The sequence below is a fragment of the Microvirga solisilvae genome, from assembly GCF_022808595.1.
GTDB lineage: Bacteria > Pseudomonadota > Alphaproteobacteria > Rhizobiales > Beijerinckiaceae > Microvirga > Microvirga solisilvae.
The window spans coordinates 224,539-279,082 of record NZ_JAKUCN010000002.1; the positions used below are offsets into that span (position 1 = coordinate 224,539).

Annotated in this window: 60 protein-coding genes (2 of these 60 running past the window's edge); 31 read left to right on the forward strand and 29 right to left on the reverse strand. The window is 62.3% G+C overall.

The window, feature by feature from the left end:
• Both MJ639_RS05625 and MJ639_RS05630 read right to left on the reverse strand, forming a co-directional pair.
• On the reverse strand, positions 1–323 hold the start of the coding sequence (locus tag MJ639_RS05625) for a UdgX family uracil-DNA binding protein (protein ID WP_243369321.1). The gene continues 1,117 nt to the left of window position 1, outside the view; 323 of the gene's 1,440 nt are visible here — the first part of the coding sequence; its start codon is at positions 321–323; its stop codon lies off the left edge, out of view.
• 130 nt (positions 324–453) lie between these two features.
• On the reverse strand, positions 454–1,668 hold the full coding sequence (locus tag MJ639_RS05630; protein ID WP_243369325.1) for a putative DNA modification/repair radical SAM protein: 1,215 nt from the start codon (positions 1,666–1,668) through the stop codon (positions 454–456).
• A 490-nt stretch (positions 1,669–2,158) separates the two neighbouring features.
• Here MJ639_RS05630 and MJ639_RS05635 point away from each other — a divergent pair, with 490 nt between their 5' ends.
• The 4 genes from MJ639_RS05635 to MJ639_RS05650 all read left to right on the forward strand — a co-directional run bounded on the left by MJ639_RS05635 (position 2,159) and on the right by MJ639_RS05650 (position 5,613).
• On the forward strand, positions 2,159–2,704 hold the full coding sequence (locus MJ639_RS05635) for a TRAP transporter small permease (RefSeq protein ID WP_243369327.1): 546 nt from the start codon (positions 2,159–2,161) through the stop codon (positions 2,702–2,704).
• Between the two features lie 6 nt (positions 2,705–2,710).
• Entirely contained in the window at positions 2,711–4,021 is a 1,311-nt protein-coding gene (locus tag MJ639_RS05640; RefSeq protein WP_243369329.1) for a TRAP transporter large permease, read from the forward strand.
• A 26-nt stretch (positions 4,022–4,047) separates the two neighbouring features.
• Entirely contained in the window at positions 4,048–5,031 is a 984-nt protein-coding gene (locus MJ639_RS05645) for a TRAP transporter substrate-binding protein (RefSeq protein ID WP_243369330.1), read from the forward strand.
• A gap of 219 nt (positions 5,032–5,250) precedes the next feature.
• On the forward strand, positions 5,251–5,613 hold the full coding sequence (locus MJ639_RS05650) for a ComEA family DNA-binding protein (RefSeq protein ID WP_243369331.1): 363 nt from the start codon (positions 5,251–5,253) through the stop codon (positions 5,611–5,613).
• Positions 5,614–5,670: 57 nt separating this feature from the next.
• Here MJ639_RS05650 and MJ639_RS05655 read toward each other — a convergent pair whose 3' ends face one another.
• On the reverse strand, positions 5,671–6,243 hold the full coding sequence (locus tag MJ639_RS05655) for a PRC-barrel domain-containing protein (protein WP_243369332.1): 573 nt from the start codon (positions 6,241–6,243) through the stop codon (positions 5,671–5,673).
• A gap of 182 nt (positions 6,244–6,425) precedes the next feature.
• Positions 6,426–6,848 (reverse strand): OsmC family protein, encoded by a 423-nt coding sequence (locus MJ639_RS05660; protein WP_243369333.1) that lies wholly within the window; start codon positions 6,846–6,848, stop codon positions 6,426–6,428.
• Positions 6,849–6,964: 116 nt separating this feature from the next.
• Here MJ639_RS05660 and MJ639_RS05665 point away from each other — a divergent pair, with 116 nt between their 5' ends.
• Complete coding sequence (locus MJ639_RS05665) at positions 6,965–7,603, forward strand: DUF1345 domain-containing protein (RefSeq protein ID WP_243369334.1); 639 nt, start codon at positions 6,965–6,967, stop codon at positions 7,601–7,603.
• A 38-nt stretch (positions 7,604–7,641) separates the two neighbouring features.
• Positions 7,642–8,175 carry a GNAT family N-acetyltransferase gene (locus MJ639_RS05670; protein ID WP_243369335.1) on the forward strand — a complete coding sequence of 178 codons (534 nt, stop codon included), beginning with the start codon at positions 7,642–7,644 and terminating at the stop codon, positions 8,173–8,175.
• Positions 8,176–8,194: 19 nt separating this feature from the next.
• On the opposite strand, the gene MJ639_RS05675 is transcribed toward MJ639_RS05670, so the two are convergent.
• From MJ639_RS05675 to MJ639_RS05695, 5 genes are all read right to left on the reverse strand, one after another.
• A complete protein-coding gene (locus MJ639_RS05675) occupies positions 8,195–8,797 on the reverse strand; it encodes a DUF2239 family protein (RefSeq protein WP_243369336.1) in 603 nt (200 codons plus the stop codon).
• Between the two features lie 67 nt (positions 8,798–8,864).
• Entirely contained in the window at positions 8,865–9,410 is a 546-nt protein-coding gene (locus MJ639_RS05680) for a regulatory protein RecX (protein WP_243369337.1), read from the reverse strand.
• The gene (locus tag MJ639_RS05685; protein ID WP_243369338.1) at positions 9,407–10,159 is read right to left on the reverse strand and encodes a phosphatase PAP2 family protein; all 753 of its coding nucleotides are present in this window, start codon (positions 10,157–10,159) and stop codon (positions 9,407–9,409) included. Before MJ639_RS05685 ends, MJ639_RS05680 begins: the two co-directional genes overlap by 4 nt.
• A 62-nt stretch (positions 10,160–10,221) precedes the next feature.
• The gene (locus MJ639_RS05690; protein WP_243369339.1) at positions 10,222–10,863 is read right to left on the reverse strand and encodes an NrsF family protein; all 642 of its coding nucleotides are present in this window, start codon (positions 10,861–10,863) and stop codon (positions 10,222–10,224) included.
• A complete protein-coding gene (locus MJ639_RS05695; protein ID WP_243369340.1) occupies positions 10,860–11,405 on the reverse strand; it encodes a sigma factor-like helix-turn-helix DNA-binding protein in 546 nt (181 codons plus the stop codon). The genes MJ639_RS05690 and MJ639_RS05695 overlap by 4 nt, the downstream gene beginning before the upstream one ends.
• A 210-nt stretch (positions 11,406–11,615) precedes the next feature.
• On the opposite strand from MJ639_RS05695, the gene MJ639_RS05700 reads away from it, so the two are divergent.
• A complete protein-coding gene (locus tag MJ639_RS05700) occupies positions 11,616–12,380 on the forward strand; it encodes a spondin domain-containing protein (RefSeq protein WP_243369341.1) in 765 nt (254 codons plus the stop codon).
• Between the two features lie 43 nt (positions 12,381–12,423).
• Here the strand turns inward: MJ639_RS05700 and MJ639_RS05705 are convergent, their stop codons facing one another.
• On the reverse strand, positions 12,424–13,617 hold the full coding sequence (locus MJ639_RS05705) for a winged helix-turn-helix domain-containing protein (RefSeq protein WP_243369342.1): 1,194 nt from the start codon (positions 13,615–13,617) through the stop codon (positions 12,424–12,426).
• A gap of 197 nt (positions 13,618–13,814) precedes the next feature.
• Here MJ639_RS05705 and MJ639_RS05710 point away from each other — a divergent pair, with 197 nt between their 5' ends.
• Entirely contained in the window at positions 13,815–15,305 is a 1,491-nt protein-coding gene (locus MJ639_RS05710) for an MDR family MFS transporter (protein ID WP_243369343.1), read from the forward strand.
• Positions 15,306–15,311: 6 nt separating this feature from the next.
• Here MJ639_RS05710 and MJ639_RS05715 read toward each other — a convergent pair whose 3' ends face one another.
• Positions 15,312–15,554 carry a hypothetical protein gene (locus MJ639_RS05715; protein ID WP_243369344.1) on the reverse strand — a complete coding sequence of 81 codons (243 nt, stop codon included), beginning with the start codon at positions 15,552–15,554 and terminating at the stop codon, positions 15,312–15,314.
• Between the two features lie 202 nt (positions 15,555–15,756).
• Here MJ639_RS05715 and MJ639_RS05720 point away from each other — a divergent pair, with 202 nt between their 5' ends.
• The 7 genes from MJ639_RS05720 to MJ639_RS05750 all read left to right on the forward strand — a co-directional run bounded on the left by MJ639_RS05720 (position 15,757) and on the right by MJ639_RS05750 (position 24,900).
• The gene (locus MJ639_RS05720; protein ID WP_243369345.1) at positions 15,757–17,307 is read left to right on the forward strand and encodes a helicase HerA domain-containing protein; all 1,551 of its coding nucleotides are present in this window, start codon (positions 15,757–15,759) and stop codon (positions 17,305–17,307) included.
• A 176-nt stretch (positions 17,308–17,483) separates the two neighbouring features.
• Positions 17,484–18,371 carry a hypothetical protein gene (locus MJ639_RS05725; protein WP_243369346.1) on the forward strand — a complete coding sequence of 296 codons (888 nt, stop codon included), beginning with the start codon at positions 17,484–17,486 and terminating at the stop codon, positions 18,369–18,371.
• A 74-nt stretch (positions 18,372–18,445) separates the two neighbouring features.
• Positions 18,446–19,879 carry a M20 family metallopeptidase gene (locus MJ639_RS05730; protein ID WP_243369347.1) on the forward strand — a complete coding sequence of 478 codons (1,434 nt, stop codon included), beginning with the start codon at positions 18,446–18,448 and terminating at the stop codon, positions 19,877–19,879.
• A gap of 418 nt (positions 19,880–20,297) precedes the next feature.
• On the forward strand, positions 20,298–21,236 hold the full coding sequence (locus MJ639_RS05735) for a ring-cleaving dioxygenase (protein ID WP_243369348.1): 939 nt from the start codon (positions 20,298–20,300) through the stop codon (positions 21,234–21,236).
• Between the two features lie 253 nt (positions 21,237–21,489).
• The gene (locus tag MJ639_RS05740; RefSeq protein ID WP_243369349.1) at positions 21,490–22,014 is read left to right on the forward strand and encodes a putative pterin-binding protein; all 525 of its coding nucleotides are present in this window, start codon (positions 21,490–21,492) and stop codon (positions 22,012–22,014) included.
• 27 nt (positions 22,015–22,041) lie between these two features.
• Complete coding sequence (locus tag MJ639_RS05745) at positions 22,042–24,465, forward strand: putative bifunctional diguanylate cyclase/phosphodiesterase (protein WP_243369350.1); 2,424 nt, start codon at positions 22,042–22,044, stop codon at positions 24,463–24,465.
• 42 nt (positions 24,466–24,507) lie between these two features.
• Positions 24,508–24,900 (forward strand): 6-pyruvoyl trahydropterin synthase family protein, encoded by a 393-nt coding sequence (locus MJ639_RS05750; protein WP_243369351.1) that lies wholly within the window; start codon positions 24,508–24,510, stop codon positions 24,898–24,900.
• Between the two features lie 61 nt (positions 24,901–24,961).
• Here MJ639_RS05750 and MJ639_RS05755 read toward each other — a convergent pair whose 3' ends face one another.
• Positions 24,962–25,780 (reverse strand): MipA/OmpV family protein, encoded by an 819-nt coding sequence (locus MJ639_RS05755; RefSeq protein WP_243369352.1) that lies wholly within the window; start codon positions 25,778–25,780, stop codon positions 24,962–24,964.
• A gap of 175 nt (positions 25,781–25,955) precedes the next feature.
• Here MJ639_RS05755 and MJ639_RS05760 point away from each other — a divergent pair, with 175 nt between their 5' ends.
• The gene (locus MJ639_RS05760; RefSeq protein ID WP_243369353.1) at positions 25,956–26,159 is read left to right on the forward strand and encodes a hypothetical protein; all 204 of its coding nucleotides are present in this window, start codon (positions 25,956–25,958) and stop codon (positions 26,157–26,159) included.
• Here MJ639_RS05760 and MJ639_RS05765 read toward each other — a convergent pair.
• Positions 26,156–27,007, reverse strand: coding sequence for a sulfite exporter TauE/SafE family protein (locus MJ639_RS05765; RefSeq protein ID WP_243369354.1), 852 nt, complete (start codon positions 27,005–27,007; stop codon positions 26,156–26,158). The genes MJ639_RS05760 and MJ639_RS05765 overlap by 4 nt on opposite strands.
• A gap of 111 nt (positions 27,008–27,118) precedes the next feature.
• Positions 27,119–27,697 (reverse strand): BON domain-containing protein, encoded by a 579-nt coding sequence (locus MJ639_RS05770; RefSeq protein WP_243369355.1) that lies wholly within the window; start codon positions 27,695–27,697, stop codon positions 27,119–27,121.
• On the opposite strand from MJ639_RS05770, the gene MJ639_RS05775 reads away from it, so the two are divergent.
• Both MJ639_RS05775 and MJ639_RS05780 read left to right on the forward strand, forming a co-directional pair.
• A complete protein-coding gene (locus MJ639_RS05775) occupies positions 27,696–27,968 on the forward strand; it encodes an HNH endonuclease (protein WP_243369356.1) in 273 nt (90 codons plus the stop codon). The genes MJ639_RS05770 and MJ639_RS05775 overlap by 2 nt on opposite strands.
• A gap of 67 nt (positions 27,969–28,035) precedes the next feature.
• On the forward strand, positions 28,036–28,215 hold the full coding sequence (locus MJ639_RS05780; protein WP_243369357.1) for a hypothetical protein: 180 nt from the start codon (positions 28,036–28,038) through the stop codon (positions 28,213–28,215).
• A 3-nt stretch (positions 28,216–28,218) separates the two neighbouring features.
• On the opposite strand, the gene MJ639_RS05785 is transcribed toward MJ639_RS05780, so the two are convergent.
• The gene (locus MJ639_RS05785; protein WP_243369358.1) at positions 28,219–28,914 is read right to left on the reverse strand and encodes a winged helix-turn-helix transcriptional regulator; all 696 of its coding nucleotides are present in this window, start codon (positions 28,912–28,914) and stop codon (positions 28,219–28,221) included.
• Between the two features lie 57 nt (positions 28,915–28,971).
• Here MJ639_RS05785 and MJ639_RS05790 point away from each other — a divergent pair, with 57 nt between their 5' ends.
• Genes MJ639_RS05790 through MJ639_RS05810 form a run of 5 tightly spaced genes read left to right on the forward strand, consistent with a single transcriptional unit; the run spans position 28,972 to position 31,124 of the window.
• Positions 28,972–29,403, forward strand: coding sequence for a VOC family protein (locus MJ639_RS05790; RefSeq protein ID WP_243369359.1), 432 nt, complete (start codon positions 28,972–28,974; stop codon positions 29,401–29,403).
• A 13-nt stretch (positions 29,404–29,416) separates the two neighbouring features.
• Positions 29,417–29,800, forward strand: coding sequence for a YciI family protein (locus MJ639_RS05795; RefSeq protein WP_243369360.1), 384 nt, complete (start codon positions 29,417–29,419; stop codon positions 29,798–29,800).
• A gap of 24 nt (positions 29,801–29,824) precedes the next feature.
• A complete protein-coding gene (locus tag MJ639_RS05800; protein WP_243369361.1) occupies positions 29,825–30,193 on the forward strand; it encodes a DUF1428 domain-containing protein in 369 nt (122 codons plus the stop codon).
• Complete coding sequence (locus MJ639_RS05805; RefSeq protein WP_243369362.1) at positions 30,190–30,627, forward strand: DoxX family protein; 438 nt, start codon at positions 30,190–30,192, stop codon at positions 30,625–30,627. Before MJ639_RS05800 ends, MJ639_RS05805 begins: the two co-directional genes overlap by 4 nt.
• A 23-nt stretch (positions 30,628–30,650) precedes the next feature.
• The gene (locus tag MJ639_RS05810; RefSeq protein ID WP_243369363.1) at positions 30,651–31,124 is read left to right on the forward strand and encodes a VOC family protein; all 474 of its coding nucleotides are present in this window, start codon (positions 30,651–30,653) and stop codon (positions 31,122–31,124) included.
• Here the strand turns inward: MJ639_RS05810 and MJ639_RS05815 are convergent.
• Entirely contained in the window at positions 31,121–31,567 is a 447-nt protein-coding gene (locus MJ639_RS05815) for a hypothetical protein (RefSeq protein WP_243369364.1), read from the reverse strand. The two genes, MJ639_RS05810 and MJ639_RS05815, sit on opposite strands and share 4 nt — an antisense overlap.
• Positions 31,568–31,584: 17 nt before the next feature.
• Positions 31,585–32,283, reverse strand: coding sequence for a GntR family transcriptional regulator (locus tag MJ639_RS05820; protein WP_243369365.1), 699 nt, complete (start codon positions 32,281–32,283; stop codon positions 31,585–31,587).
• Positions 32,284–32,420: 137 nt separating this feature from the next.
• On the opposite strand from MJ639_RS05820, the gene MJ639_RS05825 reads away from it, so the two are divergent.
• The 4 genes from MJ639_RS05825 to MJ639_RS05840 all read left to right on the forward strand — a co-directional run bounded on the left by MJ639_RS05825 (position 32,421) and on the right by MJ639_RS05840 (position 36,732).
• Positions 32,421–33,350: a dihydrodipicolinate synthase family protein gene (locus tag MJ639_RS05825; protein ID WP_239351087.1), complete on the forward strand. Its 930-nt coding sequence runs from the start codon at positions 32,421–32,423 to the stop codon at positions 33,348–33,350.
• A gap of 82 nt (positions 33,351–33,432) precedes the next feature.
• Positions 33,433–34,449, forward strand: coding sequence for a 4-hydroxyproline epimerase (locus MJ639_RS05830; protein ID WP_243369366.1), 1,017 nt, complete (start codon positions 33,433–33,435; stop codon positions 34,447–34,449).
• An 18-nt stretch (positions 34,450–34,467) separates the two neighbouring features.
• Positions 34,468–35,697: an NAD(P)/FAD-dependent oxidoreductase gene (locus tag MJ639_RS05835; RefSeq protein WP_243369367.1), complete on the forward strand. Its 1,230-nt coding sequence runs from the start codon at positions 34,468–34,470 to the stop codon at positions 35,695–35,697.
• 18 nt (positions 35,698–35,715) lie between these two features.
• On the forward strand, positions 35,716–36,732 hold the full coding sequence (locus MJ639_RS05840; protein WP_243369368.1) for an Ldh family oxidoreductase: 1,017 nt from the start codon (positions 35,716–35,718) through the stop codon (positions 36,730–36,732).
• A 4-nt stretch (positions 36,733–36,736) separates the two neighbouring features.
• On the opposite strand, the gene MJ639_RS05845 is transcribed toward MJ639_RS05840, so the two are convergent.
• Positions 36,737–37,891 (reverse strand): M24 family metallopeptidase, encoded by a 1,155-nt coding sequence (locus MJ639_RS05845; RefSeq protein WP_243369369.1) that lies wholly within the window; start codon positions 37,889–37,891, stop codon positions 36,737–36,739.
• Positions 37,892–38,173: 282 nt separating this feature from the next.
• On the opposite strand from MJ639_RS05845, the gene MJ639_RS05850 reads away from it, so the two are divergent.
• Together MJ639_RS05850 and MJ639_RS05855 are read left to right on the forward strand one after the other, a co-directional pair.
• Positions 38,174–38,698 carry a PAS domain-containing protein gene (locus MJ639_RS05850; RefSeq protein ID WP_243369370.1) on the forward strand — a complete coding sequence of 175 codons (525 nt, stop codon included), beginning with the start codon at positions 38,174–38,176 and terminating at the stop codon, positions 38,696–38,698.
• A complete protein-coding gene (locus MJ639_RS05855) occupies positions 38,673–40,049 on the forward strand; it encodes a methyl-accepting chemotaxis protein (protein WP_243369371.1) in 1,377 nt (458 codons plus the stop codon). Before MJ639_RS05850 ends, MJ639_RS05855 begins: the two co-directional genes overlap by 26 nt.
• Before the next feature lie 72 nt (positions 40,050–40,121).
• Here the strand turns inward: MJ639_RS05855 and gyrB are convergent, their stop codons facing one another.
• Positions 40,122–42,548: a DNA topoisomerase (ATP-hydrolyzing) subunit B gene (gene gyrB, locus MJ639_RS05860; protein ID WP_243369372.1), complete on the reverse strand. Its 2,427-nt coding sequence runs from the start codon at positions 42,546–42,548 to the stop codon at positions 40,122–40,124.
• 301 nt (positions 42,549–42,849) lie between these two features.
• Between gyrB and MJ639_RS05865 the strand changes: the two genes are divergently transcribed.
• Positions 42,850–43,074, forward strand: coding sequence for a DUF378 domain-containing protein (locus MJ639_RS05865; RefSeq protein WP_243369373.1), 225 nt, complete (start codon positions 42,850–42,852; stop codon positions 43,072–43,074).
• Between the two features lie 21 nt (positions 43,075–43,095).
• Here the strand turns inward: MJ639_RS05865 and MJ639_RS05870 are convergent, their stop codons facing one another.
• The 10 genes from MJ639_RS05870 to mutM form a co-directional block, all read right to left on the reverse strand.
• Complete coding sequence (locus tag MJ639_RS05870; protein ID WP_243369374.1) at positions 43,096–43,710, reverse strand: LysE family translocator; 615 nt, start codon at positions 43,708–43,710, stop codon at positions 43,096–43,098.
• A gap of 133 nt (positions 43,711–43,843) precedes the next feature.
• A complete protein-coding gene (locus MJ639_RS05875; protein WP_243369375.1) occupies positions 43,844–44,611 on the reverse strand; it encodes a hypothetical protein in 768 nt (255 codons plus the stop codon).
• Positions 44,612–44,703: 92 nt separating this feature from the next.
• On the reverse strand, positions 44,704–45,855 hold the full coding sequence (recF, locus tag MJ639_RS05880) for a DNA replication/repair protein RecF (protein ID WP_243369376.1): 1,152 nt from the start codon (positions 45,853–45,855) through the stop codon (positions 44,704–44,706).
• 120 nt (positions 45,856–45,975) lie between these two features.
• Positions 45,976–47,094 (reverse strand): DNA polymerase III subunit beta, encoded by a 1,119-nt coding sequence (gene dnaN, locus MJ639_RS05885; RefSeq protein ID WP_243369377.1) that lies wholly within the window; start codon positions 47,092–47,094, stop codon positions 45,976–45,978.
• Positions 47,095–47,253: 159 nt separating this feature from the next.
• Complete coding sequence (dnaA, locus tag MJ639_RS05890; protein ID WP_243369738.1) at positions 47,254–48,705, reverse strand: chromosomal replication initiator protein DnaA; 1,452 nt, start codon at positions 48,703–48,705, stop codon at positions 47,254–47,256.
• A 1,008-nt stretch (positions 48,706–49,713) separates the two neighbouring features.
• On the reverse strand, positions 49,714–49,980 hold the full coding sequence (gene rpsT / locus MJ639_RS05895) for a 30S ribosomal protein S20 (protein WP_243369378.1): 267 nt from the start codon (positions 49,978–49,980) through the stop codon (positions 49,714–49,716).
• Positions 49,981–50,146: 166 nt separating this feature from the next.
• Complete coding sequence (locus MJ639_RS05900; RefSeq protein WP_243369379.1) at positions 50,147–50,962, reverse strand: TSUP family transporter; 816 nt, start codon at positions 50,960–50,962, stop codon at positions 50,147–50,149.
• A gap of 18 nt (positions 50,963–50,980) precedes the next feature.
• Entirely contained in the window at positions 50,981–51,754 is a 774-nt protein-coding gene (locus MJ639_RS05905; RefSeq protein ID WP_243369380.1) for an enoyl-CoA hydratase, read from the reverse strand.
• Positions 51,755–51,943: 189 nt separating this feature from the next.
• The gene (locus MJ639_RS05910) at positions 51,944–52,741 is read right to left on the reverse strand and encodes a DUF2189 domain-containing protein (RefSeq protein ID WP_243369381.1); all 798 of its coding nucleotides are present in this window, start codon (positions 52,739–52,741) and stop codon (positions 51,944–51,946) included.
• A 146-nt stretch (positions 52,742–52,887) separates the two neighbouring features.
• Positions 52,888–53,784: a bifunctional DNA-formamidopyrimidine glycosylase/DNA-(apurinic or apyrimidinic site) lyase gene (gene mutM, locus MJ639_RS05915; RefSeq protein WP_243369382.1), complete on the reverse strand. Its 897-nt coding sequence runs from the start codon at positions 53,782–53,784 to the stop codon at positions 52,888–52,890.
• Between the two features lie 95 nt (positions 53,785–53,879).
• Between mutM and ubiE the strand changes: the two genes are divergently transcribed.
• On the forward strand, positions 53,880–54,544 hold the 5' portion of the coding sequence (gene ubiE, locus MJ639_RS05920) for a bifunctional demethylmenaquinone methyltransferase/2-methoxy-6-polyprenyl-1,4-benzoquinol methylase UbiE (RefSeq protein ID WP_243369383.1). The gene runs 85 nt beyond the window's last position; only the first 665 of its 750 coding nucleotides appear in the window; the start codon lies at positions 53,880–53,882; the stop codon falls past the right edge of the window.

The following is a 54,544-nucleotide window of genomic DNA, read 5'->3' on the forward strand; positions in this document are numbered from 1 at the left end:
TCGATGCGGTGCACGAGCGGATCGCTCGCGATCTCCAGAAGATCGCGCTCGCCGTTCAGCACGCGCCAGATGAGCTGGTAGAGCAGGGCGTAGCGCTCGGAATCGCTGTGACACACGCCAAGCTCGATGAGGCGCGCCACGCTTCGCGGCAGCGAGACCGGCGGCGCATCGTGAAACTCATCGTCGCCGAACAGGCTCGGCGCCTCGTCGAGGGACCAGACCACATGCTGCGGCGCAAGCTCCTCGGCCATGAGCCAGCGCACGGCCCGGCGAAAACCGTCGAGATCTGCGCCGTTCTTCAAGGTGATGCGATGCAGGCTCATGCCAAGTCCCCCTCGTCATCCCGGACGAAGCGCAGCGCAGATCCGGGATCGTGTGCAGAACGAAGCGCCATCGTGTCTTGCGATCCCGGGTTCTGCTGCGCAGCCCCGGGATGACGGATTTGAAAACCGCTCATGCGAACAAGCTCAATTGCTGCGGTTTCTCGATCAGGCGCTCGCGCAGATTCTGCCGGTCGAGCCCCGCCTTCGGGTGATAATCGGCGGCGATCAGGAACGGCTTGGCGCGCTTGAGCCCCGAGGTGAGGCGCGCCACATCCTCCAGTCGCAACGTCGTGTGACGCCGCGCGGTCACGAGCTTGTCGACGGCGCGCGCACCGAGGCCCGGCACGCGCAGCAGCATCTCGCGCTCGGCATGGTTCACATCGACGGGAAAGAGATGGCGGTTCTTGAGCGCCCAGGCGAGCTTGGGGTCGACATCGAGATCGAGCATGCCTTGCTCGGAACTTTCCGCGATCTCCTCGACCTGGAAGCCGTAATAGCGCAGCAGCCAATCAGCCTGATAAAGCCTGCTTTCGCGCATGAGTGGTGGGGATTTCAGCGGCAGGATGGCGCTCGAATCCGGGATTGGGCTGAAGGCGGAGTAATAGACACGCTTCATGGCGTAATGCCCGTAGAGCTTGGCCGATTTGCGCAACACATCCGCGTCCGTCGTGTCGTCCGCGCCCACGATCATCTGCGTCGTCTGGCCTGCAGGCGAGAAATGGCGGCGCTCCTCACGTGCTTCCTCGATGCGCTCGAACATCTGCGCCATGGCGCCTTCGATGGAAGCGCCGTCCTTTTCCGGCGCGAGGCGCTCCAGGCTTCGCTCCGTCGGCAATTCGAGATTGATGGAGAGGCGATCCGCCCACAGCCCCGCTTCCTCGATGAGCCAGGGACTCGCTTCGGGAATCGTCTTCAGATGGATGTAGCCGTGAAAGCCGTGATCGCGACGCAGCTTCTTCGCCACCAGCAGCATCTGCTCCATGGTGTAGTCGGGCGAGCGGATGATGCCCGAGGACAGGAACAGGCCTTCGATATAGTTGCGCTTGTAGAACTCGATGGTGAGCGTCACCACCTCATCGACCGAGAACTTCGCCCGCTTCACATTCGACGAGCGCCGGTTCACGCAATAGGCGCAGTCGAACAGGCAATAATTTGTCAGCAGAATCTTGAGCAGGGAAACGCAGCGCCCATCCGGCGTATAGGCGTGGCAGATGCCCGACGCGGTGGTCGAGCCCAGGCCATCGATATCGGCCTTGCGCCCGCCTGCGCCGGAAGAGGAGCAGGAGGCATCGTATTTGGCCGCGTCAGCGAGGATGCGGAGCTTGCGGCTGAGCTTCTCGTCCATGGAATCAAAGGCCTTCCGCTGGATTGTTCGTGTTTTGTTCTAGCATGAAGATAGAAGAAAGGCGAGGCATGACGGCGGGGCGGGAGGTCGCATGGAAGAGGCTCAGGCCAAGGCGTCATCTCGGATGGCGCAGCCGAGCCGGGATCGTCGGACGAGAAGGGCGCTGGAATACCTCTCCCGTGCGGGAGAGGTCGGAGCGCAGCTCCGGGTGAGGGCATGCCCTTTCCGGATATGGCATTCCCTCACCCCTTCCCCTCTCCCACCCGGAAGAGGGGAAGCCCGCGCCATATCCTGCTCACGATCCCGGATCTGCGCTGCGCTCCGTCCGGGATGACCACTTGAAGCGTTCAGCCTGCAAGGCAGGCAATTGCCGAAACCACATGCACTAAAGCCTTAGGCTTCGGCACTGGAAATCGTCTGGACCCTTGTCCTATGCTTCCGCAGCGGTAATTTCGTAACGCGCCTCACGTGTGAGAGAAAAACACCCTGCATGATCCGCTCGTTTCTCGACGGCCTTTACCTTTTCGCCGGCTACCTCGCGGGCCTGTTTCTCCTCGTGATCTTCCTGCTGATGATGGGCCTGTCCATCGGACGCGGCATCGGCGTCAACATCCCGGCGGGCGATGATTTCGCTTCCTGGTCCATGGCGGCGATGGCTTTCTTAGGCCTCGCTCATACCTTCCGCTCCGGCGAGATGATCCGGGTCGGGCTGATCACCGACCGGCTCCACGGCAGAGCCCGCTGGTGGTTCGAGATGTTTTCCCTCGTGATCGGCCTCGGCTTCGTGGGCTTTTTCGCATGGCATGCGGTGCAGCTCACCTATGACAGCTATCGCTTCAACGACATGGCGCAGGGCGTGCTGGCGGTGCCGCTCTGGATTCCGCAGATCGGCTATGCGGCGGGCCTCGTCATTCTCTTCATCGCTTTCGTCGATGAGTTCATCCACGTGCTGCGCGGCGGCGATCCGCGTTACGAGAAGCCGCCTGCCACCACCGCCGAAGAGGTGGTGGAACGCGCGATCCAGAGCGGAGTGTAAGGCACTATGGAACTCATCGAGATTTCGGGCCTGCTGCTTCTGCTGCTTGCGGTGCTTCTTGCGGGCGGCGTGTGGATTGCGATTGCGCTCATGGCCTGCGGCTTCGTCGGCATGCAATTCGTGGGCGGCGGCATCCCGGCGGGCTCGGTGCTCGCCACCACGATCTGGGGCAATTCCGCATCCTGGACATTGGCGGCCTTGCCGCTCTTCATCTGGATGGGCGAGATCCTGTTCCGCACAAGGCTCTCAGAGGAGATGTTCCGCGGCCTCGCGCCCTGGCTCAACTGGCTTCCCGGAAGGCTGATGCATGTGAACGTGCTGGCCTGCGGCATCTTCGGTTCCGTTTCCGGCTCGTCCGCCGCAACTTGCGCGACGGTGGCGAAGATCGCGCTGCCGGAATTGAAAAAGCGCGGCTACAACGAGACGGTCAGTCTCGGTTCGCTTGCAGGCGCGGGCACGCTCGGCATTCTCATTCCGCCCTCGATCACCATGGTGGTCTATGCGGTGGCGGCCAATGTCTCGATCATCCAGATTTTTCTGGCGGGCTTTCTGCCGGGCCTTCTCGTGATGGCGCTCTATTCCGGCTACATCGCCGTGTGGTCGATGCTCAATCCGTCGAAGTCTCCGCCACCTGAGCCGAAGATGACGTTTCGCGAGAAATTGCGGGAATCGACCAATCTCATTCCCGTGGCCTTGCTCATCCTGCTCGTGTTCCTCACGTTGCTCCTCGGCTGGGCGACGGCGACGGAATGCGCGGCCTGGGGCGTGCTCGGCTCTCTCGCCATCGCCTGGTGGTCCGGCTCGCTGTCGTGGGAATCGTTCTGGGCGAGCGTGATGGGAACGACGCGCATCACCTGCATGATCATGCTGATTCTTGCGGGCGCGTCCTTCATGTCGACGTCGATGGCCTATACGGGCATCCCGCAGGCGCTCGCCACCTGGGTCGATGGCTTGCACCTCTCGCCCTATGCGCTCATCGCCGCGCTCACGATCATGTATATCCTGCTCGGCACCGCGCTCGACGGCATCTCGATGATCGTGCTTACCACGGCGGTGGTGATTCCCATGGTGAAGACGGCGGGGTTCGATCTCATCTGGTTCGGCATCTTCCTCATCCTCGTGGTCGAGATGGCGGAGGTCTCGCCGCCCGTCGGCTTCAATCTCTTCGTGCTTCAAACCATGTCGGGCAAGGATTCGAACACGGTGGCGCTCGCGGCCCTGCCGTTCTTCTTCCTGCTCGTCGTCGCGGTGGCGATCATCACGGTGTTTCCGGAGATCGTGATGCTGCTGCCGCAAATCGCCTTCCCGGATTCATAAAACCAAAACACCAGAGGAGAACCACCATGAAGTCCTGGACCCGCCTTTCGTTGAGCCTGGCAGGAGCCATGCTCCTGAGCGCTCCCGCTTTCGCGCAGACCAAATGGAACCTGCCCGCCGCCTATCCGCCGGACAACTTCCATACGGAGAATCTCAACGCCTTCGCCAAGGACGTGGCGGATGCGACCGGCGGCAAGCTGCAGATCACGGTTCACGGCAATGCCTCGCTCTTCAAGGCGCCGGAGATCAAGCGCGCGGTGCAGACCGGCCAGGCGCAGGCCGGCGAGGTGCTGATGTCGCTGCACGAGAACGAGGATCCCATCTACGGCCTCGACGTGGTGCCTTTCCTCGCCACCTCCTTCGACCAGTCGAAGAAGCTGTGGGATGTGCAGAAGCCCGCCATCGAGAAGAAGCTCGCAAGTCAGGGCCTGATGCTGCTCTATGCGGTTCCGTGGCCGCCGCAAGGTATCTTCGCCAAGAAGGACATCAACACGGTCGAAGATCTGAAGGGCTTGAAGTGGCGCTCCTATAATGTCGGCACCGCCCGGATCGCCGAGATCGTCGGCGCGCAGCCGGTGACCGTGCAGGCAGCCGACCTGCCGCAGGCGTTGGCAACCGGCGTGGTCAACGCCTTCATGACCTCGGGTGCGACCGGCTACGATTCGAAGGTATGGGAATCGCTGACCCACTTCTACGACACGCAGGCCTGGATTCCGAAGAACATCACCTTCGTGAACAAAGCCGCCTTCGACGCGCTCGACAAGCCGACGCAGGAGGCCGTTCTGAAGGCGGCGAAGACGGCGGAAGAGCGCGGCTGGAAGACGGCTCAGGAAAAGACCAAATGGTACACGGAGCAGATGGCCTCGAAAGGCATGAAGGTCCAGCCGCCGAGCGCCGAGCTGAAGTCGGGCCTGCAGAAGGTCGGCGAGCAGCTGACGCAGGATTGGCTGAAGAAGGCCGGCTCCGATGGCCAAGCGATCATCGACAGCTATAAGAAAGCCGCGATGTAAAAAAGGCGCGACACCAATCAGCAGAATCCCGGACGGCGCGAGCCGTTCCGGGATTTTTATTGAGTGTCGTATCGCGTGCTCAAGAAACCGGAATTTTGGGTCGCTCCCCTTAAGCTGAACGTGAGAAGAATGGATCGTTCAGCAATGGATTCGCGTTAAAGGCGTAGTTTGGGAATGCTGGGTTTCGAAGCCCGGATTGCCCAACCGAAGGAGGCTCCCATGAGGACATCTCACCTTTGTGCCTTGGCCGTTCTTAGCTCCCTGATCGTCTCTCCTGTCTTCGCGCAAACCACAGCGCCTGGCACCAGCGCGCCGGCGAAGCCGCCCATGAGCTCTGCCGCTCCCGCGGCGCCTGCCAAGCCGATGCCCGGCACGACATCATCGGTCAGCAAAATCATCGACATCAACACGGCGCCGAAGGACGAACTCGACAAGCTGCCGCAGATCGGCGAGGCGAGGGCCGAGGCCATCATCAAAGGCCGGCCTTATAAGGCGAAGGATGAATTGGTGGAGAAGAAGATCATTCCGCAAAGCGCATATGATGCCATCAAGGATCGCATCATTGCGCATCAGAAATCCTGAGAGATAAAAAAGAAAGGGGCCTTACCGGCCCCTTTCTCATGAGTGATGCCGTAAGGCTTAGCGAGTGTACTTGAACTCGGGCATGCCCTGAAGCTGTTCCTTGGTCATGCTGACCATGGCATGATCGGGAACCATGCGGTCCGCAGCGTTCGCATTGTTGGATGCCGTGGAGCCGGTGGTGCTGGGCGACGTGGTCGTCGTGGTGTTCGAAGCGGTGTTGCCGGTGCCGGCCGTGCCGGTCGTGGTCGTGTTGGAAGCGGTGGCGTTGGAACGCGGTTCCATCACGAATTTCACCTGATCGAACGGCAGAGCCACGTCGCGCTCGCCGATGCCGAGGAAGCCGCCGACGCCGACGACCACGGCCTGGATCTTGCCGCTCTGGTCGACCAGCATTTCGCTGATGTCGCCGATCTTCTCGTTGTTCTGGTTATAGACGTTCAGGCCTTCGAGCTTCGAAGCGCGCCACTGGCCGGCATGCATCTGGGTCATGGAGCTGCTGGAGCTGCTCGAAGTCGTGGCGCTGGGGTTCGTCGTGGTGGTGGACGAGCCGGAACCGGACGTCTGGGCGAGAGCCGGGGCGGCGATCAGGGCCGAACCGAGAAGAGCCATTGCAAGATGTTTCGCAACCATGTGTGTTCCTCCTAAGAAAGTTTGCGGCGCGGCGCACCGCTTGCCTTCTCAACGGACCAGCTGAGAATTGGTTCTCTCTTTCTTTTTCACAGGAGCGAGGGCAGATCTTCGTAACTGCGTATCATCAAAAGCAGATGGCCGGGCGAGCCCGGCCATTCCCGTCAAGAGCATCGGGCTTTGTCTCAAGCCAATGTAAAGTCCATCGAAATTTGCGCATTCAGCACTTTCGAAACCGGACAATTCTTCTCGGCGGCGCGGGCGAGCTCCTCGAATTTCGCGCGGTCGATACCCGGCACATTGGCGTTGAGCGTCAGCGCCGATTTCGTAATCGTGAAGCCGCCGCCATCCTGCTCGATGGAGACCGTCGCTTCGGTTGCGAGTTCCGTCGGCGTGAAGCCGGCATTCTGAAGCTGGAAGGCAAGGGCCATGGTGAAGCAGCCCGCATGCGCCGCAGCGATCAGCTCTTCGGGGTTCGTGCCCTTCTCGTTCTCGAAACGGGTCTTGAAGGAATAGGGCGTGGACGACAGCACCCCGGAATCGGAGGTGAGGTGGCCGGTTCCATCCTTGCCAGTGCCCTGCCAGACGGCTCTTGCCTTGCGATTCATCGTGATCTCCTTTGAAGGTGGAGTTGGGTGATGTAGGACAGGGCAGGCCGGGCTCCAGTTAAGGATGGCGCAAAACAAGTTTGCGCCATGCCAGCTCTGGCCGCCGAGACATGTCGATGATCCAACTCCCATCCCATTTGCGTCCCCGGTTTCTCATCTCGACCGTTCTGGCGTTTGCTACCTATGCTTTCTTGCCCGGTACCTGGACCTTGAATTCGCGGCTCCTGGTGTCCTGGGACATCGGAACAGCCTGTTTCCTGATTCTCGCCTGGATCATGGCGGCGCGCTCATCCACCGAGAGAATGCAGAAACGGGCGGCGTCGGAGGACGTGACGGCCGTGGCCTTCCTCATCCTGACCTTGCTGACGGCCTTCGTCAGTCTCGCCGCGATCGCCGTCGAACTCTCTGGGATCAAAGACGCCGGCAGCGAACAGGTTTTCCGCCTCTCCATCGCAGGCATCACCATCCTGTGTTCCTGGTTCTTCGTACATACGATCTACGCGATCCATTACGCCCATGAATATTACGGCGATCACGGTGAGCGGCGGGGCCTTGCCTTCCCGCATGACAATGCGCCAGATTATTTCGACTTCCTGTATTTCTCGTTCAATTTCGGTTCTGCCGCCCAGACATCGGATGTGGTGATTGTCTCCAAACGCATGCGACGCCTGTCGCTGGCCCACACGATCCTGGCCTTCCTGTTCAACACCACCATCCTGGCGCTCGCCGTGAATGTCGGCGCGGGGCTGCTCTAGCGATTGAAGAAAGACCGGCGCCGTTGCAAAGTCTCGCCATGACCACACTCTCCCATTCCGCTGCTCCAATCATCGAGACGGAGCGCCTCGTTCTTCGTGCGCATCGACAGGACGATTTTGAAGATTGTGTTGCTCTGTGGACGAATCCCGATGTCACGCGCTTCATCGGCGGCAAGCCTTCGACGCGTGAGGAGGTATGGGCGAGAATCCTGCGCTATGCCGGGCATTGGGCCCTTCTCGGCTTCGGCTATTGGGCGATCGAGGAAAAAGCGACGGGCAAGTTCGTCGGCGAAGTGGGCTTCGCGGATTTCCGGCGCGAGATCGAGCCGTCGCTCGCCGAGACGCCGGAGATCGGCTGGGTGCTCATGCCGTCGACGCATGGCAAGGGCTATGCCACGGAGGCCGCGCAAGCAGCCATCGCCTGGGGCGAGAAGCATTTCGGTCCCGTGCGCACCGCCTGCATCATCGCGCCGGAGAACGAGCCGTCGATCCGCGTGGCGCAGAAATGCGGCTATCGGGAATTTCAGCGCACGACATACAAGGGCAATCCCACGATCATGTTCGTGCGCTGAAGCGCCGTCTTTTTCGAAGCTAGCGATCCGATTCATCGAAGGCGCAGAGCGCCAGTGTTTCGGCGTGGTTGCGCAGATCATCCGGCCAGGCCCGCGTCTCCGTCAGGAAGCCCGCTTTATTGCCGGCGAAGAGGCATCGTGACGCTTCCTCGAAGCCGGGGAGGTTGCCGGCCATGGTCGACATGAAGCGATAGAGCGATTCCTGGCCTTCACGCTTTTGGTCCTTGGCTTCGTTCGCGCGCCTTGCCTCTTCCACGAGCTTGCGCAGGGCGACGGAGGCGCCGCCCGGCTGCGCGTTGAGCCAGTCCCAATGACGAGGCAGGAGGGTCACCTCGCGGGCAACGACGCCGAGCTTCGGCCGGCCGGGACCGCGGGGTGATGACGGCGCCGGAGTTCCAGGCGTCTCGCCCCGTGACTTCAGGCGTTGCAGCACATCCTCCGCGCTGCCGCGAAAATCCACTTCGACCACATGGCTGCTTTCATCGTCCAGGATCAGGACCGGGTCTTTCTCGCCGCTCTCGATCACGTCCTTCGTCTTGAGGGCGACATCGGCCAAGGGGCCGGACACGATGCGCCGGGGGCCCGCGAAGGCGGTGTAATGGCGGGGCTTTTCGATAGTCATGAGGGTCTCTCCTTGGAGAGGCCTTTTTACCCGGATTAAATTGGGAGTCAATATCGCCCGGGTAAAATTAGAGACCGCTATCCTCACGCTCTCCGTCCACCACCTGCCGCGCCACGTCGAAGCGAAAGCCCGCGCGGGCGAGCGCCGCGAGGTCCTTGTCGCGATAGGGCGCGCGTTCACCGGGGCGGTAGGGTCCGAGCTTGCGGCGACGGGCCAGCGCATGGGCCGCCTTTTCCTCGTCGTCCTCCTCACCGCCTTCGAGGGCTGCCGCGATAGTGGTGCGGTCGACGCCCTTGGCCGAGAGCTTCGCCTGGATCGCGCGGGCCGATCCGCCCCGACGGCGTAAGGTGGCAACGCGCGCCTCCGCATAGCGCGTGTCGTCGATGAGGCCGGTGCGCAGGCTTTTTGCCACCACCTCATCGATCATCTCGGAAAACTCCGCCGGATCCTCGCCGCGCAGGCGGCAGCGCTTGTCGACCTTGCGCTTCAGCACGCGCCTCAGGTTTTCGGCGGAGGAGGCATAGCGTTCGAGATAGGCGAGCGCCGCCCGCTGCAGATAGGCGGGCGTGACTTTTCGTGGCGGTTTCTTGACCGGTTTCTCGTCGTCGCTCATGCGCTGTCCGCTTCAGGCGGGAGCGATGTCTCGCCAGGCTTCTCCACCTGCCCGCGACGCTGTAATTGCAGGGCTGCGAACCAGCACAGGGCTGCCCAGGCCGCGCCCACGGACCAGCCAGCGAGAACGTCGCTCGGCCAGTGCACGCCGAGATAGACGCGGCTCGCGCCGACCAGCAGGGTCATGACGATGGCAAGCCCCATGATGAAAGCGCTGATGCGCCTGCTTTTCTCGACGCGGGCGAGCAACGCGCCGAGCGTCAGATAGGTGATCGCCGAGAGCATCGCATGGCCGCTCGGAAAGCTCGCCGTGTAGACGCGCGTGGCATGAGGCACGAGATCGGGACGGGGGCGCTCGAACCCCATCTTCAGACCCGTCGAGAGCAGTGCACCGCCGACGATGGAGACGAGCACGAGCAGAGCTGCGGCACGCTTTCCCGCCATCAGCAGATAGATCACCGTTGCCGCGGTCAGCATGGTGAGGATCGCGTATCCGCCAAGGCCGGTGAAGTCGCGCGCCGCTTCCTCCAGCCAGCTCGGCCCCAGCGGATTGGCGATATCCTGCGGATTGCGCAGTGAGAGCAGGATTGCGCTGTCGAGCGCATGCGTCTCGCCTTCAATCACCTCGTCGGCGATGGCGATGAAGGCCCAGGCGAAGAATCCGCAGGCGGCAAGGGAGAGAAGCGGGCCGATCTGGTTCAGCCGGAGGCCAACCCAGACATGGGCGATGGGCGCGAGATATTTGTTCATGAACAGCAGAGATAGAGACTTGGGAGTGATCTGGCGAGAGGAACGGGCCGGAGATCAAGAACCTACCACCGCAGCCACCGCCTCCCGATGAGCGCGCCGATCCCTGCCACTAGCAGGATCGCCGGGACGTGCCAGGCCGTGATGTAGAGAAGTGACGGCTCGGGGCAATGCAGCACATAGAGCGTCGATGTGATCCCTGCCGCCATGAAGCCTGCCGCTGCTCCTTGAAGCGAGGGATTGGCCGGGGCTCCTCGTTTGAGCACCCAAAAGGCTGCCAGGAGAATGGGGAGCGACAGGCTTGCAACCAAACCAAAACAGCGCAGCGGATCCTGCCCCATGAGCCGCGCCTGCCAGGATGAGGCGGGCTGCTGCATGAGCTCGATCGCGACGCCGATGAGCAGCACGAGGAGCGGAAAGGCAAAAGCCGCCATGTTGATGCGTGCTTCGGGATGCAGCATGCGAAGGGAGAGATAAAAGCCCAAGGCGGCAAGAATGACAGCGGCCGCGATGGTCACCGCATTCGCAAGAATGAGCCCATGCGCCAAATGCGGATTCGGCGCGAGAAGCAGAGCGATCATGCTGCCGACCAGAAGACCCGACAGCCCGATGGCGATGAGCAATTGCCGGCTCGGCGGATGACGATGTTTCGCGGCCGCATCAGGCAAATCCTTGGCGAGCGCGCGGATCAAGTTCTCCGTTTTCATGAGGTGCCTCCGAGCTTCCTTGCCAGCGCCGATAATCCACGATGCAGCGCGACGCGGACCGCGCCTTCACTCATCCTGAGCCGCTGCGCCGCTTCACGGATGCTGTTTCCATCGAGCGCCAAGGCTCGCAGCACCTCGCGCTGTCGGCGAGGCAATCGATCCAGAAACGGGCCGGCTCCTCCGATGATTGTTGGTTCCGGCTCCGGCGACGGCAAGAGTTCGGCCACGCTTTCAAGCGGCAGATTGGCCGGCTTTCGGTTCTTGCGCGCATGATCGAGCACCTTGTGACGTGCGATCGCCCGAACCCAGGGCACGATCGGACGCGTCTCGTCCCAGGTTTCCCGCTTCAGATGAATGGCCAGCAGAGCCTCCTGCAAAACGTCCTCTCCATCGCTGATGCTCAGACCAAGCCGGGACAGATCGGAGGCGATGACACGCCGCAAGGGGCCGGTCATCTGCTGGAGCAGATGCGCATAAGCCTCGGCGTCGCCGCGATTGGCGGCGCGCATGGCATCCGACCAGGCTTGCTCGTGTTCCGTCACACGATCCTCTTTTCCTCTTCGTGGCCGGATACGCTTCCGTTACAGCGCAATGCTTCACAAATAGGCGGCGTCACAAAAACGTGAAGCCCGTAACGATCCATCCTCTGCCTGCGAATAAGCCCTTGGACGACCGCGGCGGCAGAGCCGGAGCGGCGAAAAGATCCGTAAACGACAGCGGGGGACCTTCATCCCATGAAAGGATCTCGAATCATGAATCGCTCTCACATGCTCGCGGCTACTCTCGTCCTTGGCCTCGTTTCGACAACTGCAGCTCTGGCGCAATCAAAGCCCACATCGGATTCCATGAATGCCCCTGGCCAGGGCAAGCGTGTTCGCATCACCATCGAGAATCTGACCACCAGCCAAACCCTGTCGCCGCCCGTCTTCGTCAGCCACAATTCCAAAGCGCCGCCGCTTTTTAAGGAGGGCGAGGAAGCCTCCTTCGGCCTGATGCGCATTGCGGAGGAAGGGAATGCGGGTCCGCTTCTCTCGTCCGTGGTCACGAAGAATATCGGCGAGGAATTCGGCGCCGTGGGTTCGGGAACAGCTATCCTGCCGGGCCAGAGCCGCGTGGTGGAACTCGAGGTCACCCGTGAGTTTCCCATGGTCTCCGGAGCGACCATGCTCGTGATGACCAATGACGGCTTCACCGGCATCAACGGCGTCAATGCCTATGAGCTGAGCGCACCGCGTCGCATGGACCTGATGGCTTACGATGCAGGTACCGAGAAGAACAACGAGCGCAAGTCGCATCTCATTGCGATGATGGGAACCGAGCGCGACCCTGAGAACGGCAAGGTTGAGATGCACACCGGTATTCGCGGCGATGCGGATGCTCCGGCCGATTGGAAGTTCGACCCGTCGAAGCCTGTCGCCCGCATCACCCTCACGCCGCTCGCCGGCATGGAGGCAACCGGCTCCGTCAATCGCCGCAACGACGGCATGATGAAGCCGGACACCATGATGCAGAAATAACCGCGCTCATCTGGCCTCCGCTCAAAGTGGAGGCCAGATGCCGTCAGACATTCAGCCGCTTGCGCCATGCCTTCGGCGCGGTGATGCTGCCGAGGCCCAGCCACTCGGCCATCAGGCGCAGCTCGTCGCCGAGCGCGGGTGCGATCTCCTCCGGCGTGACGGATGCTTCCGGATGGATCGAGTGCACGATGAGGTTACCCTCCACGCGGTCGGCTTTCAGATCGACGCGTGCGACGATCTTTTCGCCGAGCACGAAAGGCAGGCAGTAATAGCCGAATTCGCGCTTCTCGGCGGGCGTGTAGATTTCGATGCGATAGTGGAAATCGAACAGGCGCTCCGTGCGCGTGCGCTCCCAGACGATGGGATCGAAGGGCGAGACGAGCGCGCGCGCCTCGACGCGGCGCGGCATCTTCGCCTGCGGGTCGAGATAGACCGGCCCGCTCCATCCTTCGACGATGACGGGAACGAGATCGCCTGCTTCCACGAGTTCCGGAATGCGCGCCTTCGCATCCTGCGGACTCAAGCGGAAGTAATCGCGCAGGCAACGCTCGGAGGCGATGCCGAGCGCGCGGATGGAACGGCGCAGCAATTCGCGCTGCGCCTCCTTCTCGTCGGGCGTCGGCTTATCTAAGACCTCGGAGGGCAGCACGCGCTCCGGCAGATCGTAGATGCGCTCGAAGCCGCGCCGCGTGGCGGTGGTGACCTCGCCCGCCCAGAACAGCCATTCGAGCGCGCGCTTGCCGTCGCTCCAGCCCCACCAGGAGCCCTGGCCCTTGCCGCCGATGGAGAGCTCGCCCGCGCCCATGGGGCCGCGCGTCTCGATCTCTTTGCGCACCTGTTCGATGAAGGCGCGCTTCTCCTTGCCGAAGCGGGCAAGCCCGCCATAGGTGCCTTCACCCTTCGCGGCCCGCGCCATGCGCCAACGGAAATGCGGATGCAAGTCGAGGGAGATCAGCGAGGCCTCGTGGCCCCAATATTCGAAGGTTCCGCGCTTTTTCGGATGATAGGCGATCGTCTTGAGCAGGTCGCGGTTATAGGCCCCAAGCCGCGAGAAGAGCGGCATGTAATGGGCGCGCACCAGCACGTTCACCGAATCGATCTGCAGCAGATGCGAGCGCTGCAGCTGACGCTTCACATGGCGAAGATTGGCGCCGTCCGGCCGCGCCTCGTGAAAACCTTGGGCGGCAAGGGCAATGCGGCGGGCCTGGGCGAGGGAGAGCTTGGTGCGAGGTGCCATAGCGCGAACAATACAGGAACAGTAATTCTTTGCATCAGGAGGCTGCAACGGGCCAGGCTTTGCCGGGACGGAACCTGTGGATCATCTCGTGTTTAGCTTTGTCACCAGCCAGAATGCATATCTGCTCTGCGCCGAAGAATGAGGCAAAACGAATCCGGTTCCTCTAGATGCGGCTTCCGGATTCTCGAAGGACCCCTATGGATCAGCCAGCCCATCACGCCACCGCCCCGGCCCTCAGCCATGCCGAGATCCGCATCATCATCATCGGCATCATGCTGGCCATGCTGCTGGCGGCCCTCGACCAGACCATCATCGCCACCGCGCTGCCCACCATCGGGCGCGAGCTCGGCGATCTGGAGCATCTGCCCTGGGTGGTGACGGTGTATCTGCTCACCTCGACGGCGGTGACGCCGCTCTACGGCAAGTTCAGCGACAGCCATGGCCGGCGCGTCACCATGCTCATCGGCATCGTGGTGTTCATCGTGGGCTCCATTGCCTGCGCGATGGCGCCGAACATGCTCGTGCTCGTTCTGGCGCGCGGGTTGCAGGGCATCGGCGGCGGCGGCCTGGTCGCGCTTGCGCAGACCATCGTGGCCGATCTCGTGCCGCCGAAGGAGCGCGGAAAATACCAGGTCTATTTCGCCAGCGTCTTCATGTCGGCGAGCCTTCTCGGCCCGGTGCTCGGCGGTTTCTTCGCGGAGCATCTGCACTGGTCTGTGATCTTCTGGATCAACCTGCCGCTCGGCCTCATCGCGCTCGCCATCACGTTCCACACCTTGAAGAAGCTGCCGCGTCACCACAGGCCGCACAGGCTCGATCTACTCGGCGCTTTGCTGATGGTCGCGGCAACCGTGTCGCTGCTGCTCGCCTTGAGCTGGGGCGGCCTGCGCTATCCGTGGTTCTCCGCCCCCATCATCGGCATCGTGGCATTCTCGCTTGTGCTGTGGGTGCTCTTCGCGCTGCGCATGAAGCTCGCGCCGGAACCGCTGATTCCGCCGGGCGTGCTGCACAATCCGGTGGTGCGCATGGGCGTGCTCTCCGCCTGTTTCGGCATGGGCACCTATATCGGCCTCACCATCTACCTGCCGGTCTATTTCGAGGCTGTTCGCGGCCTCTCGGCATCTTTGTCGGGCCTCGCGCTCATTCCGCTCATGGCGGGCACCGTCTGCGGCGCCACCATCTCCGGGCGCAGCATGACCAAGGCGAAGCATTACAAGCGCCTGCCCATGGGCGGCCTTCTCGTCGCGATGGTGGCCACAGGCGTTCTCGCAGCCTTCGCGCATACTCTCTCGATCACGCTGGTCGAGGTTCTGCTCGCCGTCATCAGCATCGGCCTCGGCACCCTTCTCCCCGTCTCGACGGTGGCGATCCAGAACGCGGTGAAGCCGCATGAACTCGGGACTGCTACGGGCACGGCGAATTTCTTCCGCTCGCTCGGCGGCGCGCTCATCGTCGCCATCTTCGGCGCCATCGTGCTCAGCGGCTCGGGACTTTCGAGCGCTGGAAGTTTCGAGACGCTGGCGCACACGGCGGCGCAGAGCGGCGTCGATCTCGCCGACATCTTCGCCTATGTGTTCGTGGCCGCCATGGTGGGCTTCGGCCTTGCACTCGCCTTCCTCGTCGCCATGAAGGAGCTGCCCCTGCGCGGCAGCGCCGTGAAGGCGGCGGAAGCGGCGATTGCCGATTGACGATCCTCAAAGCCGCTGCCGGATGAGAATCCAGGCGGCGGCAAGGGCGATCAGCAGAATCAGGACGATTCCCGTCGTCTCGAAGACGGTTTCGGCGCGGTCCGTCGCCGCTGGCGTCGGGCGTGTTTCCGCTTCTTCGCCGAAAGGGGAGCGCTCGCCCATCGCCCTGAGGGGCGGCGGGTCCGAGTCCCGGCCAGAATCGGGCAGGGCAGAAGGAAAAGCGCCAGAAACCAAGGGATTTGCGAGCATCGTTCCCTCCTCGGGCTTCCGAGAAAGATCGCGGCCTTGCCTGTCAATGGCTGGGAATTAGGGTTGTTTCCATCGAACCTGCGGCCTCATGCCTGGGGATAGCTGAGCCAAGCTGTGGAGGATTGCACCTTTTCCGGCACTTTCGCGAGCTTTGCCGTGTTAGGAACCGGGCAGTTTTTAAGAGCCTGCAAGAGGGAGGCTGATGAAGGTCGGCATCGACATGGGAGTGACGTCCTCCGCACCCGGCGGAGGCCAGAGGGCCGAGCTCAATCTGGAGGAGCTTCTGGCGACGCGTCTGCTCGTCCAGGGCAATTCCGGCTCCGGCAAGTCGCACCTCCTGCGCCGCCTTCTCGAGCAGAGCGCCAATCTCGTGCAGCAGGCCGTCATCGATCCCGAGGGCGATTTCGTCACGCTGGCCGACAAGTTCGGCCATGTGGTGGTGGATGCCTCCCGCTCCGAGGGCGACATTCAGCGCATCGCCGCCCGCGTGCGCCAGCACCGCGTGTCGGTGGTGCTCTCGCTGGAGGGCCTCGACGCGGAGCAGCAGATGCGCTGCGCCGCCGCCTTCCTCGGCGGCCTCTTCGATGCGGATCGCGATTTCTGGTATCCCATGCTCGTGGTGGTGGACGAGGCGCAGCTCTTCGCGCCCGCCGCCGCAGGCGAAGTCTCCGACGAGGCGCGTAAAGTCTCGCTCGGCGCGATGACGAACCTCATGTGCCGTGGACGCAAGCGCGGACTCGCGGGCATCATCGCGACCCAGCGTCTCGCGAAGCTCGCGAAGAACGTGGCGGCGGAAGCCTCGAACTTCCTCATGGGCCGCACCTTCCTCGACATCGACATGGCCCGCGCCGCCGACCTGCTCGGCATGGAGCGCCGCCAGGCCGAGATGTTCCGCGATCTCGAACGCGGACACTTCGTGGCGCTCGGCCCCGCGCTCTCGCGCCGTCCGCTTCCCATCCGCATCGGCGAGGTGGAAACCTCCACGCGCTCCGGCACCTTCAAGCTCATGCCGCTCCCTGAGCAGCAGAGGGAAGACGCGCGCGATCTCATCTTCACCGCGAGCGAGGAAGAGATTGCCGCCCGTCCCGTCGTGCAGCGCCGCGCGCCGCCTCCGCCGCCCGCGCCCTCCACCAACGATCTTCTGGCGCAACTCGCGCGCACCCGCGCTGCCGCAACGCCTGAAGCGCCGGTCGAGGCGACGGAAGAAACCAAGGCCGAGCGCGAGGCCGCGCTCGATGCGATCTTGCGCGAAATTCTCGACGATCCCGAAGCCGCCTTCCGCTCGGTCGCCGTTCTGTATCAGGATTTTCTCGTGCGCTGCCGCATCCGCCGCGTGTCGGGCGAGCCGTTGAACCTCAACGCCTTCCGCCGCCGTCTTGCTGTTGCGCGCGCAGGCGTCGACACTGCCACCGCCGAGGGCACCGAATGGGATCGCGCGGTGGCCTTCGCAAACGATCTCGAAGAGGACATCCAGGGCGTCTACCTGCTCCTCGCCCGCGCGGCGATGGAGAATTCCGCCTGCCCACCCGACGGCGAAATCGCCCGCGCCTGCGGCAGCCGTTCGCCGGGCCGCGCGCGCCGCCTCATCGCCTATATGGAAACCCGCAACATCGTCGTCACCCGCAACGACCCGCGCGGCCTGCGCATCATCGCGCTGCCGGATTTGGGTTGGGAGACAGGCCCCGGCGATCCGAACGCGTTCGAGGAGCCGGTGGCTTCAGCGGCTAGCGGGGATTTGTTTGCGGCGGGGTAGGTCGCGATGTCATTGAGGGCGCAAAGGCCTTAGATAAACTTTCATCAAGAATACACAGGGCACATGCTTAGTGCGCCCGCCAATAAGACTGTTCTAGTCTTGTGGATAGCTACCTTGCTTCATCTATCTTGATACAAAGGTGCTGCTAGTCTTTTGATTAGCGTTGCGAGGGATTTATGTCAGAAGAGAATTCTCCCGTATTCACTAATGTAACGGGTTTTTCCATTCAGCAGTCTTTGCGTGGGTATGATTTCGATGTCGATACCCTTCGTAGACTTTATCGGAATTTGTCACGCGTACTCGCGGAACATGCAGATTCTATCGTCAAAGGTCTCTCAAAGCCTGATGATGAAACGCAGGAAGAATGGGAAGTTCGAAAGCAAAGATTCAGAAGAGAGGCATTTCGAGTTACAGTCAGTGTGATATCTGATGACGGCGCAAATCATTTCGGTGACGATATTTCCATCTTCGACGCACTTAATATGCCGAGAGTAGTTAAGACTGTTTTTTACACGAACAACACAGCATATAAGGCCTTAGTGGGCACGGATGTACCAGATAAATTTGATATTCTGATTGACTTTTCAAAACCCCCCTTGCTTGACTGGTCGAACTTGCTCTCTGCTCCAACGCCGAACAACAGTAATGTTTCGGTTTCGAGCTTCAACTCTATGTTCAAAAATACAATTTTATCAGAAGTTATTAGCTCCCTTAGCGCTAAAAGAAAGTTATCTAGCGCCTTTCATCAGGCATTCATTTACGACGCGTTTTTGTATTTTGCAGCAGTTCCATACGCGTTTTATCTGACATCAAAACTATCGAATAGTGCGTGGATAAAGACCTATCCAATTGAGTGGAGGGTCCCTTTATATGTATATGCATTTTTGCTAATCGCCTCTGGTTACAGGTTTTTGTTTTCATATTTTAAGTGGGCATTTCCTATCAACACTCTCAAAGGAAATGATGACGCTTCATCAAAGCACCGAGGGTTTTTCACTTTTATAGTGGCGGCTTTATTGGGGGCGGCAGTGTATGATGCCGCAAAATGGATAATCGCAATCTGATTATCTTTCGTCATTTACATCGCTTGTTTCATAGCGAGACTTTGAAACGCCCTAAGTTAAAGAGAAAATAGCCCATGCAAAACGATCCCCTCAGCCTCGATGAAATCGCTCGTCGCGTCGACGCGAAGGCGTCAGACTATACCGCTTTGAGCGACCGCATTTGGGCGACGCCGGAATTGGCGTTCGAGGAGCATCGGTCGGTGGCGGAGCAGATTGCGATGCTGGAGCGCGAGGGGTTTCGCATCACGAAGAATGCGGGTGGCATGGCCACCGCGTTCGTTGCGGAATACGGCAAGGGCGGTCCCATCGTCGGCATTCTCGGCGAGTTCGATGCGCTGCCGGATCTCGCGCAGGTCTCGGGCGTGACCGAGCACAAGCCGACGCAGAAGGGCACGCCGGGCCATGGCTGCGGGCACAATCTTTTGGGCGCGGGCTCCGCGCTCGCAGCGGTTGCGTTGAAGGATGCGCTGGAATCTGAGGGCATTGCCGGCACCGTGCGCTATTACGGGTGCCCTGCGGAGGAGAGCGGATCGGGCAAGACCTTCATGGCGCGCGAAGGGTTGTTCGACGATCTCGACGCCGCCTTCTGCTGGCATCCGGAAGTGGTGAACGAGGTGCAGAGTTCATCCTCGCTCGCCTGCATCCAGGCTTATTTCCGCTTCACGGGCCGCCCGTCGCACGCGGCGGCATCGCCGGAGCTCGGGCGCAGCGCGCTCGACGCGGTGGAGCTGATGAATGTGGGCGTGAACTACATGCGCGAGCACATGCCCTCGGATGCGCGCGTGCATTACGCCATCACCAATAGCGGCGGCAATGCGCCGAACGTGGTGCAGGGCTTTGCGGAATCGCTCTATCTCGTGCGCTCACCCCATCTGCCGGATGCGGAGCGTCTGTTCGAGCGCGTGAAGAAGATCGCGGAGGGCGCGGCCCTCATGACGGAAACGTCTGTCAAGGTGCAGATCACGGACGCGACCTCCAACGTGCTGCTCAACAGGGCGCTGCAGGAAGCCATGTTCGAGAACATGAAGCGTCTCGGCGGTCCGGGCTTCGATGCGCAGGACCGGGCTTTCGCCGGAAAAATCCAGAAGGATGCGATCACGTCCGAGGATATCGTGGCGAGCATCAAGCATCATGACATGGCGCTGAAAACGGAAGTGCTGCACGACGGCGTGCTCGCCCTGCCGACCCGGGAGGACGTGATGATGGGCTCCACCGATGTGGGCGATGTGAGCTGGATCGTGCCCACCGTGCAATGCCACACGGCCTGCTTTGCCATCGGCACCCCGTTCCACACCTGGCAGCTCGTGGCGCAGGGCAACCTGCCCGCCGCCCACAAGGGCATGGTGCTCGCCGCGAAAGCCATGGCGGCAACGGCGGCCGATTGCCTGCGCAACCCCGATCTCGTCGCCCGCGCCAAGGCGGAGCTGAAGGAGCGCACGGGCGGGCGCAAATATGTCTGCCCGATCCCGCCGGACGTTACGCCCGACGACCTGCGCTCTGCGGCTTGAGGCGCGCACAGGTTTTCCCTCTTTAGGGCGGAGAGGCTGGGTTTATGTGAGACTTGTCCGAGTGAAGCGCAGTCCCACCTCTCCCGTGCGGGAGAGGTCGACGCGCTTCAGCGCGGCGGGTGAGGGATGCGCGTTATCCGGAAAGACCTGTAACCCCTCACCCTAGCCCTCTTCCATCGCAAATCGGGTGTTCCCGACTTGCGCAGGCAAAACTGATCTCGGGAACACCCGAGATCAGGGAGAGGGAGTATGCTGTAGCGGCCTTCATGCTTTGCTGAAGAACGCGCATTGCTTTGACTTTCAAGTTCTGCCTTCAGTTCTTACAATCTTGCGCCTAAGCAAAGTTTCCTTGGCGCTTGGCGGGGTCGCGCTTGCGCAGCCGCAAGCCTATCTTCCGGTCAACCTCATGGAGACAGCCATGCAACTGACCGGAATTCATCATCTCACCGCCGTCACCGCCGACGCGCCCCGCAACCACGATTTCTACACGAAGGCGCTTGGCATGCGCCTTGTGAAGAAAACCGTGAACCAGGACGATGTGAGCGCCTATCACCTGTTCTACGCGGACGGGAAGGCCTCGCCCGGCTCCGACCTCACCTTCTTCGACTGGCCCGTGGGCCGCGAGCGCCGCGGCACGCACAGCATCTCGCAGACCGCCTTGCGCGTGAATGGCGGCGCTGCCCTGGGCTGGTGGAAGGATCGTTTTGCTGCCCTCAACATCGCGCATCAGGACATCAAGGAACGCAACGGCCGCCTCGTGCTCGATTTCGAGGATTTCGAGGGCCAGCGCCTGAGTCTCGTGGATGACGGCGGCAAGGGCGAGGCGCATCCGTGGGAGCGCAGCCCCGTGCCCGCGGAGTACCAGATCCGGGGCTTAGGCCCCATCACCATCAGCGTGCCGAAACTGGAACGCACCGCGCGGGTGCTGACCGAGGCGATGGATATGCGCGAGGCGGGCGAATACCGCATCGGCGACACGCCGGTGCATGTGTTCGCCATGGGCGAGGGCGGTCCTGCGGCGGAGCTGCATGTGGCCGTGGAGCCGGGCCTTCCTTTCGCGCAACAGGGCGCAGGCGGCGTGCATCACGTGGCCTTCCGCACGCCGAACGAGAAGACCTATCAGGAATGCTGGGAGCGGCTGCAATCCCTGCGCGCGCCGTCGAGCGGGCCGGTGGATCGCTATTACTTCCAGAGCCTCTATTTCCGCGAGCCCAACGGCATCCTGTTCGAGATCGCCACCGACGGGCCGGGCTTTGCCACCGACGAGCCCATGGACAAGCTCGGCGAGAGCCTCGCGCTGCCGCCCTTCCTGGAGCCGCGCCGGGCCGAGATCGAGGCTGGCCTGAAGCCGCTTTAAGGCCTCGCGCCGTTCAACATTGATCGGATCATGACGTGAGCCGTCCCGCCCCAAGGGTGAGGCGGCTTTATTGCGTTCGACTCAAAAAGACCGCCGATTGACCTGGAATGATCGGGCTCTATTAAGTATAGTAGCAGGGAATATTCATAGTTATATCGTAACAATTAGCTCTCTAGTGCCGGTTCTATTTAAATAAAGTTTTACCCGGCTCTGCAAACGTGTGTAACTACTGATTGTTACGATGGGGCAGATCATGTTTTTTACGGAAGCGAAGACCTTTCTCGTAAGCGCGTTCATTGCGCTTGCGGCCTTAGGCAGCACAACCCTTGCACAAGCAGCTCCGCTTCCGGCGCCGAAAGGCAGGCCGATCCTCACCGTGTCCGGCAAGATCTCCACCACCAACAAGGAGAATGCGGCAGAGCTGGACCGGGAGATGCTTGAAGGCATGGGTATGGAGTCATACACGACCTCCACGCCCTGGTATTCCGCCCCGACGAAATTCGAGGGCGTGCCCCTCGCCAAGCTCCTGGAGCGGCTCGGTGCCTCCGGCCAGACCCTCACGGTGGTGGCGCTCAACGATTACAGCAGCGACATCCCGGTCGAGGACATCAGGAAGTACAAGGTGCTGCTCGCGGTCAAAGTGAACGGCGACTACATGTCCGTTCGCGACAAGGGGCCGCTCTTCATCATCTATCCCTTCGACACCGATCCCGAACTGCAGCACCAGACCTATTACGGTCGCTCCGTGTGGCAGGTCTCCAAGATCGTCGTGAAGTAACGGGTCCCGAGCGCTCGGAGAAATTGCTTGTCGCTGCGCACGCTCAAAATGGTGCTTGCCGTCGTCATCGCCGGCTTCATCGTGTCGGCCGCCTATATCTCGATTCTCATCGTCGAGCGGCAGGAAATTCTCCGGCACGTGGCGCGCTACAACACGCCCTGGCATGCCGCACAGGCCGTGCACGAGTTCACGCGCCTCGAGCAGCGCCTGAGCGCTTTCCTGGCGCAGGATCCGTCCGTCGACAAGGATGAGGTGGGGCTGCGCTATGACATCGTCGTGAGCCGCAAGAACCTGATCTTCGCAGGCGACTTCAGGGAATTTCTCTACTCATCTCCGGAATGGCTGGAAACCGCCCGGGAACTCGATGCGGTGCTGACCAGGATCGAGCCTCTTATCGACGGTCTCGATAAGCCCGGCGCCGCGATGGAGGCGCTGAAAGCTCTGGAGCCCTTGGAGACCAGGCTCGCGGGATTGGCATCGGCGGCGAACCACTATGGCGGGCAACGGGCCGAGCAGGATCAGCACGATCTCATTCGCCTGCACTGGATGTTCTCGAGTTTGGCTGCGGGCCTCATCGTGTTCGGCCTCGTGCTTCTCGCGCTTCTAGGCTGGCATAACAGGCTGCTCGAAAAAGCGCATACGGAGCTTCGACTCTATGCCGACAATTTCGAGAGCATCTCCTTAAAGCTCGAGAAGACCAACAAGGCACTCAGCAGCGCCTATGAGGAGCTGCAGCTGCGCAACGAGTCCCTGCAATCGCAGGAGCATGAGCTCAGAACACAGAACGAGCGCTTCGACGCCGCGCTCAACAACATGTCGCACGGGTTGTGCATGGTGGACGGCTCCGAGAGCATCGTCGTCTACAACGCGCGCTTCGCGGAGCTTTTCGGCATCGACAAGACGGTGCAGTTCGGAGTGACGCTGAGCTGTCTCGTCGCGCAGGCGGAGGCGAACAACTGCAAGGGCGCCGAGCCGCTGCGGCAGATCGCGGCCGAGCAGCAGGAGCTCATGCGCAAGAAGCAGCAATTCGCCTTCATCCACGAGCAGCCGGGCGGACAGACCTACGCCATCTCCCACCAGCCCATGTTCGACGGCGGCTGGGTGGCGACCTACGAGGACATCACGGAGCGCCGGCAGGCGGAATCCCGCATCGCCTACATGGCGCATCACGATGCGCTCACCGATCTTGCCAACCGCGTGCTCTTCCGTCAGCAGATGGAGCACGCGCTGGAAGAGAGCGCACGCGAGCGGTTGAAGATGGCGGTGCTGTGCCTCGATCTCGACCGCTTCAAGGACGTGAACGACTCGCTCGGCCATGAGACCGGCGATTCTCTCCTCAAACTCGTCGCGGATCGTCTGCGCGGCTGCCTCCGACAGCAGGATATGGTGGCGCGCCTCGGCGGTGACGAATTCGCCATCCTGCAGCTTGCCATCGACGACCAACAGGATTGCGCGTCTCTCGCGACCCGCATCGTGGAGGCGATCAGCATGCCCTACGATCTCGACGGCCAGGAGATCGTCATCGGCACCAGCATCGGCATCGCGGTTGCGTCCGAGGGCAATCTGTCTCCCGACCAGCTGCTCAAGCAGGCGGATCTGGCGCTCTACCGCGCCAAGGCGGATGGACGCGCCACCTTCCGCTTCTTCGAGCCGGAAATGGATGCGGAGCTGCAAGCACGCCGTTCCGTCGAGACGGATCTGCGCAAGGCCTTGGCGAACCGCGAGTTCGAACTGTTCTTCCAGCCGCAGGTGAATGTGCGCGCCAACGAGATCAACGGTTTCGAGGCCCTGCTGCGCTGGCAACATCCCGAGCGCGGCCTTATCTCGCCCGGCGACTTCATCCCCATCGCGGAAGATATCGGGCACATTGCGGCCATGGGCGAATGGGTTCTCGAACAGGCCTGCATGGCTGCAACCGCTTGGCCGAAGCACATCAAGGTTGCCGTCAATCTTTCGCCCGTGCAGTTCCGCAACAGGAACCTCGTGCAGAGCGTGAGCCGCGCGCTGGCGCGCTCGGGCCTTGCGCCAGATCGCCTGGAGCTTGAAGTCACCGAGACCGTGCTGCTGCAGGACAACGAGCTGACGGTGGCGACGCTGCACCAGCTGCGCCGCATGGGCGTGCGTATCGCCATGGACGATTTCGGCACCGGCTATTCGTCGCTCAGCTATCTGCGCAGCTTTCCCTTCGACAAGATCAAGATCGACAAGAGCTTCGTGCGCGAGATGTCATCCCGCGCGGATTGTCTGGCGATCGTGCGTTCCATCGCGGGCCTCGGCACAAGCCTCGGCATGTCCACCGTCGCCGAGGGCGTCGAGACGGAGGACCAACTCCTCCAGGTAACGGCCGCCGGATGCACCGAAGTGCAGGGCTTCTATTTCGGGCAGCCGAAGCCGGCTTCCGAGCTGACTTACACGCTCAATTCGTTCAAGCGCACGGCTGAAGTGGCCTGACGTGCTCGACTCCTCTCAAGACCATATCCCGGAGACAAAGCGATGAAGACCTATTGCGAGTTCACGTTCGAAGCGGCGCATTCCGTGCATCCCTATTCGGGGCTGCATGGGCACACCTTCATCGCACGCCTTACCTTCGGCGGGCCCGTGGACGAGGTCTATAACTGGCCGGTGAATCTCTACGATGTCGAAAACTACATCAGGGAGCTGAAGGGCGATCACCACGGCTCCGGGCTCGACCACACCAATCTCGATCTCAAGCAGAACGAGATCGGCCTCGCCTCGCTCGAAAACATCACGATCTACATCTGGAAGAAGGTGAAGGAGCGCTTCCCCAATCTCGAGGAAGTGGAGCTTAAGCGCGGCCTGACGGGATCGTCCGAGGGCTGCATCTATCGCGGCGAGCCGCTGACGAGCGCAAGCCTCGCAGCCTGAATAAAAAAGCGCCTGGAGTCTCGCGAGACTCCAGGCGCTTTTGTTTTCATGAAGTGACTGATCAGTTGATGCCGAAGGAATAAGACACGGTCAATCCGAGGCCGAATTGATGTTCGGAGCCGAATTCCCGCACGATCGGGCTGTCGGCCGCATCGCCCACCAGGTGCTTGTAGGACACGAAGGCGGTCGACGACCATTGCTCCGACCACTTGTAGGAGGCGCTCGCAAGCGCCCCGACGGAAGTGATGCCACCCGATGGGCTGTAGGCCTCGACCTGTCCGTTCAGCGCAGCCTCGAGCGGCGTCACACCGAAATAGGTTTCGGTGAAGTCGTCGTCGCCCAGCGACAGGCGTGGGCCGGCGGAGACGGTGAGTGCGCCGAAGCTCTGCACCACATCGAGGCCGAGATCGGCCACGAAGCCATGGTGCCCGTTGACGCCGTGACGAAGTTCGGCGCGAGCGCGCAGGAATTCCACGGGCCAGTATTCCACGAAGACACCCGGCTCCAGCGCCCAGTCGATCTTTCTGAGACCGATCAATTCTTCGTTGTCTTCATAATAGCGTCCGCCCTGGAAGCGGCCGACGACGCCGATGCGAAACGCGGAATCGTCGAGGAAGGAGAAGCTCAGGCCGTCATCAGGAGCGCTGAAGCGCTCGACCGTGCCGACGCGGCGGAAGCTCAAGGACGGATAGCCGATGAAGCCCATGTCGTCGGCGCCGGGATAGGTCGGCCGCACGCCCACATTCGCCTTGAGCGTCACGATCCAGCCGGAGGGGAGGGCAGGCACCTGCGTGAAGGTGGGATCCGCCGCCATAGCCGAGACCGACGCCGAGCCTGCAAGCAACAATGTGGCAAGAGCGAGAGATTTCGGAAAGCGCATCGTTTGTCACCTTGTGCGAGGATTAGACAATCTCTCGTGACGGTAAATGCAGGAGAGGTCAAGTCACAGAACAGGAACACTCCGATTGAGGTCAAGGAGGAGTGAACGTGAGATCGCAGGAAGAACTTTTCATCGGCTCGGGCGATTAACCATGAAATGATGAGGAGCGGTTTCCTTGACTTTGATCGCCAGCGGCCGTCCGCAACCTGACGAGTTCTACCCTAAGCCGCCTCCCACGGAGCCGGTGCCCACCATGCCGATTCCACCCGAGACGCCGGTGCCTCCGGTGCCGCCCGGCGTGCCGTCATCGATGCCCGAGCAGCCGCCGGAGCCCGACAAGCCGGTCGCGCATCCGATGCCCCCGCCCGAAGTTCCTTAAACCAGCAGACTCGCGGCGAAGCGCGCGCAGACGAGCAGCAGGAAGATACCGAAAGCCACTTCCAGCCGGCGCTTCGAGAGACGATGCGCGAGGCGCGCGCCGACGGGCGCCATCCAGGTGCTGGTGGGAATGAACAGCAGAAGACCGAGCAGTGAGACATAACCCAGCGCCAGCGGCGGCTGGAATGCCGTGACATTCGGATAATCCGCCATGTGCGGCCAGCCCGCATAAATGTAGCCGAAGAGGCCGGGGATCGAGATCAGGATGCCGAGGCCTGAAGAGGTCGCCACCGCTTGATGGATCGGGCGGTTGTAGAAGGTCATGAACAAGTTGGAGAGCTGGCCGCCGCCGATGCCCATGAGCGCCGAGAGCACACCGATGAGCCAGCCATAGGCCACCATGATGGGCTTGGCGGGCATGTCGAGGCCGAAGCGCCAGGTATCCTTGCCGAAGAGCAGACGGATCGCCGAGATGCCGGCCACCACCACGAACACGCCCTTGAACAGATCTGCCGGCGCGAAACGCGCGATGACGCTGCCCATGATGACGCCGACCACGACCGGCACGGCCCAGACCTTCAGGATCGACATGTCCACCGCGCCCTTGGCCCGGTGCGCGTTGAAGGAGCGGATCGAGGTCGGCACGATGATGGCGAGTGATGTGCCCACGCAAAGCGGCATGCGCACCTCGTCCGGCACTTCGAGGAAGCGGAAGAGCTCGTAGAGGATCGGCACGGCCACCGCGCCGCCGCCGACACCGAAAACGCCCGCGAGAAGGCCCGTGATAGCCCCGGCTGCCAGAAGAGCGACAATGAGCCAGGCCAGATCGAAGAGGGGAATACCGAACATGAGACGATCACCAGGAGAGGGGCGAGAAAATGCCAGCTCCAGGGTCATCGGACGTTTGGGGTGATAAGGCAAGAGGCCCTTAGTCGGAGGCCTCTGCCTGTCAGTGCATGGCTATACGGCGCTTTCGACACGCAGGTTGTTCTGCACGTGCCGTACGCCGGAAGCGAGTTCCGCCAGATCCTCGGCACGATGCTTGAGGCCGCGGCTCGCGACCGTGCCGGATAGCGTGACCTCGCCGTCCTTCACCGCGACCTCCACGTTGGAGGCATCGATGAAGCGGTCTTCCGTCAGGCGTTCGCAGACATCCTCATGGATGCGTTCGTCGGAGCGTTTGTAGCCCTTCGGACCACGGCCGCGATGAGGCCCCGATCGGTCGCGTGTATCGCTGAGATCGGGATCGTTTGGGTCGCGATCACCCAAGGCTCCAAGCCCCGAGCGGCGATAGGCATAACCCGGCGCAAATCCTTCGTCGTCTGGCGGGCCGCCGTGACCATCCTCAATCACGCCGCCGTGGAATTCATCTGCGTCTCTGCCGTAGCCGCCGCGAAAGCCCACGGCACCGCTCGGAGCGTTGCTGTTGCCGTTATCATCTCGGGAGAGGTTGCGGTTCCTGCGCCGGGTATCGACCATGGCTTTCAGCTCCTGCTTGTGCCATGAGCAACATCTCCATGTGCCTGTGGTTCCGTTCATGAAAGCAGCTCAACGCATCAAGCTCTTCGAGAGCATCTTTGCCCGCGACGGCGGGCGCTGCGTCTATTGCGGCGTGGAAACGCACCGGCTCGCGAAGGGCCTGAGCCGCTCGCCTGCTCTCGCGACGCTCGACCATGTGCTGCCGCGCTCTCAAGGTGGCCCGCTTACGCCTGCGAATCTCGTTCTTGCCTGCCAAGCCTGCAACAACCAGCGCGGCATCATGGATGCGGACGAGTTCCGCGCGCTCAAGCAGCGGCAGCCTTTGTCCTGATCGCGGAACGCTCCCTCTTCATCGAACGTTCGGCAGGCATCGAAAGATCGTGAGGATGGAGACAATCATGAATCTCGAAGACAAGGTCCGCGACGCCATCATTGCCGAGCTTCGTCGCCAAGCGGAAGCGGGACAGCAGGGTCTGCGCGTCGATGCGAAGGCATCCGAGATGATGACCATCGAGGGCCGCGTGAATCTCGACGAACTTGCGATGGCTATCGTCGGCTCGCTTGCCGGTGGTCCTTAAACCTTATCGCGACACTTTCGGCGGCAGCGGGAACAGGCCGATGAAGCGTTGCGCTAAAGCTCTGTCACCCTCGATCGCGATGACGCCCGCGCTCTCCAGCGCTTCCAGGGGCTGGCCGCCATAGATCGCGCCTGCGAGCATCGGCGGTGCTCCGGACAGAATCAGGTCCGCGCCCTCGACGCTTCCGCGCACGATCTCGATCCGGCCGTCATGGAGATGGCCGATGAAGCTTTCCTCGTTCAGGCGGAAGCCGATCCGCGCATCGAGACCTTTCGCGCGCTCAGTATCCAACATCGTGCGCAGGGACAGGATGAAGGAGGCGGCGCTGAAGGGCAGGGTCGGGTCGTGATGGGGCGAGCGGGCGGCCCAGCGGCCCAGAGCCTGGAAGATCGGCTCGCTCTCGTAGCCCCATTCCGTCAGTTCGTAGACCTGGGCGGAGACGGGCGGCGGCAGCTTGCGGCGGGTGAGAACGCCAGCGGATTCCAGCCCCTCGAGACGTTGTGTCAGGACATTCGCGCTGATGCCGGGCAGGCTCTCGCGTAGGTCGCTGAAGCGCTTGGGGCCCAGCATAAGCTCCCGCATGACCAGGAGCGCCCAGCGTTCCCCGACGAGGTCGAGCGCATGGGCGGCGGCGCAGGCATCGTCGTAATGCCGCCGAGACCGGGCTTCCTTATGTTGAGTTATTTTTTCTAACTTCATAGTTGCTATTTATAACTTTATCTGGAATCAATGTCAAAACTGAACAGGGAGGAAGCCATGCAAAAACTCGTTTTCATCAATCTGCCGGTCGCCGATCTCGACCGCGCCAATGCGTTCTACGAGGCCATCGGCGCCGTCAAGAACCCGCAATTCAGCGATCACACCGCCACCTGCATGGTCTTCTCCGAGACCATCCATGCGATGCTGCTCACTCACGACAAGTTCCGCGGGTTCACGCCGAAGAAGATCGCCGATGCCCGCGAGACCACCGAGGTGCTGATCTGCCTTTCCGCCGACAGCCGCGACGAGGTGGACGGCACGGTGGCGAAGGCGGCGAGCGCCGGTGGGCGCGCCGATCCCGGTCCGAAGCAGGATTACGGCTTCATGTATGGCCGCAGCTTCGAGGACCCGGACGGGCATATCTGGGAGATCATGTGGATGGATCTCGAAGCCGCGAAGGCCGCGATGTGCGACACTGCCAACGCCTGATGGGAGAACGACGATGCGCGTGATGGTTCTCGTGAAGGCGACGAAGGACAGCGAAGCGGGCCTCATGCCCTCGGCTGAGCTGTTCGAGGCCATGGGCAAGTTCAACGAGGAGCTGGTGAAGGCCGGCATCATGCAGGCGGGCGATGGTTTGAAGCCGTCGTCGCAAGGCAAGCGCGTGGCCTTCGATGGCGCAAGCCGCACCGTGATCGACGGGCCGTTCTCCGCGACCAACGAACTGGTCGCCGGTTTCTGGCTCTGGGAGGTCAAGGATCTGGCAGAAGCTGTCGAATGGGTGAAGCGCTGCCCCAACCCGATGCCGGGCCCAAGCGAGATCGAGATCCGTCCGCTCTACGAGATGGCCGATTTCGCCGAACTTCTCGCGCCGCAATCAGCCTGAAACACGATCAGCAAGGAGATAGCCATGAGCTATGTCGAAGGATTCGTCATTCCCGTTCCCGCCGGCAATCGCGAGGCTTACCGCGAGCTCGCGGCAAAGGCCGCGCCGGTCTTCAAGGAACATGGTGCGCTGCGCGTCGTCGAATGCTGGGGCAATGACATCCCGAATGGCGAGCACACCGACTTCCGGAAGGCGGTGAAGGCTGAAGCGTCGGAGAATGTCGTGTTCTCATGGATCATCTGGCCCTCGAAGGAAGCGCGCGACGCGGGCAACAAGAAGGTGATGGCGGATCCGCGCCTTGCCATGAGCGACATGCCCTTCGATGGCAAGCGCATGTTCTGGGGCGGATTCGAGATTCTTCTCGATACGGATGAAGAGGAAAAGCAGAAATGAGCCGTGCCATTGATATCGCCGCGCCGAATGCAGTGACTTCTTCCGCCATTAATCCCGCCAGCCTCTGGGCCGGCAGGATCCTCGGTGGGCTCGTCATCCTGTTCCTCGTCATGGACAGTGTGATCAAGCTGGTGCCGCTTCAGGTCGTGGCCGAGACGACCGCACAGCTCGGTTGGCCGACGGATGATGTCACGTTGCGGCTGTTGGGCGTGATCCTTCTCGCCTGCACGCTTCTCTATGCTTATCCGCGCACTTCCGTTCTCGGCGCCCTGCTGCTCACCGCCTATCTCGGCGGCGCGGTTGCCACCCATGCGCGGATTGGAAGCCCTCTGTTCACCCATACCTTGTTCGGCGTCTATGTCGGTCTTGCGGCCTGGGGCAGCCTGTGGCTGCGCAATCCTCATCTGCGCCGCCTGCTGATCCCAGGACTTTGATCGCTTCATCGAGGAGAAACCTCATGTCGACAATCGCACCCTGCCTGTGGTTCGACGGCAAGGCGGAAGAAGCGGCGAGATATTATGTCTCGCTGCTGCCGGATTCCCGCATCGATGCCGTGCTGCCCTACACGGTCGAGACGCCCGGCGGAAAGCTGGGCGACGTGATGCTGGTGGAGTTAACGCTGGCGGGCTCACCCTATCTGGCGCTGAACGGCGGGCCGAACTTCCAGTTCACTCCCGCGATTTCGTTCTTCGTGAATTGTGTCGATCAGGCGGAAGTCGACCGGTTGTGGAACACGTTGCTGGATGGCGGAACGCCCATGGCCTGCGGCTGGATCACGGACCGCTATGGCATCTCCTGGCAGATCGTGCCGGAAGCGATGACCCGCATGATCAAGGACAAGGATCCCGCGAAAGTGCGCCGCGTGATGGAAGCGATGATGACGATGGTGAAGCTCGATCTGGCTGCGCTGGAGCGTGCGTATCGCGGTTAATTGTCCAGCCGCAATTTCGGCTCCGGACTGACGCTTGGAACCGACATGAAGAATGTCGGTACGGATACGAGATTTCGCGCATCGGCCGGATCGGGCATCAGGATGGTCTCGATCATGCGTCCACGCGCGAAGCGCGAGGCGAGGTCCGGATAGGAAAGCTCGATCGGGAAGACGCAAGAGAGATCAAAGCTAAGAGGAGAGCCCGTCTTCACGCGCTCTTTACCTTTGAAGATGCTGCGGACGATAACTCTCAATTTGGCGCAGCCCGAATGGCCCGTTCCGCTTGTGCGCCGCGCTGAGACGATCTCTGCCTGAATGTGCAAGGGAGCGTTGCGTCCTGCGCGCCTGACAGCGGCGGCTTCTTCAGGCGTCAAAGGCGCCATCGCGAAACCGGCTGTGCCGGTAATCAGCAGCGCGCCGACAATCGCCGGAGCGAGCTTCAAGAAACGCCTGCGATCAATCATCCTGCTTTCGCGTTCGTTTTCTGATGCTCTTCGAGATAACGGCGCAAGGACTCGCCTGCGCCCTCAATATGCGCCTTCAGAAGCGTGCAGGCTGCCGCGATCTTTCCTTCTGAACACAGCTTGAGAAGCTCCGCATGCTCTGCCGCCGCGCGCTCCATGCCTTGGGTCAGGGAGAGCTGGAGTCGCGTATGGCGGTCGCTTTCCTGCAAAAGGTTCGCGACGATGGCGAGGGATCGCGGCTGCTTGGCGTGCTGATAGAGCACCATGTGGAATTCGTTGTTCAGCTCGCCCCAGCGGCCGATATGCATGGCCTGCAGTTCCGACGCATATTCCTGCAGGATCCCGTTCAGCCGCTCGTAATCGGCCTGCGTGAGGCGAGGGGCCGAGGCTTTCAAGAGGCGCGGCTCAAGGAGCGCGCGCAGCTCGAACAGCTCGCCGATCTCGTCCGTCGACAGCTCCGAGACGATGGCGCCCCGATGGGGGTGGATCTTCACCAGCCCCTCCGCTTCGAGCTGCATCAGCGCCTCGCGCACGGGGATGCGGCTCACGCCGAACTCGGCAGCCAGCGCATCCTGGCGCAGCTGGAAGCCCGACTTGAATTCCCCGTCCACGATCCGGCGGCGCAACTCCTCCGCCACGGCCGAGGAGATCGTCCGATGCTGGAGGGATTTGCGGGCGGGGCTGGCGGGCGGCATGGCGTTCACGATGATCTAAAAACGAAGCGGGACTTTATAACCCTATAGCAGGGCCGGGAGAGAATGGCTTGACTCTGCAGATTTTATACAATCTACAATAACGGCATTCAACAGCGATTCCGGGAGCTAAGGATCCAATGGCGAAGAAAATCGGCTGGGAAGGCGTCTTTCCCGCAGTGACCACCCAGTTCAAGCCGAATTACGAGCTTGATCTCGATGCTACCGCCAAGGTGCTGGACGGGCTGATCCGGGACGGCGTCTCCGGCCTCATCGTCTGCGGCACGGTAGGCGAGAACACCTCGCTCTCCCGCTCGGAGAAGGTGGCCGTGATGGAGACCGCGAAGGCGGTGTCCAAGGGCCGTGTGCCGGTGATCGCCGGGATCGCCGAATTCACCACCCAGTTCGCCTCGGAAGTGGCCAAGGAAGCCGCCCGCGTCGGCCTCGACGGCGTGATGGTGATGCCCGCTCTCGTCTATTCCTCGAAGCCGCACGAGACGGCGGCGCATTTCCGCGGCGTCGCCAAGGCCACCGACCTGCCGGTCATGGTCTACAACAACCCGCCGATCTACAAGAACGACGTGACGCCGGACATTCTCGCCTCGCTCGCCGATTGCGAGACCATCGTCTGCTTCAAGGATTCCTCCGGCGATACCCGCCGCTTCACCGACACCCGCAACATGGTGGGCGACCGTTTCGTGCTCTTCGCCGGCCTCGACGACGTGGTGGTCGAGAGCGTGATGCTGGGTGCTGCGGGCTGGATCTCCGGCATGTCGAACGCCTTCCCGCAGGAGGGCGAGACCCTGTTCCGCCTGGCGAAGGCGGGCCGCTATCAGGAGGCGCAGGCGCTCTATGATTGGTTCATGCCGCTCCTCCATCTCGATGCGCGCCCGGACCTCGTGCAATGCATCAAGCTCTGCGAGGAAATCATGGGCCGCGGCTCCGCGCTCACCCGTCCGCCGCGCCTCGCGCTCGAAGGTAAGGACCGCGCGCATGTGGAGGAAGTCATGGCCAAGGCGTTGAAGAACCGGCCCAAGCTTCCCGATGTGGGATTGAAGCCTGCCGCTTAATGCAGCTTAATGACGATGGCGGAGGGGTGATCGCTTCTCCGCCTCTTTCGATTCACGACATTTCGTTTTGAAGAGCGAAGCCATGGCGCGCCACACCTTTTTCTGCATCGACGGTCACACCTGCGGCAATCCGGTCCGCGTGGTCGGCGGCGGCAGCATTCCCCAACTCAAAGGGGAGACGATGTTCGAGCGCCGCCAGCACTTCCTGGCGGAATACGACTGGATCCGCACGGGCCTCATGTTCGAGCCGCGCGGCCACGACATGATGTCGGGCTCGATCCTCTATCCGCCGACGCGCCCCGATTGCGACGTGGGCATTCTCTTCATCGAGACATCGGGCTGCCTTCCCATGTGCGGCCACGGCACCATCGGCACGGTGACCATCGCGCTCGAAAACGGTCTCATTCATCCAAAGACGCCGGGCCTGCTGCGCCTCGATACGCCCGCAGGCGTTGTCGAAGCGCGCTACGAGCAGAACGGTCCCTTCATCGAGCGCGTGCGCATCACCAACATTCCATCGTTCCTCTATGGCACCGGCTACGAGGTCGAGGTGGAGGGGCTTGGAACGCTCATGGTCGATGTGGCCTATGGCGGCAATTTCTACGCCATCGTTGAGCCGCAGAAACTCTACTCGGATCTTGCGGACATCAACCCGTCCGACGTGCTGCGCTGGAGCCCGAAGCTGCGCGAGGCGTTCAATGCGCGCTACCAGATCGCTCACCCTGAGAATCCGAGCATCAATCGCCTCACGCACGTGCTCTGGACCGGCAAGGCGCAGACGCCGGAAGGCACCGCGCGCAATGCGGTGTTCTACGGCGACAAGGCCATCGACCGCTCGCCCTGCGGCACGGGAACCTCCGCGCGCATGGCGCATCTTGCCGCGCGCGGCGCGTTGAAGGAGGGCGATGCCTTCGTGCATGAGAGCATCATCGGCTCTACCTTCACGGGCCGCATCGAAGGGCGTGCCAAGGTGGGCGACCGCGATGCGATCATCCCCTCCATCGAAGGCTGGGCGCGGGTGACGGGCTTCAATACGATCTTCATCGACGACCGCGACCCCTTCGCCATGGGCTTCCAGGTCGTGGATCAGGCGCTCTAGGCTTAAAAAGGTTTCACGATGCGGATCGCGATTGTCGGCGCAGGCATTGTCGGCCTCACCGCCGCCCATGCCCTTCTCGACCGGGGCCATCAGGTCACTCTCGTGGAACCCGGCAATAACGGGCAGCGACCCACCGATGGCAACGCGGGCTGGATCGCGCATACGGACATCATGCCGCTTGCCTCGCCCAAGGCATGGCGCAACATGCCGCGCTGGATGATGGACCCGCTCGGGCCACTGACCATTCGCCCAGGCTATCTGCCCGCGCTCGCGCCTTGGCTCCTGCGTTTCGTGCTGGCGTCCTCGCCTTCGCGCATCAAGTCCAGCATCGCGGCAATCCGCTCCATCAATGCCGAGGCGCTTCCCGCATGGAAGACGCTCCTCTCCTCGCTCCAGCTCGATTCCTTACGCGAGAAAGGCATTCTCTCGGTTTGGCGCGACGGCAATCACTTTGTCGGCGCCAAGGATGTGCTCGCCAAGCAGAAGGCGTTCGGCATTCCGTTCGAGGTCCTTTCCATGCAGGACCTCACAGCGATGGAGCCCGCGCTTCACAATGTGGAAGCGGCGGTTCTCTACACGGATGCCTGCCATGTCTCCGATCCCGCCTTGCTCGCCGCCGACCTGCTGCGGCTCGCGTTGGCGCGCGGCGCGGTTCATGTCCAGGCGAAAGCTCTCGCCGTTGAGCCTGAAGGTGATGCTGTCCGCCTCCGCACCGAGGGTGCACAGGATGTGACGGCGGATCGCGTGCTGATCTCCGCAGGCATCTGGTCGCGGGAGCTTGCCAGAAAGCTCGGCGACAATATCCCGCTCGACACCGAGCGCGGATATAACGCCACCTATGCCAGCGGCGCGTTCGGTCTCGGTCGTCCGGTCGCGTTCGAGGGCGAAGGTTTTGTCGTCTCGACGCTCGACACGGGCGACCGCGTCGGCGGCGCGGTGGAATTCGCAGGCACGCAAGCCGCGCCCAATCACGAGCGCACCTCCGCCATGATCACACGCCTGAAGTGCTTCCTGCCGCATCTCGACGAGACGCAACCGGCGAAACGCTGGATGGGTTTCCGTCCCTCGATCCCAGATTCGCTTCCTGTCATCGGGCGCGCCGGCCGCGACAAGCGCATCGTCTATGCTTTCGGTCATGGCCATTACGGTCTGACGCAGGCGGCCATCACGGCGCGTCTCGTCGCCGAACTGATGGATGATGCGCCTTCTTCCATCGACATCACGCCGTTCTCCGCGCAACGGTTCTGACCAAGAGATCGCAAAAGCATGAGCGAAGAAGTCTCCCTCTCGCTGGACGAGGTCCGGCGTCTGAGCATCGATGTTCTGGAAGCGGGCGGCTTGTCGCCTGACCATGCGAAGGCCATCGCCGCCGTCGTCTATGCGGGCCAGCGCGACGAATGCCATTCCCACGGCGTCTATCGCCTGCTCGGCTGCGTGCGCTCCGTGAAGGAGGGCAAGGTAAACCCGAATGCGGTGCCGGACGTGGTGGATCATGCGGCTGCCGTGGTGCGCGTGAACGCCCATTACGGTTTCTCGCCGCTCGCCTTCGAGCGCGGCAGGCCGCTTCTAATCGAGAAGGCGCGCAAGCTCGGTCTTGCGGCCATGGCGATCAACAATTGCTATCACTTCTCCGCGCTGTGGCCAGAGGTGGAGGCTATTGCAGCAGAGGGCCTCGTGGCGCTTGCCATGACGCCGAGCCACAGCTGGGTCGCGCCGGCCGGTGGTACGAAACCTGTCTTCGGCACGAATCCCATCGCCTTCGCATGGCCGCGTCCCGATGGTCCTCCCTTCGTGTTCGACTTCGCCACCAGCGCGATTGCGCGCGGCGAGATCGAGCTGCACCGCCGTGCGGGTAAGTCCATCCCCACCGGCTGGGCCATCGACAGCGAGGGTAATCCCACCACCGACCCGACGGCGGCGATGGCAGGAGCGATGCTCACCTTCGGCGGTCATAAGGGCTCGGCCCTCTCCGCTATGATCGAGCTGATGGCGGGTCCGCTCATCGGCGACATGACGAGCGCGGAATCCATGGCCTTCGACGAAGGCGTGGGCGCAGCGCCCTGTCATGGCGAGTTGATCCTCGCCTTCGATCCGAAGGTGTTTCTCGGCGCGGATGCCGCGCAGCATGTGGCGCGGGCCGAGACGATGTTCGATGCCATCGTCGGCCAAGGTGCGCGCCTGCCCTCGCAGCGCCGCTACGAGGCGCGCGAGCGCAGCGAGAGGCAGGGCGTGCGCATCCCGAAGGTGCTCTATGACGACCTGAAGGCGCTTCTGCCGCGCTAAGGCGTTAGCCGAAAGGCTTCGTGGGTGACGTGGAAGGCTGCGTGAACCAGCGCGGCCCGCTCTCCGTCATGACGATGTGATCCTCCAGCCGCACGCCGAACGCATCGGGCACGAGGATCATCGGCTCGTTGGAGAAGCACATGCCCGCTTCCAGCAGCGTGCCGTTGCCGCGCACGATGTAGGGCTCCTCATGGATGTCGAGACCCAAGCCATGTCCGGCGCGATGCGGCAGGCCGGGCACGCGGTAATCCGGCCCGAGGCCATGCGCCTCGATCACGCGGCGCGCGGCAGCATCCAGAGCCTCGCAGGGTGCGCCGATGCGGGCGGCATCGAACACCGCCTGCTGCGCCTCACGCTCGATGGCCCAGATGCGCGCGATTTCCGGTGAAGGCTCGTCCAGCGTGTAGGTGCGCGTGAGGTCGGAGCAATAGCCGTCGATATGGCAGCCGGTATCGACGAGGATGAGGTCACCTGCGTTCAGCACCTGATCGCCTTCCGCGCCATGGGGCAGGGAGGTGGCGGTTCCGAAGGACACGACGCAGAAGGACGAGCCGTCATCCGCGCCACGCTTCCGGTGCTCGGCATCGATGAGCGAGACGATCTCGGAGGTTTTCACCCCCGGCTTCATCGCGGCATGAGCCACGCGGTGCACGTCGAGCGTCAAGCCCATGGCGTATTGAATGAGCGCGATCTCGGCGGCGGATTTACGCATCCTCAGATTGGCGATCAGCGCGCTGCCATCCACGAGACGCTCGGGCCCAAGCGCCTCGGCCAGGCGATGATAAAGGAAGAGCGGCAATTGGCCGTCGAGGGCCAGCGTGCCCTTGGGTCCGAGTAGATCGGCGACGAGAGAGGCCGGCTCCTCGTCCTCCTCCCAGGTGGCGATCTCCGCGTCGAGGCGCGGTAGAGTCTCCACCCGCGAACGCTCGAAGCCGGGCACCACATAGATCAGGCGGTCCGCCGTCACGAGCGCACCGCAGAGCCGCTCGCTCGCGTGCCAAACGAGGCCTGTGAAGTAGCGAAGGCTCTGGGTCGAGCCGAGCAACAGGCCCGTAATGCCGGCAGAAGCCATGTTCCGGCGAAGCCGCTCGAGACGCTGGAGCCTCTCGGAATCGAGGATCGGCGGAACGGGATGACGCCAGGAAGAGGAGGCCGACATGGATGTGCCTTCAATGATGGTTCGGGCGCTGAGCCTTCCTCATGGCAGACACCGATGCCGCCCGCTCGTCAAGCAGGCACGAACCGTCTTTCACTGCTGTTGCGGGGCTACCGACCAACCGTGGACCTGGAAACTTTGATGCATGATCAGCCTCGCGCAAGCCAAGGCTGCGACAAGCAGGATTGGGAAAGTTCTCATCGGATCCAAGGCCGTCGCCATGGGAGCCGCGTGTCGACCTTCATCCTTATCCGATTTTCGCGGCAAGAAGCCTACAGCCATCCGATGACCACCAAGATCATTCCCACCCAGCGCGAGACCTTCTTCGATGCGGACACATTCATTGTCTCGAAGACGGATCTGAAGGGCCGCCTGACCTATGCGAACAAAACCTTCTGCGACATGGCAGGCTACACGGAGAAGGAAATCCTCGGTCAGCCGCACAGCCTGATCCGCCATCCGGACATGCCGCGCGCAGTCTTCAAGCTGTTGTGGGACTCGATCCAGGATGGCCGGGAAGTTTTCGCCTATGTGAAGAACATGGCGCGCAATGGCGATCATTATTGGGTCTTCGCCCATGTCACGCCGTCCTTCGACCGTAACCAGAAAGTCTGCGGCTTTCACTCCAATAGGCGTGTGCCCAAGCGCAGCGCCTTGGAAAGAGCCATCATCCCCTTTTATGCCGATCTGATGCGGATCGAGGCTTCCTATCGCAATGCCAAGGAAGGCCTGGCCGCGTCCTATCAGCACCTCATGAAAACCGCCACCGCGAGCAAGACCAGCTATGATGAATTTGTCTTCTCTCTCTAAGGCAAGCCTTGGTTTTGCTGTTGCGGCGCTCGCTGTCACGGGACATGCCGTTGCAGCGCTCGTCCAGGGTTCGATGCCGCCCGTCGCGATGCTGATCGCCGATGCGGGCTTTATCTTCGGTGGCCTGATGCTGCTACGGACGTACCGCGCGATTGCGAGCGCGACCGATATTCTCGACCGGATCGGACATGGCGATTTCGAGGCTCGCCTTGTCGGCAGCAGAGAAGGCGGAGCGCTCGGCGAACTCAACGGCACCATCAATGATGCGACCGACAGGATCGACGCCTATATCCGGGAGTCGTCGGCTGCGATGGACGCGATCCGCAACAACCAGTATTTTCGGCGCATCCTGCCCGATGGATTGCAAGGGTCTCTGCTCAACGGCGCGATCATCATCAATGAAGCGTCGGAGGTCATCGAAGGTCGGCTGGCGGCGTTCAATCATTCGACGGCGGAGTTCGAGCAGGCGATCAGCACCATCGTGCAGACGCTCTCTGAATCATCCACGAACATGAGCACCATGGCATCGGTTCTGCAGGAAGGTGCGATTCTCACCGATGATCGCACAAGCCTCGTCGCGTCGACGGCATCCGACATGGCGGCCAACGTGCAGACTGTCGCCGCCGCCGTGACGCAATTGGCAGCCTCCGCACAGGAGATCGGCACCGAGGCCGATCATTCGGCCACGCGTGCCCGGCAGGCGGCTCAGGAGGCGCAATCCACGGGAGAGATCGTCAATAGCCTCAACAACGCAGTCGAGCGGATCAGCGCCGTTGTAGGGCTGATCACCACCATCGCCGAGCAGACCAACCTTTTGGCGCTCAACGCGACTATCGAGGCCGCACGCGCAGGCGAAGCCGGGCGCGGCTTTGCCGTGGTGGCGCAGGAGGTCAAGGCGTTGGCGACCCAGACCGCTAAGGCAACAGAAGAGATCACCGGCGAGATCGCGGAACTGCGTTCCGCCTCCAACGCCGCCGTTTCCGCCGTGTCGGAGATTTCCACCATCGTGGCGGATATCGATCACGCGACCTCTCGCATCGCGGAGAGCATTGCAGGCCAGACCGCCGCCACCGCCGAGATCGCGCGCAGCGTGGAGCAGACGTCGGCGGGAACGCAAGGCGTGACAGACAACATTCGGAGCGTGAGCCAGAACACGGCGGAGACCAAGCATCTCGCGGGCTCGGTGCTCGATACCTCGCGACAGGTCGCTGGTCAGGGTGACCATCTGGCGGATGTGGTCCGCAAATTCCTGGTCTCACTGCGTCGCGGACCCATGGAGCGGCAGCAGAACGAGGTGGTCGCCTACAGAGGCGTCGAGCGGCGTAGCACCAACTTGCTCAAGGCCGCTTGAGGTTTCATTCGCGCAAGAAAAACCCCGCTCTCGCGAGCGGGGTTTTGTCGTTTGAGGATGCTCTCGACAGTCTTAGACGTCGAGGTTTGCAACCGAGAGCGCGTTCTCCTGGATGAACTCGCGGCGGGGTTCCACCACGTCGCCCATCAGCTTGACGAACAGGTCGTCGGCGTCGGTGGTGTCCTTCACCTTCACCTGCAGGAGCGAGCGGATGTCGCGATCCAGCGTCGTTTCCCAGAGCTGCTGAGCGGTCATCTCGCCGAGGCCTTTATAGCGCTGCAGTTGCAGGCCCTTGCGGCCGGAGGCGATCACCGCGTCGAACAGCGAGAGCGGACCGTCGATCTGGAGCTCATCGTTCTTGCGGATGAGCTTGGCGGGTTTGGCATAAACGTCCTGCAGCGACTTGGCGCGTTCGTCCAGCTTCTTGGCTTCTTGGCTGGCGATCAGCGCCTGATCGAGAACGGTCGTCTGCGTCACGCCGCGCACGGTCCGCGAGAAGACATAGCCGCCTTCGCGCACTTCACCCGTCCAGCCGCGTTCGAGTTCTTCCGAAATCGCATCGAGCCGCGTGGCGATATAGGCGGCGGCCTTGGGGCCGCGCTCAGCATCCTCGGCCACGTCGGGACGCAGGGCATCCGCGATCGCAGCCTGCTCCACGGCCTTACGGTTGTAGCGCGTATGCAGGTTGTTCAGCACCTGACGCACAAGACGGGCCTCGTCGATCAGGCCTTTGAGCTGATCGCCCTGGAACTCGACGCCGGTTTCGAGACGCAGCGATGCGCTCTCGATGCCTGCATCGATCAGGTAATCTTCCAGCGCGCGCTCGTCCTTCAGATAGATCGAGGATTTGCCGCGGGTTGCCTTGTAGAGCGGCGGCTGCGCGATGTAGAGGTGCCCGCGCTCGATCAGCTCCGGCATCTGACGGAAGAAGAACGTGAGCAGCAGCGTGCGAATGTGCGAGCCGTCCACGTCCGCGTCGGTCATGATGATGATGCGGTGATAGCGCAGCTTGTCGAGGTTGAACTCCTCGCGGCCGATGCCCGTGCCGAGTGCGGTGATCAGCGTGCCGATCTCCTGCGACGAGAGCATCTTGTCGAAGCGCGCGCGCTCCACGTTGAGGATCTTACCACGCAGCGGCAGCACGGCCTGGAAGGCGCGGTCGCGGCCCTGCTTGGCGGAACCACCGGCCGAGTCACCCTCCACGAGGATGAGCTCGCATTTCGACGGATCGCGCTCCTGGCAGTCGGCGAGCTTGCCGGGCAGCGACGCGATGTCGAGCGCGCCTTTGCGGCGGGTGAGCTCGCGCGCCTTACGGGCGGCCTCGCGGGCTGCTGCTGCTTCCACAACCTTGCCGACGAGCGTGCGGGCTTCCGCCGGATGCTCTTCGAGCCAGTTGTTGAGAGCCTCGTTCATCACGTTTTCGACGACGGGGCGAACCTCGGAGGAGACGAGCTTGTCCTTCGTCTGCGAGGAGAATTTGGGGTCGGGCACCTTCACGGAGACGACGGCGGTCAGGCCCTCACGGCAATCGTCGCCGGTGAGCGAAACCTTTTCCTTCTTGGTCAGGCCAGATGATTCCGCATAGCCGTTCACTTGGCGCGTCAATGCCGCGCGGAAGCCCGCGAGGTGCGTGCCGCCATCGCGCTGCGGGATGTTGTTGGTGAAGCAGAGCACGTTCTCGTGGTACGAGTCGTTCCACCACAGAGCGACCTCGACGCCGATGCCGTCCTTCTCGGAGCGGATCATCACCGGCTGCTGGATCAACGGCGACTTGGCGCGGTCGAGATAGCGCACGAAGGCTTCCACGCCGCCCTCGTACATCAGCTCCTCGCGCTTGTGCTCCGCATGGCGCTTGTCGGTGAGGATGATGCGCACGCCCGAGTTCAGGAACGCGAGCTCGCGCAGGCGGTGCTCCAGCGTGCCGTAATCGAACTCCACCATGGTGAAGGTTTCGGGCGAGGGCGTAAACGTCACTTCCGTGCCGCGCTTGTCTGGCGCGTCGCCGACGACAGCGAGCGGAGCCACTGCATCGCCGTGGCGGAACTCCATGAAGTGTTCCTTGCCGCTGCGATAGATGCGGAGTTTCAACGAGGTCGAGAGCGCGTTCACCACGGACACGCCCACACCGTGCAGGCCGCCCGAGACCTTGTACGAGTTCTGGTCGAACTTACCGCCCGCGTGCAGCTGGGTCATGATGACCTCGGCCGCCGAGACGCCTTCGCCCGGATGGATGTCGGTAGGAATGCCGCGGCCGTTGTCAGTGACGGTCACCGAGCCGTCCGCATTGAGCGTGACCGTGACTTCAGTCGCGTGACCGGCGAGGGCCTCGTCGATGGCGTTGTCCACCACCTCGTAGACCATGTGATGAAGGCCCGAGCCGTCATCGGTATCGCCGATATACATGCCCGGCCGCTTGCGTACCGCATCAAGGCCCTTGAGCACCTTGATCGATTCCGCGCCATAGGCGTCGGCATTCACGTTGATAGCAGGTTCGGCCATTGAGGATCCTTGCAAGGCGCAGGCATCCGAAAACGGGTGCGCCAGGGTTTTGATTCGTCAGATCAGATATTTAGTGACGATTGGTTGAAATTTCACCCCCACGCGCATACGCGCGCGTGAGAAAGGGGGCCAAAATCCACGGAAAAATGCCCATTCGGGGGTTTTGGGGAGCGGTCCTTTGCCTCAGGGCCTGCAAGGGCCCCTCAGCAGGTGGTATCGGCGGTTCATGTGCCTCTCATCCGGGCAGGAACTTTTGCTCAATGCCGGTGGTTGCGACAGGACAGCAACTTGGAGTTCAGCGATGCGAGCCATCAACATCATCACGCTTATTCTTTTGATTATCGGCGGAATCAACTGGGGCCTCATGGGCCTGGCTCAGTTCGATCTCGTCGCCACCCTGTTCGGCGGTCCCGACTCGGCCCTCTCTCGCATCGTCTACATTCTCGTCGGCTTGTCTGCCCTCTGGCAGTTGATCCCCCTGTTCCAGGACCTCTCCGGCGGCGACACCCGTCTCGATCGATACTGACTGAGGATGGTGGCGGTCCGCTCAGCGGGCCGCCACGGCCGCCGCGGCACCCGCCATGACCGTACCGGTGGTGCGATTGAGGATGCGGATCGCCTTGGGGCTGGTGAAAAGCCTCCGTGCCCGGGCCGCGAGCACGATATAGCCGCCGAACACCACCGCCAGAACGGCCAAGGTCGCCACGGCCAGTTCCAGATAGCCCAGCATTGTGATCTTCGTCAGATCGAGGAAGGTGGGCAGAAGGGCCAGGTAGAACACAATGGTCTTGGGATTGCCCAAGGTCAGCGCTAGCCCACCCAGCAACAGCTTCAACGGATGCTCCGTCTTCTCCTCCGCCGCAACGTCCCGTGCTTCAACGGGCGTCGTCCAGAGCTTGTAGGCGATGTAGAGCAGATAGGCCGCGCCTGCATATTTCACGACCAGGAAGACCCCATGGAAGGTCTGCGCCAGGGCCGCCAGGCCCAACACGGCGAAGGTGAGCCACACCACGTCGCCGAACGCGATGCCGATGCTGAAGGGAATGGCTCCCTTCGGGCCACGCCCCAGCACCCGCGCCACGATGGCGGCGATGCCTGGGCCCGGCGATGCGGCGGCGATGAAGAGGGCGGACGAGAACAGGATGAGGCCTGCGGGTTCCATGGCGATCCATCGGGCAGAGGTACTTTATTGCGATCAAGTATAATCTGACGGACGATGCCAAACTATCCATGATTGTTGATGTGTTCGGTCACACCTGATGATCGGTCGGCCCGTATCCGCGCCGCGATAGGCGCTAGGACACGAGGATCGTCAGAAGAAAACCGAGGCCGATGCTCATGGCGTTGACGATCACATGCGCCAGAATGGCGTGCTCCAATGTTCTGGACACGTAAAGCCAGCCATGGAAGCACCCTAAAGCGATCCCGGTCGCATGATGAAAGACAACCGGAAGCGAGATCGCGCCGGTTTGGGCCATCGAGATCGCAGAGGAACATAAACTGGGCATCAGAACAGCCGCCCAGATCAGGGCAGGAGGCCTCTGACCTCTCAGCAGGATCATTCCCAGCCAAAGAACGAGAGTAACCCCTCCGAAGCGCAGAGCCAGCTCGGTCGAGACGCCTGCATGAAGGCTCAAAGCCGTCTCGAGCCAGGGTGTCTCATAGGGTGTCAGTTCCTGCTGGTGCAACAGGATCGTGTCATAGGCTCCCGGAAGATATCGCCAGAGCACCAAGTTGATCCCATAGGAGAGAGCGCCGACGATCGCGGCAAGATCGATCGTTCGCCGCCAGTTCTGCGGATGGACCGAGTGCAATTCGCCACGCAACCGGCGCAGCATCAGGGAGACGAGTCCCGTCTGCTCCGCCAGCGCCACGCCGACCGCGATCATGCAAAGCAGAATGAGGCTCGTCGCACCGAACCACGGGCTGAAGAACGATGGACTCTCCTGCACATCGGTGAGCCCGCTCACAGCCTTCGGGCTCGCCATCAAGGCGAGGCTTTCCAGGAGGGTGCCGAGGAACCCAAGGGCACTCAGCGCGAGGAAGGGGCGTGTGAATGACATGAAGGAAAAGCTGACTGCAGGAGAGGAGCGAACCTAACGAGAGGTTGCTCCCCTTCAAACTCCCTGAAAGAGGAGGCGAGAAGAAGCATTCTTCAGACAGGCTGAATCGAGCCCGGCTGCACCTGCAGGACATCCGCACGGCCTTCGAGTTCCGCGAAGAGACTCGGGTCCGCGCCTGTCATCCAGACTTGGCCACCTAAGGATTCCAGCGCGGCGAACAGACCCGCACGGCGGCGCGGGTCGAGATGGGCTGCGACCTCGTCGAGGAGCACGAAGGGCGCAATGCCGCTCATGCTGGCGACGAGGCGCGCATGGGCGAGAACGAGGCCGATGAGAAGCGCCTTCTGCTCGCCGGTAGAAGCGGTGTTGGCGGGAATGTCCTTCGGCCCATGTCGCACGAGAAGGTCGGAAGCCTGCGGGCCAATGAGCGTGCGCCCCGCCGCGCGGTCGCGGGCGCGGTAATCGCGCAAGGTGGCGCGGTAGCGGTCTTCCGCATCGACGGCGGGCAGGGTGGCGACGAGCGTGTCGAGCTCGCCTTCCAGGCCCATCGTGGCGAAGGGAAAGGGCGATTCCTCCTCGCGCGTTTCGAGGATGAGCGAGGCAAGACGCTCCACGGTCTCGCGCCGCGCGGCGGCGACCGCGATGGCAAGCTCCGCCACCTCGCGCTCCAGCGCATCGAGCCAGAGACGATTGTCCGGGTTTTCCTCCAGCACGCGGTTGCGGGAGCGCAGCGCGCGCTCGAGCGCGTTCACCCGCGTGCCATGCTCCGCATCGACCGCGAGCACGAGGCGGTCGAGAAAGCGGCGGCGGTCGCCGGCGGGGCCGCGAAATAGCGCATCGAGATCGGGCGTCAGCCAGACCACGCGCAGGTATTCGGCAAAGGCCGTCGGCGACGATGCGGTCGATCCGTCGATGCGGCAGATGCGCGAGGCGCGGGCATTCTCGGCAGCCGGTTCGAGGCCCGTACCGAGGCGGTGCTCGCCGAAGGGCGCATCGAGGGTGACCGAGACGGCGAAGGAGCCCGGGCCGCCCTGGCGTGCCATCTCGCCCAGCTCCGCGCGGCGCAGGCCGCGTCCCGGCATGAAGAGGGAGATCGCCTCCAGCACATTCGTCTTGCCTGCGCCGTTCTCGCCCACGAGCGCCACGAGCGGACGCGACACGGACAAGTCCAGGCTCGCATAGGTGCGAAAATCCTGAAGGATCAGACGGACGATTCGGGAGGCAATGACGGGAGCGGAGGACATGCGCTCCCTTCTTTGAGGAGCGGGCGCGAAAGATCAAGCGTTGCGGCTGCAGAAGTCCCGCCAAAAGAAAAACGCTGCGGCGAGCGCAGCGTTTTCAAGAGGTCACGATGATCGCGATCCTTACACGCGCATCGGCATCAGCACGTAGAGCGCGGGCGCGCCCTCGCGGTCCTGGATCACCGTGGGCGAGCCGGGATCTGCGAGCTTGAACAGGGCGGTGTCGCCGTCGAGTTGGGACGTGATGTCGAGGAGATAGCGGGCGTTGAAGCCGATATCGATGGGAGCGTTGTCGTAATCGACCTCGATCTCTTCCGTAGCACTTCCCGAATCCGGGTTGTTGACGGTGAGCGTCAGGCGTCCGTCGGCCAAAGCCAGCTTCACCGCGCGGCCACGCTCCGAGGAGATGGTGGAGACGCGGTCTACGGCCTTGGCGAAATCGCCGCGCTCGACCACGAGCACCTTGTCGTTTCCGGCGGGAATGACGCGCTGGTAATCGGGGAAGGTGCCATCGATGAGCTTCGAGGTGAGCACCACGCCGTCAAAGGTCAGACGCACCTTGGCGGAAGACAATTCGACGGTGACGTTTTCGGAGCCGTCCTCGACGAGCTTCACGATCTCGGCCACGGCCTTGCGCGGAATGATCACGCCGGGCATGCCTTCCGAGCCGTTGGGAGCGGGAAGCTCCACGCGGGCAAGGCGATGGCCGTCGGTGGCGACGGCGCGCATGACGAGCGATCCGCCGGCATCGATAGTGTGGAGATAGATGCCGTTGAGATAATAGCGTGTCTCTTCCGTCGAGATCGCGAACTGCGTCTTCTCGATCAGCTTCTTGAGATCGGCGGCGGCAAGCGTGAAGCGATGCGGCAGGTCGCCTGCAGCGAGATCCGGGAAGTCGCTCTCCGGCAGGGCCTGCAGCATGAAGCGCGAACGGCCCGAGCGGATCTGCATCTGGCCCATATCGGCCGTCATTTCCAGCGAGACCTGCGCGCCGTCGGGCAGCTTACGCACGATGTCGTAGATCATGTAGGCGGGCACCGTGGTGGAGCCGGCTTCCGTGATGTCGGCGGGAATGGTCTCCGTCACCTCGATGTCGAGGTCGGTCGCGCGCAGGCGCAAGGAGCCGTCCTCGGCGCGCAGCAGCACGTTCGACAGGATCGGAATGGTGTTGCGGCGCTCGACGACGCGGTGCACATGCCCCAGCGCCTTCAGAAGAGCGGCGCGCTCAACAGTAACTCTCATAACGCGACACCTATTGTCGGTAAAATTCTTGGGCCTGCCGCCGAGGGCAGCAAGCGAGGCGGCAAGATTGGCTTTTGTTGCCCGAGAAAGCAAGCCGTAGGCCGGCTTGCTTCAAAGAGGCTCCTAAAACCGCCTCAGGAGGGGTTTATGCTGGAGGTTTTATTCCTGCAGCATCCGCTTGAGGAGCTCGACCTCGTCGGAAAGGGCGTGATCCTCGCCCAAAGCCTTCTCGATCTTGCGCACCGCATGGAGCACGGTGGTGTGATCGCGCCCGCCGAAGCGGCGCCCGATCTCCGGCAGGGAGCGCAGGGTCAGCACCTTGGACAGATACATGGCGATCTGGCGCGGACGCACCACGGCGGCGGTGCGGCGCTCGGAGAGGATGTCCGAGCGGGAGACGTTGTAGCGCGAGGCCACCAGCTTCTGGATGTCCTCGATCTTCACGCGCTTGGGCTCGCGGTTGCGCACCAGGTCGCGGATCGCGGTCTCGGCGGTCTCCAGCGTGATGGCCGAGCCCGTCAGCGTGGCATGCGCCAGGAGGCGGTTCACCGCGCCTTCGAGATCGCGGCCATTCGCCGTGATCGAACGGGCCACATAGGAGATGACGTTCGGTCCTACCTCGAAGGTGGGGTGAATGGTCTTCAGGGCCTCGATGCGTGTCGAGAGGATCGAGGTGCGAAGCGCCTCGTCGAGCGCCGTGACCTCGACCACGAGGCCGCCGGCCAGGCGTGAACGCACGCGCTCGTCGAGGTTTTCAAGATCCGCCGGCGGACGGTCGGCGGCGATCACGATCTGGCGGCCCGCATCGATGAGGGCGTTGAGCGTGTGGCCGAATTCCTGCTGAATCTGCTTGCCTTGAATGAACTGCACGTCGTCGATGATGAGCAGGTCGATGCCGCGCAGGCGCTCCTTGAAGGCAAGCGACGTCTGGGCTTTGAGGGAGGCCACGAAGCCGTACATGAAACGGTCGGCGGTGAGATAGATAACGCGGCGGCCTTGCGCGCGCATCTCATGGCCGATGGCGTGAAGCAGATGGGTCTTGCCGAGGCCCACGCCCGCATGGAGATAAAGCGGGTTGTAGATCACCTGGCCGTTCGGCGCGTGAGCCACGCGGTCGGCGGCGGCATGGGCCAGCGCATTGGAGCGGCCGACGATGAAGCTCTCGAAGGTGAGGCGCGGATCGAGCGGCGCGCCGCCGAGATCGGCATTCTCGCCGCGCTCTTCCTGCGGCAGGGAAAGAGAAGGAGTCTTGGGCTCGCTGATCGCGCTTGCGGATTGCAAGGGAGCGGATGCGTTGGGACGCGGAGCCTCGTTGGGACGGCGCTGGGGAGATGCTTCGCGGCCAAGAGAGTTGCGTACGCCGATCACCACACGCTCCACATCCTTCGTCTCGGAGCGATACACCGAGAGAACGCGGTCCGCGTAATGGGACTCGATCCAGCTCTTCAGAAAGCGGGTGGGCACCGTCAGATAGGCGCAGCCTTCCACCACCGAATCCACTTCCAGGCGGCCGAACCAGCTGGCGAAGATGTCCTCGCCCAGTTCGGCGCGCAGGCGGCGCTTCACGCGTGCCCAGACATCCGCTGCCGATTGCTCGCCGGAAGAATCCATGCCGCTTTCATTGGCAGCGGCAAAGGTTCGGTGGTCCTCACTGCGATACATCAAATTCCCTCCACGAGGTTTCGCCAGAAATTGGCCGAAACCCCCACGCATGACCCGCCATGAACAAGAAAAGCGAACCCGCTTCACAGGTTGTTCAAGACGTGGCGCCCCCAATTGTACAGAAGATTATCAAACCGTTTTTAAGGTGAGACGATCTGAAAACGTCGCCTCTTGTGCATCCCATCAAGCTCTATCAAGTTTACCCCTAGGTAAGGGGCACACTTTCGCTTGCTTCTTGTTGTTATGAAACAAAGCTCGAACCCCGTGATAGTGTTGTATAGCTTGTGACTTGAGTGGATGACTTAACGGCAAACCGTTGAAGTAGGTTGACCATATACAGGCGGGGTGAGGCTGCGCAACATGGTCGAGTCAACAGGGATGCCATCACGATCCCCAAAACGGCTCCACAGACCCGTCCACAGCTTTTAGGTCGCGGCGATAAAGCCCTGACTCTTCAACCGATTCACAGCTCCGTGACAGGCCGCGTCGACCCCTCGAAAAAAGCTTTTCCTGCAACCTTGATTCAGGTTCGATTCGGGGTGCGTGGGGGTGTGATTCAGATGCTTCACGAACCTTTGCCTGCTAAGCTCTTGAATAAACTTACTCTTTTATGTGCAATTTGAATCTGTGTTGCGTATCTCCTCACCCCGTTTTTTGACCTTAAAGTCAAGCTGTTGTGTGGATAAAAAGAGCCCAAAAAACTTGTCGAAACGAGACGATCTTTTGCCTCTCGAAATCGTTGTCACAATCGTGCCGAGACTGCGTCGGGAGTGACTGCAGGACTTCTTCGAGTGTCTTGGAAGAGAGCAATGGATCAGACCGCTCGGAAGGCCTCTAACGTTAGCCATCGCGGTGCGAGTTCGTGACATTGTCCCTGATGGCGGATGAAGGATTCCGCGCAACAAAAAACCCGGCCGTGAGGCCGGGTTTTCTAAATTTTGGTCGTGCCGTGAAGCTTTAAGCGCTCAGAGCCTTGATGCGGCTGGTGAGGCGCGAAACCTTGCGGGACGCGGTGTTCTTGTGAACGATGCCCTTCTGGGCAGCGCGCATCATTTCCGGCTCGGCGGCGCGGAGAGCGGCAAGAGCCTCGTTCTGGTTGCCGGAAGCGATGGCTTCCTCGACCTTGCGCACGAAGGTCCGCATGCGGCTGCGGCGCGACTTGTTGACCGCGGTGCGCTTCGCAATCTTGCGGGTCATCTTCTTGGCGGAAACGGTATTGGCCATGGCCAAAGCCTCGTTCTTTTAAATCCCGACGCGACGAAGCGGCTAGAGCCCTGTCAGCAATCGGATGATGAATGGAAACCGAAGAGCCCGCGGGACGCGCGGGCTCGTGTGAGGCGGCTTATAGACGTGATCCTTCAGATCGTCAACGAGAGTCAGCCTTTGCGCGTCAAAAAAGCGCCGCGAGGCCTTTTTCGACCCCTGACGAGAGCATCTGGCGCCAGGGATTGGCGGGATCCAGGAGCAGTCTCAAGGCCATCGCCGCCGAAACCAGGACCAGGAGGGGACGGATAAGCTTAACCCCCAGACGCATGGCGAGCCGCGATCCCACCTGTGCGCCGAGAAACGATGCGCCCGCCATCACGAGGCCCAGTGGCCAGAGAACGGCCCCGGTGGCCGCATAGAGAAGGAGGGAGCCGAGGTTGCTCGCGAGATTCAGGAGCTTGGTATGGGCGGTCGCCCGCAGCACCCCGTAGCCGAGCAGGGTCACGAAGGCGAGCATATAGAAGGAGCCGGCGCCAGGCCCGAAGATGCCATCATAGAATCCCACCGCCACCGGGGCGGTGAGCCCGAAGGTAAGGGTGGTCATGCGGGCATGGGCATCCTCGTCCTTGAGCTTCCGCGACAGGGCGAAATAGACCGCGATGGCGATGAGCAGAACTGGGATCAGGGTCTGGAGAACGGTGGGCGGCAGGAATTGGACACAGAGCGCGCCTGCGATCCCGCTGGCGAAGGCGATGCCTGCGAAGCCCCAGGCCTTGCTCCACTCGATCAGTTCCCGGCGTCCGAAGGTATAGGTGGCGGAGGCTGCTGCGAAGGCGCCTTGTACCTTATTCGTCGCGATGGCTTCCGCGGGGCCGAGGCCTGCGAGCAGGAGGGCGGGTACGGTGAGCAACCCGCCGCCTCCGGCGATGGAATCCACGAAGCCTGCGAAAAAAGAGATCGCGGCGAGCGCCGCGATCATGTCGAAACCGATATCGGGCAATTGACTGGTCTTTGAGCTTTACTGGTCTTTGAACTCGGCCGCGCGCTTCTCCACGAAGGCGGCCATGCCTTCCTTCTGGTCGGCGGTGGCGAACATGGCGTGGAACACGCGCCGCTCGAAGCGGATGCCTTCGGAGAGGGAAATCTCATCGGCGCGGTTGATGGTTTCCTTCGTCATCATGGCGATCGGCAGGGACATGGAGGCAATAGTCTCCGCCGTCTTCATGGCTTCCGTCATGAGATCGGCCAGCGGCACCACGCGGGCCACGAGGCCAGAGCGCTCGGCCTCCTCGGCTCCCATCATGCGTCCCGTGAGGCACATCTCCATGGCCTTGGCCTTGCCGATGAGGCGGGTGAGCCGCTGCGTGCCGCCCATGCCGGGCATCACGCCGAGCTTGATCTCGGGCTGGCCGAACTTGGCGTTGTCGGCGGCGATGATGAAGTCGCACATCATGGCGAACTCGCAGCCGCCGCCCAGCGCAAAGCCCGCCACCGCCGCGATCATGGGCTTGCGCCGCCCCGCCACTTTCTCCCAGCCGGAGAAAAGGTTGTCGAGATAGATCTGCGGATAGGCAAGCGAGGCCATTTCCTTGATGTCGGCGCCGGCGGCAAAGGCCTTCTCGGAGCCGGTGATTACGATGCAGCCGATCTTCGGATCGGCCTCGAAGCCGTCGAGGGCTTCGTTTACCTCGTTCAGGAGTTGCGAATTGAGGGCGTTCAGGGCCTGGGGCCGGTTGAGGGTGATGAGCCCCACCTTGCCGCGCGTTTCAATGAGGATCGTTTCATAGGCCATGGCGCCACCTCCGCTGTTCTGACCCCTTGGGTACGGGAGGCAGCGGGGCTCGGCAAGATCAAAGTGCCTACGCCTATCGTCATCCCGGACGGCGTAGCCGAGCCGGGATCGTCAGCAGAACAGGGTGCTATTTTCGGCAGGCGATCCCGGGTTCTGCTCCGCAGCCCCGGGATGACACTCGCGTTCAGCTCACTCCACCACCTTGCGATAAAGGTGCCAGGTGGCATGCCCGAGGATCGGCAGCATCAATGCGAGCCCGATGAAGAGCGGAATGAAGCCGATCACCAGCATTCCGGCGACGATGAGAGCCCAGACCAGCATGGGGCCGGGATTGGCGGCGACCGCGCGGAACGAGGTGAGGATCGCGGGCATCGCGCCCACGTCCCGGTCGAGCAGGAGCGGGAACGAAATCACGCTCAGGCAGAAGACCACGGCGCTGAAGACGAAGCCCAGCACATTGCCGAGGACGATCAGGGCCCAGCCGTGCCGGGTGGTGAACACCTCGTGGAGGAAGGCGCTCAAGGATGTGGGCGCGTGCCAGCCAAAGAGGGATTGATAGAGCATCTGCGCCGTCATGAGCCAGGCGATGAAGATCACCATCAGCAGAACGCCCAAAGCGGCGATGGAGCCGACCGAATGCGAACGGAAGACGTTGGAGACGCTGCTCACGGACACGTCCTGTCCGCGTTCGCGTTCGCGGCTGATTTCATAAAGCCCCACGGCGGCAATGGGACCGACCAGGGCAAAGCCCGACATGAGAGGGAAAAGGAGAGGCAGCATGTTGTTGCCGAAGGCGAGGCCTGCGAAGAACACGCCCAGCACCGGATACATGAGGCAGATGAAGAAGAGATGCGTCGGAGCAGCCCAGAAATCCGCAGCGCCCTGCCTCAAGGCATCGATCAGATCGTGGGTGCGGATCCGGCGGATGGTGAGATGCTCCGAGACCGGGTCTCGCTGAACGTGGGAAAAGACATCGAGTCTGGCCATGGCGGTCCCTCCTGAACCTTCAGTTCAAGCGGTCGCGAGCCTGTCATGCGAAGGATGCCGACGGTAATGGTCGCAACCTGCAGAACAATAGATTTGACGCCTTTTCGGGTTTTTTCGAGGAGGGGCCGAAAAATAAAGGGCTCACGTTATCGAGCGCGGGATCGTTTTTGGCAGGTGGGGCAATAGAAGGTGGAACGTCCGGACTGGACGAGCCGCTCCACCACGCCGGTGCATTGAGGTGTCACGCAGGGCTTTCCCTCCCGGTCATAGACCTTGAAGGAATGCTGAAAATAACCCAGCGAGCCGTCAACCTGGGCGTGATCGCGAAGGGTGGAGCCGCCCGCCGTCACGGCTTCCGACAGAACGTCCCGGATCACGTCGGCGAGCTGATGTGCCTTCTCGGTGGGCTTGCCCGCCTTGGTGACAAGCGAGCCCGCCGGAGCCTCGGGGTGAAGGCCGGTGCGGAACAGCGCCTCGCACACATAGATATTGCCGAGACCCGCGATCAGGCGCTGGTCGAGGAGGGCGGCTTTGAGCGGTGTGCGCTTGCCCGCGAACAGGGTGGCGATAGTCTCGCCCGAGAGCTCGTTGCCCAAGGGCTCGATGCCCATCGCGGCAAAGTGCTTGCAGGTCTCGATCTCGGAGCGGGGCACGAGATCCATGAAGCCGAAGCGACGGGCGTCATTGTAAGTGACGCTCGCCCCGTTGGAGAGCTGGAACACCACGTGGTCGTGGGCTCCCAGGCCCCCATGCTCGTGGTGGAACTCCCCCGGCATGCGGGTCTCGCCTCCTTTCGTCACCAGGAAGCGTCCGGACATACCCAGATGCATGATCAGCACCTCCCCGGAAGAGAGATCGGCGAGCAGATACTTGGCCCGACGGCCGAGAGCCCTAACCTCCTGGCCTTCCAGGCGCTCCGCGAACTTCTCGGGAAACGGAAAGCGCAGGTCCGGGCGGCGCTGCATCACCTTGGTGAAGCGTGCGCCTACCATGGCAGGCTCCAGGCCCCGGCGCACGGTTTCGACTTCGGGCAGTTCGGGCATCAACCATCTCTCGGGTTCTTGAGCTTCCTTACATAGCCTTTGGGCCCCGCTTCCGCTATGGATCGCGTCAGTATGTGACATGAGGGTGAAAGAGTATGACCGACGAGAACACCCATTTCGGGTTTCAGTCCGTGCCCTTGGGGGAGAAGCAGGGTCGCGTGAACGAGGTCTTCCGTTCCGTAGCTGGCCGCTACGACCTCATGAACGACCTCATGTCCGCAGGTCTCCACCGGCTCTGGAAGGGCGATCTCGTCGCCTCCTTGCGCCCGCCGAAGGACCGGGCCTTCCGTCATCTGGATGTGGCCGGCGGCACGGGCGACATCGCCTTCCGCATTCTCGAGGCGGGTGGCCCGCAGACCCGCGTGACGGTTCTCGACATCAATGGCGAGATGCTCAAAGTCGGCGCCGAGCGCGCCGGTGACCGCTATGGCGAGCGCATCGATTTCGTCGAGGCGAATGCGGAGGAGCTGCCGCTCGAATCCAACACCTATGACGCCTACACGATCGCTTTCGGCATCCGCAACGTGCCGCGCATCGATGCGGCGCTCCGTGAGGCGCACCGGGTGTTGAAGCCCGGCGGGCGTTTCATGTGCCTCGAATTCTCGAAGGTGGACGTGCCGCTCCTCGACAAGATCTATGACGCCTATTCCTTCAACGTCATCCCGCGCATGGGCCAGATGGTGACGGGGGATGCCGAGTCCTATCAATATCTCGTGGAATCGATCCGCAAGTTCCCGACGCCTGCAGCCTTCGCGCGGAT

Bases quoted from the DNA above. Each gene is read 5' to 3' on its own strand.
- MJ639_RS05630 (WP_243369325.1), bottom strand. From the start codon at position 1,668: ATGGACGAGAAGCTCAGCCGCAAGCTCCGCATCCTCGCTGACGCGGCC.
- MJ639_RS05635 (WP_243369327.1), top strand. From the start codon at position 2,159: ATGATCCGCTCGTTTCTCGACGGCCTTTACCTTTTCGCCGGCTACCTC.
- MJ639_RS05640 (WP_243369329.1), top strand. From the start codon at position 2,711: ATGGAACTCATCGAGATTTCGGGCCTGCTGCTTCTGCTGCTTGCGGTG.
- MJ639_RS05645 (WP_243369330.1), top strand. From the start codon at position 4,048: ATGAAGTCCTGGACCCGCCTTTCGTTGAGCCTGGCAGGAGCCATGCTC.
- MJ639_RS05650 (WP_243369331.1), top strand. From the start codon at position 5,251: ATGAGGACATCTCACCTTTGTGCCTTGGCCGTTCTTAGCTCCCTGATC.
- MJ639_RS05655 (WP_243369332.1), bottom strand. From the start codon at position 6,243: ATGGTTGCGAAACATCTTGCAATGGCTCTTCTCGGTTCGGCCCTGATC.
- MJ639_RS05660 (WP_243369333.1), bottom strand. From the start codon at position 6,848: ATGAATCGCAAGGCAAGAGCCGTCTGGCAGGGCACTGGCAAGGATGGA.
- MJ639_RS05665 (WP_243369334.1), top strand. From the start codon at position 6,965: ATGATCCAACTCCCATCCCATTTGCGTCCCCGGTTTCTCATCTCGACC.
- MJ639_RS05670 (WP_243369335.1), top strand. From the start codon at position 7,642: ATGACCACACTCTCCCATTCCGCTGCTCCAATCATCGAGACGGAGCGC.
- MJ639_RS05675 (WP_243369336.1), bottom strand. From the start codon at position 8,797: ATGACTATCGAAAAGCCCCGCCATTACACCGCCTTCGCGGGCCCCCGG.
- MJ639_RS05680 (WP_243369337.1), bottom strand. From the start codon at position 9,410: ATGAGCGACGACGAGAAACCGGTCAAGAAACCGCCACGAAAAGTCACG.
- MJ639_RS05685 (WP_243369338.1), bottom strand. From the start codon at position 10,159: ATGAACAAATATCTCGCGCCCATCGCCCATGTCTGGGTTGGCCTCCGG.
- MJ639_RS05690 (WP_243369339.1), bottom strand. From the start codon at position 10,863: ATGAAAACGGAGAACTTGATCCGCGCGCTCGCCAAGGATTTGCCTGAT.
- MJ639_RS05700 (WP_243369341.1), top strand. From the start codon at position 11,616: ATGAATCGCTCTCACATGCTCGCGGCTACTCTCGTCCTTGGCCTCGTT.
- MJ639_RS05705 (WP_243369342.1), bottom strand. From the start codon at position 13,617: ATGGCACCTCGCACCAAGCTCTCCCTCGCCCAGGCCCGCCGCATTGCC.
- MJ639_RS05710 (WP_243369343.1), top strand. From the start codon at position 13,815: ATGGATCAGCCAGCCCATCACGCCACCGCCCCGGCCCTCAGCCATGCC.
- MJ639_RS05715 (WP_243369344.1), bottom strand. From the start codon at position 15,554: ATGCTCGCAAATCCCTTGGTTTCTGGCGCTTTTCCTTCTGCCCTGCCC.
- MJ639_RS05720 (WP_243369345.1), top strand. From the start codon at position 15,757: ATGAAGGTCGGCATCGACATGGGAGTGACGTCCTCCGCACCCGGCGGA.
- MJ639_RS05725 (WP_243369346.1), top strand. From the start codon at position 17,484: ATGTCAGAAGAGAATTCTCCCGTATTCACTAATGTAACGGGTTTTTCC.
- MJ639_RS05730 (WP_243369347.1), top strand. From the start codon at position 18,446: ATGCAAAACGATCCCCTCAGCCTCGATGAAATCGCTCGTCGCGTCGAC.
- MJ639_RS05735 (WP_243369348.1), top strand. From the start codon at position 20,298: ATGCAACTGACCGGAATTCATCATCTCACCGCCGTCACCGCCGACGCG.
- MJ639_RS05740 (WP_243369349.1), top strand. From the start codon at position 21,490: ATGTTTTTTACGGAAGCGAAGACCTTTCTCGTAAGCGCGTTCATTGCG.
- MJ639_RS05750 (WP_243369351.1), top strand. From the start codon at position 24,508: ATGAAGACCTATTGCGAGTTCACGTTCGAAGCGGCGCATTCCGTGCAT.
- MJ639_RS05755 (WP_243369352.1), bottom strand. From the start codon at position 25,780: ATGCGCTTTCCGAAATCTCTCGCTCTTGCCACATTGTTGCTTGCAGGC.
- MJ639_RS05765 (WP_243369354.1), bottom strand. From the start codon at position 27,007: ATGTTCGGTATTCCCCTCTTCGATCTGGCCTGGCTCATTGTCGCTCTT.
- MJ639_RS05775 (WP_243369356.1), top strand. From the start codon at position 27,696: ATGAAAGCAGCTCAACGCATCAAGCTCTTCGAGAGCATCTTTGCCCGC.
- MJ639_RS05770 (WP_243369355.1), bottom strand. From the start codon at position 27,697: ATGAACGGAACCACAGGCACATGGAGATGTTGCTCATGGCACAAGCAG.
- MJ639_RS05780 (WP_243369357.1), top strand. From the start codon at position 28,036: ATGAATCTCGAAGACAAGGTCCGCGACGCCATCATTGCCGAGCTTCGT.
- MJ639_RS05785 (WP_243369358.1), bottom strand. From the start codon at position 28,914: ATGAAGTTAGAAAAAATAACTCAACATAAGGAAGCCCGGTCTCGGCGG.
- MJ639_RS05790 (WP_243369359.1), top strand. From the start codon at position 28,972: ATGCAAAAACTCGTTTTCATCAATCTGCCGGTCGCCGATCTCGACCGC.
- MJ639_RS05795 (WP_243369360.1), top strand. From the start codon at position 29,417: ATGCGCGTGATGGTTCTCGTGAAGGCGACGAAGGACAGCGAAGCGGGC.
- MJ639_RS05800 (WP_243369361.1), top strand. From the start codon at position 29,825: ATGAGCTATGTCGAAGGATTCGTCATTCCCGTTCCCGCCGGCAATCGC.
- MJ639_RS05805 (WP_243369362.1), top strand. From the start codon at position 30,190: ATGAGCCGTGCCATTGATATCGCCGCGCCGAATGCAGTGACTTCTTCC.
- MJ639_RS05810 (WP_243369363.1), top strand. From the start codon at position 30,651: ATGTCGACAATCGCACCCTGCCTGTGGTTCGACGGCAAGGCGGAAGAA.
- MJ639_RS05820 (WP_243369365.1), bottom strand. From the start codon at position 32,283: ATGCCGCCCGCCAGCCCCGCCCGCAAATCCCTCCAGCATCGGACGATC.
- MJ639_RS05825 (WP_239351087.1), top strand. From the start codon at position 32,421: ATGGCGAAGAAAATCGGCTGGGAAGGCGTCTTTCCCGCAGTGACCACC.
- MJ639_RS05830 (WP_243369366.1), top strand. From the start codon at position 33,433: ATGGCGCGCCACACCTTTTTCTGCATCGACGGTCACACCTGCGGCAAT.
- MJ639_RS05835 (WP_243369367.1), top strand. From the start codon at position 34,468: ATGCGGATCGCGATTGTCGGCGCAGGCATTGTCGGCCTCACCGCCGCC.
- MJ639_RS05840 (WP_243369368.1), top strand. From the start codon at position 35,716: ATGAGCGAAGAAGTCTCCCTCTCGCTGGACGAGGTCCGGCGTCTGAGC.
- MJ639_RS05845 (WP_243369369.1), bottom strand. From the start codon at position 37,891: ATGTCGGCCTCCTCTTCCTGGCGTCATCCCGTTCCGCCGATCCTCGAT.
- MJ639_RS05850 (WP_243369370.1), top strand. From the start codon at position 38,174: ATGACCACCAAGATCATTCCCACCCAGCGCGAGACCTTCTTCGATGCG.
- MJ639_RS05855 (WP_243369371.1), top strand. From the start codon at position 38,673: ATGATGAATTTGTCTTCTCTCTCTAAGGCAAGCCTTGGTTTTGCTGTT.
- gyrB (WP_243369372.1), bottom strand. From the start codon at position 42,548: ATGGCCGAACCTGCTATCAACGTGAATGCCGACGCCTATGGCGCGGAA.
- MJ639_RS05865 (WP_243369373.1), top strand. From the start codon at position 42,850: ATGCGAGCCATCAACATCATCACGCTTATTCTTTTGATTATCGGCGGA.
- MJ639_RS05870 (WP_243369374.1), bottom strand. From the start codon at position 43,710: ATGGAACCCGCAGGCCTCATCCTGTTCTCGTCCGCCCTCTTCATCGCC.
- MJ639_RS05875 (WP_243369375.1), bottom strand. From the start codon at position 44,611: ATGTCATTCACACGCCCCTTCCTCGCGCTGAGTGCCCTTGGGTTCCTC.
- recF (WP_243369376.1), bottom strand. From the start codon at position 45,855: ATGTCCTCCGCTCCCGTCATTGCCTCCCGAATCGTCCGTCTGATCCTT.
- dnaN (WP_243369377.1), bottom strand. From the start codon at position 47,094: ATGAGAGTTACTGTTGAGCGCGCCGCTCTTCTGAAGGCGCTGGGGCAT.
- dnaA (WP_243369738.1), bottom strand. From the start codon at position 48,705: ATGGATTCTTCCGGCGAGCAATCGGCAGCGGATGTCTGGGCACGCGTG.
- rpsT (WP_243369378.1), bottom strand. From the start codon at position 49,980: ATGGCCAATACCGTTTCCGCCAAGAAGATGACCCGCAAGATTGCGAAG.
- MJ639_RS05905 (WP_243369380.1), bottom strand. From the start codon at position 51,754: ATGGCCTATGAAACGATCCTCATTGAAACGCGCGGCAAGGTGGGGCTC.
- MJ639_RS05910 (WP_243369381.1), bottom strand. From the start codon at position 52,741: ATGGCCAGACTCGATGTCTTTTCCCACGTTCAGCGAGACCCGGTCTCG.
- mutM (WP_243369382.1), bottom strand. From the start codon at position 53,784: ATGCCCGAACTGCCCGAAGTCGAAACCGTGCGCCGGGGCCTGGAGCCT.